The sequence below is a fragment of the Paraburkholderia sp. RL18-101-BIB-B genome (assembly GCF_046026985.1).
Classification (GTDB): domain Bacteria; phylum Pseudomonadota; class Gammaproteobacteria; order Burkholderiales; family Burkholderiaceae; genus Paraburkholderia.
The window spans coordinates 1-57671 of sequence record NZ_JARESV010000018.1 but is presented as its reverse complement, the minus strand read 5'-3'; the positions used below and the strand labels follow the sequence as shown (position 1 = coordinate 57671).

The window sequence follows — 57671 nt, the reverse complement described above, 5'->3', positions numbered from 1 at the left end:
CTTTGCCGAGCGCGCTCGGCGAGGCCTTGTCGTCGAACATTTGCAGCAGTTCGATCAGCGAGTATTTTTTCGGCCGCTCGCGTGACCAGCGGCCGCTGATCGCCGTTTCCAGACCGAGAATCGAACGCAGATCGTGGCCTTCGTCGACGGCCATGATCAGGTCCTGGATGTTCGCGAGCGTGTAGCCGCGGGCGAGCAAATGGTTGATCAGCTTGAGACGCGAAGCGTGCGTGTCGTCGTACACGCCGACGCGGCCGCGTTTTTCCGGCGGCGCGAGCAGGCCGCGGTCCTGATAGGCGCGCACGTTGCGCACGGTGGTGTCGGTGACGCGCGCGAGTTCGTCGACGGTGTATTCGTTGCGCGGCGTGGTACCGGCCGGGTCGTGCGAGTCGGCGGCCAAGGGCGGGACAGGAGGCGGCGTGTTGGGCATGGGAGGGATTCTAACGCGGCGGCGCGTGCGGCTACCAGTGCGCCGCCCGATGCAGGCCCGCGATGGAAATTTTCACGTGGCTTCGCTTATATTTCCGGTCTCGCGCTTGGGCTACTCACTGTCTGCATATGGCAACCGAATCGCACTACGTCAGCGCGGCGGTTGCCGTTTGCCTGTGCCCTCGGACGACTGGCCGGTCACCTACACCGCAGTGCTGCGCAACCCGCGCTGAGTCGAATATAAGACAAGGCGCTTCAGTCGCGTCCTGACGCCACGTCTTCCGGCACGCTCGAGTCACCCTTGCCGAGCGTGCGCTGCATCATCGTCGTGTCGAGCCACCGGCCGTGTTTGAAGCCCACCGCCTTCAAGGTGCCTGTCAATTCGAATCCCAATTGCGTATGCAGTGACAATGAACCGCCGCTCCCGCCATCCGCGATCACGGCGACCATCTGGCGCCACGGTCCGGTTTCGCAGCGTTCGATCAGCGCCTGGAGCAGCACGCGCCCCAGGCCTCGGCCGCGATAGGCGTCGTTCACATAGATCGAATCTTCGATGGTGTTGCGATACGCGGCGCGCGGCCGGTAAGGCGTGGCGTAGCAATAGCCGGCGACTTCGCCGTCGATCTCGGCCACCATGTACGGCAGCCCGTGGCTGCGTACCGACGCGAGCCGCGTGCGCAGGTCATCGACGGAGGGAGCTATCTCTTCGAACGAGGCGACGCCGGTCAGCACGTGGTGCGCGTAGATCGCCTGAATCGCGGGAAGATCGGCTTCGATGGCGTCGCGGATCAGCGGGGCGGTTGCATTCGCTGATCCGGAGGTGCTGGGCGCGGGATGGGTGGTGCTCATACATGTTCCTGTCGTGGCGAAAAATCGGCGGATACGTTTTACTATGCCCGCCGCGCGCGCGAATTTGAAGCGAGTCAAAAATCACCACGACGTATGGCGGGTATTTCGCTTTAGCCCATGCGCGCGTCAGCAAGCTTTAGCGAAGACGACGCACGCTCATGGTCACCCGCCTAGCACCGCTCAGCTATGCGAGTACGTATCCGGCTGCGTCACATGCCCACGATGATGCCGATGATACTTCGCCTTATGTTTCGGCTTGGCCTCGGATACAGGCGCATGTTGTTCGGCGGATTGCTGCGAAGCCGGGGCCTGTTGGGCCTGCGCGCGAGGCGCGGGAGCGGGCTGCGCATGACCGGACGGCAGCGAGCTTTGGCCTTCGCCGAAACGGAAGGTTTGCGAGGTCTGGGCGTACGCGCCGACAGACAGCGTCAGGGCGGCAACCGCCAGGCAAATTGAAAACTTCATGGATCCTCCTTCTGAACGAGCCGGTGAGGATACCCGTTTTCCTGGCAGTCGATCGATCACATCAGGCGGAGCGGCCCGCTTGCGCTGTTGTCGATCAACGGCAACGCGCGCGAACCCGGCAACTCGTAGTGCCACCATTCGCTCTTGATGTGCGTGAAGCCCGCGCCATGCATCACACCCAGCAACAGCATGCGATTGCGTTGCACCTCTAGCCGCAAGCCCGGGTGAAAGTGCTCCGATTCGATCGTCATCGCGTCGAAGCCGGTGCCCATGTCGAGTTCCTCGCCGTGTGCGTCGAGCAATGTCAGGTCGAGCGCCGTGCCGCGGCTATGGTTCGAGCCGCGCGTCAGGTCCGCCACGTAAGTCGGGTCGGGCAGAAAATCCCACAGCACTTGCTGCGCTTGCGGCGGCCGGTACGCATCGAAAATGCGCAACGTCGTGCCGATCTGACTCGCCAGTTCGACCGCGCGGCGCAACGCCGCCTCTGCCGGTTCGAGCAGCAGACAATGCGCCGTCTTGTAGATCGGTTTGCCGGTGAGATTGCGCGCGGTGGCGTAGACGAGGTCGATGTCGACGCCATGTGTGGCGGACGTGATTTCGATGAGTCGATGGTCGGTCATGAGGCGAAGGACGTGGCGTGCATCAGAGGTCGTCGAACTGATCGAATTCGCTTTGCAGTTCCCGGTTGCGCGCGACACGTTCGTCGATACGCGGCCCGAGTCTTTCGACGATCGCCGAGATCAGCAGATTGAAGAGACACGTGAGCGGCGCGAGCGAATCCCAGAATTGGCCGACGTCGGTTTTCACCTGCAGCAGATCGCCGTCGAATTCGCGCGCCCACGGACAATAGATGTCGGTGATGAGCGCGAAGGGCAGGCTGCGGCGCGTCGCGGCTTCGCAATAGCGGCGCGCGACCTTCGAGTAAGCGCGCGTGTCGGTGACGATCAGATAAGGCGATTCGAATCCGGAGTTCAGCGAATCGACGTACGAGCCCGACATGCCGTCAGAATAGAACACGCGTGGGCGGATGTATTCGAGGTAGCTGTAAAACGCGTTGCTGATGCCGCGCGTGGACTGAATGCCGAGAATGTAGACGGCGTCCGCGTTCGAGATGCGCTCAGCCACGCGCGCGAACACCGGCGACTGCGCGAGTTGATAGACATGCTGGATCGCGCTGGTTTCGAGTTCAAGCGAACGGGCGAGCGCGGGGTTGGGCTCGGCAGGCGAACTCGCGTCCGGCGTGGTTTCGTCGTGTTGGCCGGCAGCGCGGCGGAACGCGTCGAGCCGGTCCGTGATCAGCCACGGACGCTCCTGAGCGCCGCGCAGTTCGCGCTTCAGGTCGTCGAGATTCTGATAGCCGACGCTGCGCAGGAACCGGCCGACCGAAATGCCGCTCGTGCCGGCTTGCTGGGCAATCTGATCGGCGGTTTCGAGGCCGAGCCGGTCGAGGTTGGCCAGCATGTAGCTGGCGACGCGCTTGGAGGTGGGCGTGAGTTCGGCAAAGCGGGCTTCGACGGTTTGAGCAAAAGCGGTCGGCATCGTAGTCGCGGCGCTGGGTAGTGGTTAGTCGATCATGGGAATGATGACATATTCGACTGGCCACCCGCGCCGCGCGGGCTCGAATGTCGATGAGACGCATGCTAGTCGGATACCAGCCGAAAGCGAGACGAAAGCTTGATGCAAGCGAGACCTAGGTCAGCCGCAGTCGAGACGCGCGTCAGATGGCCGGTCGCGCCGACGCCGGTGCCCGCGAGAAGTGCCGCGCGCCCGCCACGCAGCCCACCACGACCACGGAGACCACAATCATCGCCAGCGGCACCTGTTCGTGCAGCAGCAGCCCCGCAAGCAGCAGGCCGAAGAACGGCTGCAGCAACTGCAATTGTCCGACGCCCGCGATGCCGCCGAGCGCGAGGCCGCGATACCAGAACACAAAGCCGATCAGCATGCTGAAGAGCGACACATAGGCGAGGCCCCAGAGCGACGCGTGACTGACACCCTCGAATGATGCCGGCCGCGTCCACACCGCGAGCGGCAGCATGAGCGGCAGCGACAGCACGAGTGCCCACGAAATCACCTGCCAGCCGCCGAGGTGGCGCGACAGTCGTGCGCCTTCGGCATAACCGAGCCCGCATGCGACGATGGCGGCCAGCATCAGTGCGTCGCCGATCGGTGAGGCATCGAGCCCGTGACGCAAGGCAAACGCCACCACCGCGCCACTACCCAGCGCCGAGAACAGCCAGAACGCCGGTTGCGGACGCTCGCCGCCACGCAGCACGCCGAAGATCGCCGTGGCGAGCGGCAGCAGGCCGACGAACACGATAGCATGCGCCGCGCTCACGTGGCGCAGCGCCAGCGCCGTCAGCAGCGGAAAGCCGACCACCACGCCGAGTGCGACGATCAGCAGCGGAATCAGCTCGCGGCGGGACGGCCGCGCCTGGCGAAATACGAGCAGGAGCAGCAGACCGAGCGTACCGGCGATCGTCGCGCGGGCGACCGTGACGAATAGCGGGTCCAGGCCTTGCACGGCGACGCGCGTGGCCGGCAGCGAGCCGCTGAAGATCAACACCCCGATGAAGCCGCTCAGCCAGCCGTTTGTCGTTTTGTCCATTGGGAAGGTCCGCGCGCGTGGGGAAAGAGACTCATAGCATCCGCTATCTGGCCACCAACAGTAAGGTACGGATCGGTGCAAATCGTCCAAACTGTACCGAGGAATGGGGCGGTACAGCGGTCACATGGCTGGCGATGTGTTCGTCACGGCAACCGGCTCGTGGCAGGGCGAAACAGGCCCACGCCTAAAGTCCCGCCAGGAATCCAACCTGGTAAGAGCCTGTTTCGAATGCTATAACTCAGCGAGTTTGTCCACATGAAGCATCAGGGAAAGGGACAAGACACATGCTGAAAACGCTTGGAACCAGGCTTGGTTTTGCCGTGCTGCTGTACCGAGCGTTTGCTCCGTCTGCAGTGGCGTCATGCACCGGTACTGCTCCGCCCAGCGGGACAGCTGTGGCATGTACGGGAGCCGGCATCCCTGCTGTGGCTGCCCAGACGGGCAGCACGGGCGTAACGATCAATGTCGACTCGACCGCCGTCGGCAATTTTGCGCGGGCTGTGCAGCCGGTGGCTCTGAGCGTCGACGCCGGCAGCGCGATCACGAGCAGCGGCAATCTTTCGCTCACCGGTGGCGGCGGTAGTGGGGGCGCGCGCGGGGCGGTGCTGCTCGGCGTGGGCAGCGCAAACCTGCTCACCAATGCGTCAGCGGGCGTGATCAGCACAACCGGCGCGTTCAACGACGGCATGGCCGCGAACGGCAGCAACAACACGCTGACCAACAACGGTTCGATTACCACCAGCGGCCCCAACGCCTATGGCATGTCCGCGGCGTGGGGGCAGACCAATCTCGGACAGGCCGGCAACATGATCGTGAATACCGGCACGGTGTCCACCTCTGGCAGCAATGCCCGGGCTGCATCGATACTCGGCGGAAGCGGCACCGTCAACAACAGCGGCCAGTTGTCCACGACCGGCGCGGCGGGGCAGACCGTCTACATGCAAGGGAACGCCGATCACCTGATCAACACCGGGACGATTACCGCGAGCGGCGCGACTGCCGGCGGTACTTCGGCTGACGCAGTGTTCTCCAACACCGCAGGCTCGAATTTCACGGCGCTGATCGAGAACCGCGCGGGCGGCCAGATCATCAGTCAGAACGGCTCCGGTATCCGCACGCTGAACGGCAATTCGACGATCATCAACGCGGGGCTCGTGCAAAGCGGCATTGGTACGGCCATTACGATGGGCAATGGCAACGACTCGCTGATCCTGCAAAGCGGCTCGGTCATCAACGGCAGTGCGAACGGCGGCGCCGGCTCCAACACGGTGACCTTGCAAGGGAGCGGGACGGCATCGAACGCATTCACAAACTTCCAGACCTTGCTCATGCAAGGCACGCTGTGGAACTGGACCGGCACCGGCACCTTCACGCTCGCTCACGTGCAGACCGGCACACTGAACCTCACCGGGACACTCGGCACATCGGCGGCGGCGCTCGTCGATGCCGGCTCGACGCTGCAAGCTAATGCGCAGACCCTGCCGCAGAACGTCACGGACAATGGACTGGTCCGCTTTGCGCAAGACAGCGCGGGCACTTATGGCGGCCTGATCTCGGGCACCGGCTCGGTCGAAAAGGCCGGGGCAGGAACATTGACGCTTGCGCCGGCCGCAGCGGGTGGCAACAGCTATTCGGGCGGTACCGTGCTAACTGAAGGGACGCTGTCGGCGTCGGCGGACAACGCGCTTGGCGCGGCGAACGGCGGCGTGACATTCAACGGCGGCACGCTGCAGTTCGGTAGCAGCTTCGACCTCGCCGCGACGCGGGCCATCACGATTGCGGCCGGCGGCGGCACCATCGACACGCAAGACTTCCAGTCGACGATCACGCAGAACATCTCAGGAGCGGGCGCGTTGAACAAGGTCGGCACCGGCATGCTGATTCTCGACGGAGCGAACTCGTACGCCGGTGGCACGACCGTCAGCGCGGGCACGTTGGTAGTAGGCGATGCCGCGAGCCCGGGCGCCGCGCTCGGCGGCGGCGCGACGACGGTCGCGTCCGGTGCGACGCTCGGCGGCTACGGTAGTGTAACCGGCGACGTCACGAACAATGGCACGATCAGCGTCGCCAACGCGCTCGCACAGTTCGACGATCAGCCTAACGGCGCGTTCACCATCAATGGCCAGTTGGTCAACGCCGGTCTCGCGCAAATCGGCAACGCCCGAAGCGTCGGCAACACGCTGACGGTCAGCAACTACGTCGGCCAGAACGGCACGATTTCGCTGGGTGCCGTGCTTGCCGGTGACAACTCGGCATCCGACAAACTTGTTGTCAACGGCGGCAAGGCCACGGGTTCGTCGACGTTGCAGGTCACTAATGTCGGAGGCGCAGGCGCGCCGACGCTCGCTGACGGCATTCAGATCGTGCAGGCAGCGAACGGCGCGACGACGGACCTATCCGCGTTCAGACTGTCCGGCGGCGTGGTCGCGGCCGGTGCGTATGACTATTACCTCGCTAAAGGCGGCGTCACGAACGGCACGTCGGAGAGCTGGTATTTGCGCAATACGGTGCCGCCCGCGCCGAGTACGACGACGGGAACGCCAACGGGAACGCCCCCGACCGGAATACCAGGTGGGACGCCGACGGGCACGCCGCCAACCGGTACGCCGCCTGGGACACCAACAAGCACACAACCGAACCTTCCAATCGCCGCGGCCGGCACGCCGCCGCTTCCAAGCCTGTCGCCGAGCGCCGCACCCATGCCTCTATACCGCCCCGAGGTCGCGATCTATGCCGAGGTCCCAAGTGTCGCGCGTCAGCTCGGCATTCTGCAGGTCGACAACTTTCACGACCGTCAGGGCGAGCAGTCGTTGCTCTCCGAAAACGGCGCCTTGCCCGCTGCATGGGGCCGCGTGTGGGGCGGCCATAGCACGCTGAGTCAAAGCGGCGACGTGAATCCTGAATTCGACGGCTCCGTGGTCGGCGTGCAGGCCGGCCACGACATTTACGCCGACACCACGGCGAGCGGCCAACGCAACCATTTCGGCTTCTTTATCGGCTTCGCGCGCGCAACCGGCGACGTCAGCGGTCTGGCGGACGCCACGCCGAACGCCGACGTCGGGCATCTCGCGATCAACGCATACAGCCTCGGCGGATACTGGACGCACGTCGGCGCCGGCGGCTGGTACACCGACGCGGTCGTGATGGGCAGCTCGCTGGTGGTCGATCCCTCGTCACGCAACGGCATCGCGACGACGACGCACGGCAATGCGGTGACCGGCTCGCTCGAAGGCGGCCTGCCAATCGCCATCGGCTACGGCCTGACGCTCGAACCGCAGGCGCAACTGATCTGGCAGCATCTGTCGATCAACGATCTGAACGACGGCATCTCGACGGTGACGTTCAACAACGGCAATACCTTCGTCGGCCGTTTCGGCGTGCGGCTCGCGGGTCACTACGATGTCGAGCACACGACTTTGCAACCCTACTTGCGCCTGAGCGTATTGCGTTCGTTCGGCAGCGACGACAAGGCGACCTTCGCCGGCGTGACGCCGATCGTGACGACGGTGGGCCAAACCGCCGGGCAGATCGGCGCGGGAGTCGTGGCGAAGCTTACGAAGCAGGGCAGCGCGTTCGCCACCGTCAGTTACGTCACGAATCTTGGTGGCGAACATCAACGGACGATCATCGGCAACGCGGGCGTTCGTTGGGCGTGGTGAGGTCCCGCTTTGCGTGGGATCAAAGTAAGCGCTAAAGCGCTAACTCTGATCGACCGCTTTGCGTGGGATCAAAGTAAGCGCTAAAGCGCTAACTCTGATCGACCGCTTTGCGTGGGATCAAAGTAAGCACTAAAGCGCTAACTCTGATCGACACCGGAGACGAACATGAGCAAACTGACCGCGAAGATCAAGCACCAATTTATGGAGATGCTTCCGCCGACGATCTATTTCTTCGTCATCCTGCATATTGTCGCGATCATGCGCGCGCTGATCAACCGAGGCTACGACGTCACGCTGCCAACGTCGGTCTCCGTGACCATCGCCGCGTTGATTCTCGGCAAGTCGGTGTTGATCGCCAACATGCTGCCGTTCATCAACCGTTTTCCCCGGAAACCGTTGATCTGGAATATCGGCTGGAAGACGGCGATTTATACGCTGGTGGCCTTGATCGTGCACTACCTGGAGCATCTCTATGAATACTGGAAGGAGGCGCCGAGTCTCGCCGCCGCCAACCAGAAGCTGCTCGCCGATCTGAACTGGCCGCATTTCTGGGCCATCCAGATCTTGCTGGTGACCTGGTCGCCAGCTATTGCGTGGTCGCCGAACTGGTCCGCGTGATCGGCCGTGACAAGTTCATGGCGATGTTCTTCGGCCCAATGCCGCCGAAGCCGGCTGGTCAGGCTGCCGGCTAGTTCAGTCGTTGCCGATGGCGCGCCTGAACATTCGCTTGCCAATGTGCCGAACTTACTTGCACAGCAGAAGCAAGCGTTCCTGATCCGTACACGTCGGACGCGGTTTCGGCGCGGCCTGTTGGACCGCCGTGGCGTTCATCGCGGCGCTCTTGTTCACGAGACACGCGCGCAGATGCTTCTCGACCGGTGAGTAGTATTTCCACCCGCGCACGAGAGGCGGCAACTCCAGCTTCACCTGCTTCCATTTCGGATGCCCGTGCTCCTGAAGATTGTCGAAGTTGGCGCATAGCGAATCAGCAAAGCGATTCAGATTGCCGACGGTATCGCGCAGGCCATAGTCGTACGTGACGAGAAACGCCTTGACGGTCAGCGCGGGCACGTCTTCCTTCAGCCAGGTCGGATAGCTGGCCGCGCGAATCGTCGTCGGGAAATAGGTTTGTTTGGCGCGGGTGGTTTCGGGCGCGGCCGGATCGGCCCTTAGAAGGCGGATCTGCTGCAACAGGTCGGGGTTCATGTCGTTGAACAGTTTCGCCGGCTGTCCGACCACGATGATCGCAACGTCCACTTTCTTGACGATCAACGCGGCCAGCGCGTCTTCGTTGCTGAGATGCTGGATGTTCTGCTCAGGAATTGCCTGACCGAACATCAGGTGATAGAGCGTCGTGGCCGACTGCGCGGTGCCGCTGCCGATCAGGCCGACACTGATGCTTTTGTCCTTGATATCAGCGAGGGTTTTCAGCGGCGAGTCCGCGCGCACCACGACGTTGATTTCCTCGTCGTAGAGCGGCATGATGAGCCGCAGCGGCCGGATTGCCGTGCCGGCATCGGCATTGCCGGCGTTGGCCATGTCGATGTAAGCCTGGTACACGTCGGATTGCACGAGCGCCAGTTTCACGCCCGGCTCGAAGCGCATGCGTTGCACGTTTTCAGCGGAGCCCTTAGAGGCCATTACTTCCAGGTCGATGCCCGCTGGTTGCGCAACCCATTTCGACAGATCCTGGCCGATCTGAATATACGTACCCCGTTCCGGACCGGTGACGATCTTGTAGTGCGCCGGCTCCGCACAGGCCAGTGAAGATGCGACCATCAGCGCCAGCCCCAGCCATCCCGCCAGAAGTCTCTTCAGCATGGTCTATCTACCTATCGGTCAGGTTCGTACGACTTCGCGCGTCGACGCGCGTGAAGCACCAGTGAGCCGGATTGCCATGTCATGTTCTATGTGCCGCGCCCGCCACGTCCGTCTGTTACCTCTCAAACGATACGCGCTGACGTGCGCGATTTTCGGGCGGATTGTTTATACGATTCGGTATCCAGATTATCTGTCACTGGCTCGGTGAACCACCCGCGGAGGGCTTCGCGGCATTCGTCGCCGGACGTTTCCAGCCGGAGTCCTTGATGGCGCGTTCGCGTGCCTCGACGCTGTTGCCCTCCGGCGTCGCGGCGGCGGAACGCGGGGCGCCCACCACGACTTCGCTGTTCGGGGGCGTGCCTTTGGGCAACGGCGTCTGTAGCTGAACCGCCTGCTGCGACGAGGCTGCGGCTTGCGCTTGCGCCGACGCTTTGGCTTGTGGCGGCGTGCCTGCCGCGGCGCGCGGGTTGAGCGGCGCCCAGCCGGTCTCGCGAATCACGCGTTCAAGAATGGACTTCGCCGTGTCGTTGCCGGTATCGATCGCGAGCGCTTCGTTGGCGTGTTGACGTGCGCAAGGCCACGACTGCTGCGCGGCGCAAGTTTGCGCTGCTTGCAACGCGGCGTCGCGGCGGGCGGCCAGCGACTTCAATTCTGCCGCGAGGTCTTGTGCGTCGGAACTGCCCGGTTGCATCGTTTGCGCGGCGCCGAGCGCGGCTTGTGCCGCGGAGAGATCGTTGGCGCGGAAAGCGAGGCGCGCCGCCTGCAAAGCTTGCGCGGCATCGCGGAACTGTGGCGCGGGTTTGGCGGGCGCAGCGGCCACCGGTGGCGCGATGGGCGTCGCCGGCATCGCCTGTACCGGCCTGGCGGGATTGACGGGCACGGCGGGTTTGCCCGCGGTGGCAGCCTGGTTGGTGGACTGAGCCGGCGAATACAGTGCGATCGTGCCCGTCGTCGTTCTGGCGTCCTGAGTAGTTTCGGTTTCAGCCGACTGGTCGCTACTGCCGCTCAATGAATCGCGATCGCTGAATAGCGCATATCCGACATACGCCAGGCCGATTACGACAACTGCGCCGATGGCATAGAGCACCTTGCGAAGCGGGATTGCGCCGTGAGCCGCCGCATTGGGCAGCGCATGAAGATGCGGAATCGGCGCATCCGGTGAAACGAGTGCGGACGCAGGCATCACTGCCTCGCCACGAGCGGGTTCGCTCGCGAACGCGGCACGCGTCGTGGGGTCGGTCTCGTCGGCTGTCGCCGCGTCGAGGCTGTTCTCGAGGCTGTTCTTTTGCGCGGCTTTATTCATGGCGCTGGCGCGGCTGCCGGGAATCACTGTGCGCTTGTGCGGACCCGCGTCGAGTGGATGGACCGCGCCGCAATATGGGCAATAGTCGACTTGCCGGTACAGTGCGCCGCCACACCGCTTGCAAGGCGTTGGAAAACTATGTCCGAGTAGTGTCTGGGTGGACATGCTGTGGACCCACCTTTGGAAAACGATGCCATTACGGCATGTTCCGGATCATGTTGAAGCGGGAGCAATGTCCGCGGAAATCACAATCCACATGCGCCGGAGAGTCATTGCGGCAAGGCCACGCTTGCGATGCCGCTGGTTGCAATATGTGGCGTTTCAGTGAGAACGTCAATCGCCGTTGCTACCTAGGTTATGTGCGCTAGCGCACATTTGCAGGTACGACGAAATACCCCCTATATCGGCAGGACGAACGGGCGTGAAGGTTTTTTCACACCATTCGAAGGGCGCTGAAAATAGAACGAGGTCGGCGCGCGTGGCGTCCGACCTCGTCATTTAAGCGCTTGCATCAAGCGCCTGAGAAAAGCGGGAAAATAATCAGTGCTTGCGTAGCGGATGATCCTTCAGCAGCCATGCGAGCGCGAACGCCAGCACCACCACGCACGCAGCCGAAAGGTACACCGTGTGCAACGCGCCCGCGAATGCTTGCAGATAATCGTCGCGCAACGCTTGCGGCAACTCGTGGATCGCGGCAGGTCCGAGCGCGTGCGGCAATTCGGTGTCGGGCGGGATCAGCTTTTCGAGGCGCGCGGCGAGACCGTTGGAGAACACAGCGCCGAAGCTCGCCACGCCGATCGAACCACCGATCGAGCGGAACAGCGTCGCGCCCGAAGTCGCCACGCCCATATGCTTGAACTCCACGGTGTTCTGCACCGCGAGAATCAGCACCTGCATCACCATGCCAAGCCCGCAGCCGAGAATGCCCATGTCGAGATACATCACATGAATCGGCGTGCTGATCTGCAGGCGTGCGAGCAACAGCATTGCGACCGCCACGAGAAACGTGCCCGCGATCGGGAACATGCGGTACTTGCCGATCTTGCTGATCACCCGGCCGGTCACCATCGACATCAGGAACAGGCCGCCCATCATCGGCAGCATTTGCATGCCGGCTTCCGATGGCGTCGAACCTTTGACCACCTGCAAATACAGCGGCAGGAACGTCACCGAGCCGAACAGCGATACGCCGATGATGAAGCCGATCAGGCTGCTCAGCAAAAACGTACGCTGTTTGAAGAGTTCGAGCGGCATGATCGGTTCGACCGCGCTGCGTTCTTCGTGAATGAAACCCCAGATCGCCACGAGGCCCATGCCCAGCGTGAACCAGAGTTGCGGCGACGACCACGGCAGGATCGTGCCGCCCTGGCTCGTGAACAGGATGATGCAGGTGAGGGCGCCGGCGAGAAACGCGGCGCCCATGTAATCGATGGTGTGCTTCACGTGGCGAACGTGCGGCCTGAAGACCGCGCCGATCACGACGAGCGAAATGATGCCGAGCGGCAGATTGATGTAGAAGATCCAGCGCCACGTCAGGTGCTCGACGAGAAAGCCGCCGAGCAGCGGGCCGATCACGGTCGCAAGACCGAACACACCGCCGAACACGCCCTGGTAGCGACCGCGTTCAGCCGGCGGAATCACGTCGGCGATGGCGGCCATCGTCACCACGAGCAAACCGCCGCCGCCGAGACCTTGCAGCGCGCGCAGCACGATGAGCTGCGTCATGTCCTGCGCGATACCGCACAGCGCGGAGCCGACCAGGAACACGATGATCGCCGTCTGCAGCACGATCTTGCGGCCGAACAGGTCGCCGAACTTGCCGTACAGCGGCACGACGACGGTCGAGCTGAGCAGGTAGGCGGTCACCACCCATGACAGATTATTGAGCCCGCCCAGTTCGCCGACGATGGTCGGCAGCGCCGTCGAGACGATCGTCTGATCGAGCGCGGCGAGCAGCATGACCAGCAGCAGTGCCGGAAACAGCAGGCGGATCGGCGGGTGATCGGCTGCCTGCGCGCTCGCCTGCGCGTGGGCCTGCGTCAGCTCGGCGGGTTGTGTCGTGGTCGATTGGTCCATGGCATCACGGGTTGAAATTAATTAATTCAGAGATTAATATATGCGACATCGCGTCACCAGTCAATTTGAAGGCAATGGCAAGGATTCCGTCCGATGGTCGAAGGGTGAAAAACACGGTGCCTGACACGGCTGCCGTGAAGGTTCGCAAGGCGCGCTCCGCGCCGAGCCACGCCGTTGAAACCCTCTCAGGCGCGCTGTCGGTAAAACCGGAGGCGGCCGCCGCACCCGCGCGGCGGCCAGGCAGGCCTTCAGGCGCCGCGCGCGGACCGGAGCAGCGCAACCGCTTGCTCGATGCCGCGCTCGTGCTGTTCGCGCGGCAGGGCATCGTCGACACCACGCTTGGGGAGATCGCCCGCGAGGCCGGTTTCACGCCGGCGATGATGCATTACTACTTCAAGACGCGCGATCAACTGCTCGACGTGCTGATCGACGAACGTTTCGCGCCGCTGCGCGCGGGGCTCGGCGTGCCGTTCCAGGAAAATCCCGACGATCCGGTCGCGGCGATCACGCAACTCGCACAGCGACTGGTGCAGGTGGCGGCCGACCATCCGTGGTTTCCGTCGCTGTGGGTGCGCGAAGTGATCAGCGACGGCGGTCTGTTGCGTCAGCGCATGCACGAGCGCTTCGGCAACGCGCATCAGAAGGCGTCGCTGTCAGCCATTGCCCGCTGGCAGAAAGAAGGGCGCTTGAACGCCGGACTGGAACCCGCGCTCGTATTCGTCACGCTGCTAGGGCTGACGATTTTGCCGCTGGCCACGTCGAAGCTGTGGTGCAACGATCCCGTGCGTCGTAATATCGGCGGCGAGGAGATTGCGCGGCATGCCGTGGCCTTGCTGCTGCAGGGCATTGGTCCGAAGAAAGCCGATTGATGGCCGATTGATGGCCGCTGCTCGCTGAACCGCGCTGGCGTCACACGGAACGCGATCATCCATCGCCGCGTCGCGATCACCCCGCCTTACGCTTTGCGTTTTTCCTTCCACGCCTCATAAGCGGCTTTGGTCGTTTCGTTCGGCGGGTAAGTGCCGGGCAAGGCGGCACCGTCACGAATCCGCTCGGTGAGAAACGCTTCGAGTTGCTCCTGTTCGGCAGCGGCTTGCGCGACCTCTACCGCCATTTTCAAAGGAATCACCACCACACCGTCCGCATCGCCGACGATCACGTCGCCTGGAAACACCGCGACGCCGCCGCAGCCGATCGGCACATTGATATCCACCGCGTGATGGCGAATCAGATTGGGCGGCGCGCTCGCGCCCGCGCAAAACACGGGGATGCCGAGCGCCGCGATCGTCGTGCTGTCTCGCACCGGGCCGTCGGACACCATGCCCGCCACGCCGCGAACCTTCAAGCGTTGCGTCAGGATCGAACCGAACGACGCGCTGCCACGCTCACCGCGGCAATCCTGCACGAGCACATGGCCGGCCGGAATCGTTTCGACACATTTGCGCTGGGCGTACTCGGGATCGGCGAAGAGTTCGAGCACGTCGATGTCTTCCCGCGACGGAATGTTGCGCAGCGTGAACGCCGGCCCGACCAGGTTCGCGCCGCTGTGCGCGGCGAGCGGCGCGACGCCCTGCATGAACGTATTGCGCAGGCCGCGCTTGAACAATTGAGTCGTCAGCGTGGCGGTGCTGACCTGGCGAAGGGCTTCGAGCGTGGCGGAGTCGAGATCGAACATGGTGTCGGGCGGCCTCAAGGTGGGAAGCGGAAAACGGGGCATGGCAAGCCCATGACGCGCGGCGCCGCAACGGCGCAATGCCCGATGCGGTGCGCCCACGATGATAGCGCCCCGCGCAGCCAGTTCAGCAAGGCCCCGCGCCGCGCCGCATTCGTCCGACGCCGAAGCCGGCGAGGCACGCAACGTGCTACTGATGGGTTGGATGTAAATGCGGGCGGCATCAACACAGGTCGCCGGCTTTGCAAAAGAACAGGAATGTGAATAGAGGCGCCAGGCGGGAAGGGCCGTGCCAATGGGGTTTGCACGAGCCGCCGCGGCGAATCGGGAGTCGGCATCGGTCAGCCATGACTGTGGCGCCGAGGGCCGGTTTTTCATTGGCGTGCAATTTTGGCGCGTTACTGTGCGCGCGTTGGTGCTCGGGCCATGTTTTACAATCTTGGGCCTGTGTGCAACTCGGCGTACGAAATCGAGTCGGAACCATGAACAGCAATATCGCAGCCGCGCAAATCGGCGGCAAGCAGCAGGGCGAAACGTTGGCCAAGTCGGACGGCCTAACCGGTTTTTTTGAGCAACAACGGAAAATGAACGGAGCATTGAGACTCGATCAGGCCACGATCGTGCTCGTAGAAGACGACCCGGACAGCCGGGAATCGTTGACCCTATTACTCGAAGCGGAAGGCGCGCATGTCGTCGCTGTGGCGGATGCGGAAGAGGGCGTGGAGGCGGCGCTGCGGTTATTGCCCGACGCCGTGGTGTGCGATCTGGAACTGCCCGCCATGGACGGTTTCTACCTGATCCAGCGCCTGCGCGACCACGAGATTCGCGGCGACCACCCGCCGTCGGTGGCGGTGGCGCTCACCGGCCACACTGACGACGCTTACCGCTTACGCAGCATCGGCGAAGGCTTCCAGCATTTCATGACCAAGCCGGCTTTGCCCGATGACCTCGTGACGCTGCTGCACGACGCGATCCACGCTCGCGCGGCGGGCTGAATCAGGGCTTCGAGCTAACCCACGGATTCGCGGCACGACTTGACAGTCGCGCCGTGAGACGGCTGGATCGTCAGATGCCTGGCTTGATGGCAAAGCAGGGTCGAGTGCGGTTTGCGCATGTTGCCGTTCGTTGCCGCTACTTGACGGCGGCGACAGGCGTTCCCGAATCCTTGCTCGACGCCGCCGCTTCCAACGCCTGGCAGGCAGAACACAATCCCTTCAATTCGATTTCATCGCTCGCGAGACGGTAGCCCGAGTCTTCGATTTGTGCGACGAGTGCCTGGCGCAGTTTTGGCTGATGCAATTCGGTGACGTTGCCGCATTGCTGGCACACCACCAGGATGCCGTGCTGGCATTGCGTCAGATCGTGGCAGACGGTGAAGGCATTGATCGATTCGATCCGATGCACGAGCCCCGCCGAGAGCAGAAAGTCCAGCGCCCGGTACACCGTGGGCGGCGCCGAGCCGGGATGGATCTGGCGCATCTCGTCGAGCAGTGAATACGCTTTGGTGGCGCGCCCGGAATTCAGCAGCAATTCGAGCACTTTGCGACGGATCGGCGTGAGTTTTTCGCCGCGTTCGCGGCAATATTCTTCCGCGAGTGTCAGTGCGGCTTCCTGCGAAACACCGTGCGTGTGCCCCGGCTCATCGGAATGAGCGGAGGCGGCAGAGGTGGCTTTGTCGGCGGTCGCGGCGGGCTTGGCGGTCTTCATGCGTCGATTATAAAGGCCATCGCGTCTTGCCGTGCCGGCGCGCGAAGCGCGTGGCCGCCGCCTTGGCTATGCGCGGCATGATCGAGCGGTAGCGCGCGTGGCCAGAGCACGGGCCGCGCGCGGCCCGATGGCTCAAGTCAGCGGGAAGTCGACGTACTTCTTGAACCCCGTGCGCGTCGCAATACGCGAATACCAGCGCTCCAGATTCGGCAGCGGCGGCCGCGCCACGCCGTCCAGCCCGAACCAGCGTTTGGCGTAAGCGCCGATCACGATGTCGGCCAGCGTGAACTTCTCGCCTTCAAGGAAGAAACGTCCTTGCAGATGCGTGTCCAGCATGCGCCACAGCGCGGTGACGGCGTCGAAGTCGGTGGCGAGTTTGGCGGCGTCGCGCTCGGCGGCCGGCGTGCGCACGAGCGCCCAGAATACTGGTCGTTCGGCGGGTTGCAGCGTGGACAGCGACCAGTCCAGCCAGCGGTCGATGCTGGCGCGCGATGCCGGCTCCGACGGATACAACAGACTGCCTTCGCCGTACTGCGTCACGAGATAACGCAGGATCGAGTTCGATTCCCACAGCACGAAGTCGTCGTCGACCAGCGTCGGGATCTTGCCGGTCGGGTTCATCGCGAGATAGTCGGCTTCGTTGTTACGGCCGAATTGCAGGCCGGCGTCGATACGGTCATACGGCAGCACCAGCTCATCGCAGCACCACAACACTTTCTGGACGTTGACCGAATTGGCGCGTCCCCAGATCGTAATCATCCGGTAAATCCTTTTCTTTACGTTGGTAAGCCGCGCCGGTCGCGCGGCGTTCAGCCAGTAACGATACACGATGCGCGTGATTTTGCGCGCCGCCGGGCGGCAGCCGGCCGGGCCGAACATAACGGGAAGCGCGTCTGAAAGCGACGCCCCGGCAGGCATTCGGCAATGCGCGCGCGTTGCGTACAATGAGCCCACCCGAATCCGACGAGGCACGCATGGCCCGCATTGTTCCCGACGACTGGAAGAGCCTCGCCGCCACCGGCGCGGCGGCCCGCGAACGCGAAACGCTGGCGTTGCTCGAAGAGGCCCTGCCGGATGGCTACACCGTCTATCACGGCGTGCACTGGACGCGCCTGAACCAGAACTTCTCGGTGTTCGGCGAAGCCGATTTCGTGATCGTCAGCCCGGCTGGGCGCGTGATGATCGTCGAACAGAAAACCGGCTTTCTGCGCGAAACGCCGAAAGGGCTCGTCAAGGTCTATCTGCAGACCGAGCGCAATGTGGCGATCGCGCTCGCGCACACCATCGAAAGTCTGCATCGGCGCTTTACCGCGGCGTTTGGCGCGGGCACGTATTTCGTCGAGGAACTGCTGTACTGTCCGGATCACATCGTCAAGGACGCGGCAATCGCCGGCGTGAATCCCGCGCGTATCGTCGATGCAACGCGTAAAGACCGGCTCGCGGCGATCATCCGCGAAGCCTTGCCGGCCGACGAACCGCGCCTTGCCTGCGCGCCGAAAATCCACCACTTTCTCGCCGACGAGTTGGCGCTCACGCCCGACGCGAGCGCGCTGGTCGGGCAAGCAGGCACGCTGGTCACGCGGCTCGCGGGCGGTCTCGCGACATGGGCGCGCCGGCTCGAGTTCGCGCCGTTCCGGCTGCGCGTGATCGGCACGGCCGGCTCCGGCAAGACACAACTCGCGGTGCAGGTCATGAAGGACGCGGTGGCGCGCGGCCAGCGTCCGTTATACGTGTGCTTCAACCGGCCGCTGGCGGATCACATCGCACGGGTCGCGCCGCCCGAGGCGAAGGTAGCGAACTATCACCAGCTGTGCGACTGGATCGCGCGCGACGCGGGCCGCGAACCCGATTTCCAGGCGGGCGATGTGTTCGACCAGCTCGAAACCACTTTCGCCGAAACGCCGATCGATCCGCGCTGGCAATTCGACGTGCTGATCGTCGACGAAGGCCAGGACTTCCAGCAGCCGTGGGTCGCCGCGCTCGAACGTCTGTTGCGCCCCGGCGCCGCGTGGTGGTGGCTCGAAGACCCGCTGCAGAATCTGTACATGCGTGAACCCGTCGCGCTACCTGGCTGGACCACGCTGAAGGAAACCACCAACTATCGCAGCCCGCGCGACATTCTCGATTACGTGCGCGACGTGGTCGGCGCTTCGGTGCCGGTCGCCGCGGCGCTCGCGTCGGGCAGTCCGTTCGACGGCTCCGATATTTCGCTCTCGGTCTACGACGAAGCGAATGCCGCCGAAGGCAGCATCGAGGCCACCAAGCGTGCGATCACGCAGGCGCTCTCGCTCGGCTTTCGCAAGCAGGACATCGTGGTGCTGTCGTTTCGCGGCCGCGAGGGCTCGGCGATGAGCACGCTGGATCACCTCGGGCCGCATCGGCTGCGCAGTTTCACGGGCAAGTACGATTTGTTCGGCAACCCCGAATACCGCGAAGGCGACGTGCTGTTCGAGTCGATCTACCGCTTCAAGGGACAGGCGGCGCCGTGCGTGATATTCACCGAGGTCGACTTCGAGACTTTCGACGAACGCATCGCGCGCAAGCTGTTCGTCGGCGCCACGCGCGCAACGATGAAGCTGATCGTCGTCGCGTCGCAGCGGGCCGCGCGGCATCTGCACTTGCGCGACGGCAAGGAGATCAAGGAAGCGAAAGAAGTCTAGCGCTCAGGCGCTCAGGTCCACGCGCGCGCGCCGACCAGCATGCCGGTTTGCGTGGCCGCGTCCCACCAGATCACGCGCAAGAGCGGCGCTTGCTGCGCGATCAGCAGCGCCTGCACCGGATCGCTCTCGATGAAATGCGTGACGCCGCCGCGCAGTGCGGCCGCGGCCTTGTGCGCGGCGCTGCCGGCGGGACTTTCATCGTGCGTGTCGGGCGTGCGCATCACCAGTTGCAGATGGCCGAAGCCGTGCCGCGTCAACCACGTTTCGGTGCGCGCGCGATCCACTTCCGGCCGGCCGGTGATGATCGTGCGAACCCGCTGCAAGTCGATCTCCGGCAGCACCTCGAACGGCAGCAGCGCATCGCGTTCGGCGAGCGCGCCGGCCAGATCCTCGTCGTAACGCGCGAGCGGCACGTCGGGCAGCAGAATGCCGTCGAGGTCGATCGCGTAGGTGGCGTATTCGTGATCGTCGGCCATCGCGGGCGCGGCGCCTGATTCGACGCGTGCCCAGTCGTCGCGATAACGCTCGGTGTACGCCTGGCGCTCCCACGGAAACAGCGCGAAGTAGCCGCGCGCGTCGATTGCATAGTCGGGTTGCGTGCGGCTCAGGTCGTCGACGGCGCCGGTCAGCGTCCTGACCACGAGACCGTGCTGCTGAAGAAACACGATGCAATCGGTCAGCGTAAAACCGCGCCCGGCGATGTCCTCGCACAGCAGCACGGTCGAGCCCGCGGGCGGCATCGGCAGCGTCGAATCCCAGGCCACCGTGCGCGCCTGGCGGTCGTAGCGCAGAAAGGCGACCGGCGTTCCGACGGCATGCGAGACCATCAGCGCGAGCGGCGCGCCGCCGCGCAGAATGCCGATCGCCATCGTGAAGCGCTCCGCCAGCAAGGCAGGCTGCAGCGATTCGATCCAGTGATCGAGTTGTTCGTACGTCAGGGGCAAAACCGGCTTGTTCATGACTCGTGGGGCGTCGCGTGGCGCGGGTGGGGCGAGCGTCTCTGGCGCGGCCGCGGGACCTCGTTTTTGAGACAAAGAATTTTGGCGATATTATGCATGCGGTTCAAAGATCGCGCGTCGGGGTGACGCGCGGCACCCCCGACGCGCGAAGCGAGACCGCGGCCGGGGCGAGGGGCGGCGGGCCGGTACCAGACCGAGCCGGCGACTGTCAGGCCGCCCGCAAGAAAATAGATAACGGAATAAAAAAGCAGATGACCAACTCGACCACCAGGGTGAATGACCGAAAACGCGCCGTCACGGGCGCACGCTGGGCTGCGGGCCTCGTCCTCGCGCTGGCCGCGTGGAGTGCGCAGGCTCAGTCGGAACAGCCACTTTTAGCGCTCGACGTGCAAGGCAAGATCGGCAAGACCACCGATGCCGCGCACAAGACATACCGCCTCACCGAAGCTCAACTGCTCGCGCTGCCGGTCCATTCGATCACGACCTCGACCACGTGGACGCCGCGCTCCACCTTCACAGGACCGCTGCTGGCGGATATTCTGAAGACCGTCGGCGCATATGGCAGCCAGGTCGAGATCCATACGCTCGACGACTATACCTACACCATTCCGGTGTCGGACTGCGATCGCTATGGCGTGGTCGTTGCGTACAGCATGAACGGCCGGCGTCTGAAGATCAGCGACTTCGGGCCGCTGTTCCTTATCTATCCGCGCGATGCGTTTCCGGATGAACTCACGGGCGCCTCGGGCGATTCGAAATTCGTATGGCAGATCAAGGCCCTCATCGTCAAATAATGCGCCATCCGTGGCGCCGTGCCCTCTACGTGCTGATCTGGCTGACCGCGCTCGCGGCGCCGGTCGGCGCGATCGGCTATCTGTTGTACGCGAATCTGCTCAACCCGCGCGCCACCGAGCAGTTGACCGGCTCGTACGACGGCTTCTACTGGGACGCCGCGCAACTGCAAATCGCTTACGCGCGCTTCGAGAATCAGTTGCTGCTGTATCAGTCGGGTGTCGACGACGACTATCAGCGGCTCATGCTGCGTTACCAGTTGCTGCAATCCAAGCTGCACGTGATGGCCGGCTCGACGCGCCGGCTGACTACCCAGCTCTCGCTGCTGCAAAGGCAATTGGACGAAATCCATGCGCTCGATCAGTTGCTGGGCGGCATCGAACCCGAAGTCGACGCGCTGCCGAAAGACCGCAGCCAGGCCAACCGGATCGTCGCGCAACTGCGCCAGCACTGGAACGAGGTCAACGATCTCGCGCTGAGCCGCCGTTTCGCCGACGTCGCCGATCGCGAAGCGATGAACCGCGACTTCATCGACAAGCGCCGCATCCTGTTCGCCGGCGGCATGCTGCTGCTGTTGCTGTCGGCGGCGGCGACGCTGCTGCTCGTGCTGAACGGACGGCGCCGGACGCGCCTGATGCATCAGCAGCACGCGGCGCTCGAAGCCGAGCACCAGGCGAGCCGCGCCGCGCGCGAGGCGAGCCATGCGAAGGACGCGTTTCTCGGCATGATCAGCCACGAACTGCGCACGCCGTTGCATGCGATCGTGTCGTCGATCGAATTGCTGGGCTTCAACTATCACTCCGAGGCAGACCGCAAGGTGATCCAGCGGCTCGAAACCGCGGCGCGGCATCTCGAGGCACAGATGAAAGATCTGACCGACTACGCGCGCCTCGGCGCCGGCAAGCTCGAGTTGCGTCACGAGCATTTCGAGCCGCGCGAACTGCTGGCGTCGATCGTCGATGAACATGCGATGTCGGCCGCCGCGCGCGGTCTACAACTGGAGAGCGAGGCGAGCGGCATGAGCGGTCTCGTCGATTCCGATCCGCACCGCATCCGCCAGATCGTCAACAACCTCGTCACCAACGCGATCCGCTATACCGAGACCGGCACGGTGCGCGTGCAGTTGCGGCAGCGGCCGGCGATGCTGGTTTTCGTCGTCAGCGATACCGGGCCTGGCGTGCCGCATGCGCAGATTCCGCTCATCTTCCAGGAGTTCACTCAACTGGACGCGTCGCGCACGCGCCGCTTCGAAGGCGCGGGCATGGGGCTGACGATCGTGCAGGGGCTGGTCAAACTGTTCGGCGGCACCGTCGAGGTGGCGAGCAAGGTCGGCGAGGGCACCACCTTCACCGTGACGATTCCGGTTACGCCGGTCGCGGCTGCGCAGCCGCAGAGTGTGGCGGCGCGCGCCGAGCCAGGTGGTGGCGCGCGTCCGTGCGTGCTGATCGTCGACGACAACCGCCTGATCCGCGAGTCGCTCAGCGAAATGATCGCGCACATGAATTTCGACGCGCACGCCGTCGCCAATGCCGACGATGCGCTCGCCTGGCTCGACACGCGCCGTTGCGACGTGGTGTTGCTCGATCTGCATATGCCCGAGCGCGACGGCTATACGTTTCTCGCGGACTTCGCCACGCGGGGCGGGCCGTCCGCGGGTGTGCCGGTGATCGTGGTCAGCGCGTATGCGCCGGAGGAGGAAGTAGCCGGAGGGGCGGGACAAGGAGAAGCCGGCTCGCAGCCGTTCTTCGAAGCGTTATTAAAGCCGGTACATTACGAGGAGCTCCGCAACGCGTTGCAGCGGGCTTTGGCTTCGCGGCATACGGTGTGATGCGAAGCGTGGGCGGCCGGGCGAAGGTGGGCATCAACCTGAGCACACGCCTTCAGCCGTTTGCCGGCGCGGGTGGATCCGCTTAAGGCCGGTTCAGCCGCTTCGACAGATCGGCGACCAGGATCGCCATGCGCGCGGGCTTTTCATAGCACGCGACGTCGTAATTGCGGATCACCTGGCTGATCTCCGATTCGCTGGCCTTGCCGGTCAGCAATTCGCCAGTCAGCACGAAGATCGGCGCGTCCGGATTTTCCGAGGCGCGCACCGCGCGAATCGCGTTCGCCGAAGTCTGAGCGCCGAACAGCCAGTCGATCACGATGCCGTCGAACACCTGGCTTTGCAACTGGTCGGCAAAGGCCGCGAGTCCGTAGATCGCCACCGCCGCGAAGCCGCTGCGCTCCAGATAGTCGCGCAGGTTGTCGGCACTGGCCTGATCGTCGTCGACCACCGCGATGGTCGGCTTGTCGGTTTCGGCGCGGCGCGGATAGATCTCGATCTTGTGAACTTCGTACGCGCTCTGGTAAAGCGTACCGTCGTGGCGTGCCACGCGCCATTGACCGAGCCGGGAGTACGCGACGAATTCGGGGCGGCTGCCCGCCTCGAGCGCGGCGCCGACCCAGGCCGTGCAGGCCAGTTCGATCGCGCCGATGCTGAACACGGCTTCCTGGGCGATCGCGCCGACCATGCCCGGATCGAGCGATTGCGCGCCGAACAGCTGGGCGGCCGGTTCGCCGAACACCTCGGCGACCTTCTTGATCTGCGAGAGCGTCCACGGGCTGTTGCCGCGCAACTTGCGGTGCCCCTGTGAAAAACTCAGATCGAGGATGCGGCACAGCTCCGTGGTCTGCTGGCGTTTGCCGATTCCGTGCCGGCTCATCAACTCGCGCACGCGCTCGGCGACTGCGATGGAGTCAGGTGAGTTTGTTTCGTTGGCCATACTGCGTGAGAATCCGCCGTCTTAAAGGGTACTGGGGAGTGCGATACGACAGGCGCAGCGCGGCCATGCACATTCAATGCGCAAAGACGCGGCGTCGCAGGGGACAGCAAATGTACCGTAAAAAGTATCGCAATCTGTAGTTTTGTACGACCGCCGTCGAGCCCGTCCGCGCGAGAGTCGGCAAGGACCGGTTTGGCGATCTTTTTATGCATTGAGCATCAATGTATTTTACCGATGAAACCTCGCTGCATCTGAAGAGAAATATGTCGCCCGATGCCAGCCGCCCGAAAACCTCTAACCAGCAGACATCGTGCCGAGCTTCGCCGCCGAGTTTTTCAGGCCTTTGAAAATCCGCTCGGCGACCTTGGCCGGAAAGCGTTCGGGCAATTCCGCCGAGACCCGCTCGATCACGCCGGGCGTCTGTTCGATCAACCGCTGGATCAGCGGTTCCGCGTCCGCGCCGTACGAGCACTTCAGCGCCATGGTGTTGAAGTGGCGCCGCTGCACGTCGCGAAACGCGTCGTGCTTGCTGCGCGACCACATGCCCATGGCTAGCCTCGCCTTGAACCATGACCACTGGTTCGGGCCGCTGCCTTCCACCGGCCAGATCGACATCACGTCGTAAAGCGGCGTGAGGCGGTAGTGGCCGCCCGCCAGCAGGCGGATGCTGAAGTTCTTGGCGTGGCCGTCCGGCGCCGCCAGCATCCAGAACAGAATCTGGCTTGCCAGCAACGTTTCGATGTCCTGCCGCGCCTCGACCGATTGCTGCAGAATTCGCGCGAGGTCGAGCACGCCCGGGCCGCCTTCGTTTTCGTATTTGCGATGCGACGGCACGCCGTACACCTGGCAGAAATCTTCCTGTGGCAGACGCAGCAGCCATTGCCCGCTCGAATGCATTTGCCGGTCGAAGCGCTCGACGCTCAACACCCGCTGCTTGCCGAACGTCATGATCTCCGAGTTGGCGACCGGCAGCCCATAGGCGCGCAGAATCCGCAGGCAGAGCCACTCGTTTTCAACCGAGGTGCTGAGGTCGGCGAGCTTGTTGCCGACCAGGCCGAGCGGTAACTTGAAAATGTGCGTGGTGGGCGTGGCGCCATGCGGCCGCTGCCACTTGCCGTCGTGCCACAGCAGCGCCGTTTTCTCCTGCGCGCCGGCGAGCGAGATGCGGAAGTCGTCCGTCTCGTCCGGAGCGCCGAGCGCGGGGTTGCTGACCGTGCGCGCCAGCATGGCCTCGATCTCGCCGTCCGTGAGCGGCGTGCCCTCGATCCGTTCGACGCCTTGCGGCGCGTCGTCTTCGGCGAGCAACTGCACGGCGCCCACGCAATCGCGGCCGATGGCTTGCAGCAGATCGAACGCATCGAGCGTCTCGGTCTGGTAGCGTTGGCCGATGCGTTTTCTGATCGCCTCGCTGTCCGGCAACAGGTTGTCGAAATAGTTGAGGACGCGCGGGCCTTTTTGCGCCAGGTTGCCCGGCGTGAACGGCAGCGACAGCGACAGCGGCCGTCCCGCGGGCGAGGCGACCCACGCGGGATCGTAGGCGAACTCCATGGGCCCGCGAGCGGGCAGGCGCCAGACGCCGACGCGCTCGCCGTTGGCCCATACCGATAGCGCACGTGAGTGAGTTTGGCGGCCCATGCTCACCACTCGATCAACGGCGCCGGGCCCGGCAGCGCCTGGCTCTTGTCGCGCAACTGCAATTGCAGGCCGTAGACGCCGCACAAGGCCAGCAATTGTGCGAGGGTGAGGGGGGCGGCGTCGGTTTCGAAGGCCGAAATGCGGCTCTGGCTGACGCCGATCCGCGCGGCGGCCTCGGCCTGCGTGAGGCCGGCTTGCCGCCGGCTGGCGGCAAGCAGCTGGGCCATCTGGTCCGGCGTGGCGATGAGGTGGAGCATGGCAGATTATCCGCGACACGAATAAATGCACTTTATGCGTCACACGAATATTTGTCAAATACTCATGTGACGCATATTTTACGTATATCTGTTTGGCGAATAAAATGCAGATATCTGTGTGGCGAATAAACGGCGTGAATGGCATGAGAGCCCTGCGGACGCGCTTCAACGCGCTCACACGGTCGGTCTTCGGGCACAGCGGCATTGCGGACAACCGGGCCGCCTGCGAAGATTACGCCCACACTTAAAACCTGCCTGCCCGATGACCACGACTTACCCGTTGCACGCGAGCCTCACTTCCGCCGACCAGGTGTTCCCGAAACATGCCGATGTGGTGATCGCCGGCGCCGGCATCATGGGCTGCGCCGCCGCTTACTATTTGGCGCGCCGTGGCCTTTCGGTGGTCGTGCTCGACAAATCGCGGATCGCCGGTCAGCAGTCGTCGCGGGCGTGGGGATTCGTGCGCCAGCAGGGCCGCGAATCCGCCGAAGTGCCGCTGATGATGGCCGGCATCCCGATGTGGAAAAAACTCGAGAGCGAGCTGAATTTCGATCTCGAATGGCGTCAGGGCGGCTGTCTGTACGTGGCGACCGGCGAGGAGGACTGGACCTCGTTCCAGCAATGGATGGACGTCGCCCGTCAGCATGGGCTCGATACGCGCACGCTCGACCGCAAGCAGATCGACACGGTCGTGACCGGCATGCACGCTCCGGCGCTCGGCGGCCTCTACACGCCGAGCGATGGCCAGGCGGAACCGCGTCGCGCCGCGGCCGCTTTCGCGGCGCGGGCGGCGGAGGCCGGCGCGCTCTTTTTCGAAGGCTGCGGCGTGATCGGCGTGGAGCGCGCGGGCGGTGCGATTGCCGGCGTGGTCACCGAGCGCGGCACGCTGCGCACCTCGCGCTTCATCTGCGCGGCCGGCGCCAGCAGCTGGCGTCTGCTCAAAACGCTCGGGCTCGAACTGCCGCAGCAGGCGGTGCGCGGCACCTGCATGCGCACCAATCCGCTGCCGCGCATCAGCGCGTCGACGTTCTGGGGTCACGGCCTCGGCGTGCGGCAGCGCGCGAACGGCGCGATCAATCTCGCCGACGACATGCAGGTCGACGTCGACATGACGCTCGGCCATTTCCGCGCGCTCAAGTGGTTCCTGCCCGAGTTGTGGGCGCAGCGCGAGAAGTTCAGCTTCCACCTGAACGGCGCATGTCTGCGTGATCTGCGCGAGCGTTTGCCGGGCGGCGTGTCGAAACACGAACGTGTGCTGCATCCGCGTGATCCGCATCCGCAGCCGAACGTGGGCCATGCGCCCCGGGCGTTGAAAAAACTGCGCGCCTTGTTCCCCGCGTTGAAAGACGCGCAGGTGGTCGAATCGTGGGCCGGTCTGATCGACGTGCTGCCCGACGGCATTCCGGTGATCGACGCGCCGCCGCAGGTCAGCGGGTTGACGATCGCCACCGGCTTTTGCGGTCACGGTTTCGCGATGGGGCCGATCGTCGGCAAGCTGCTCGCGGAATTGAACGATGGCGGCCAGGCGTCGCTCGATCTGTCGGCGTTCCGCCTGCAGCGTTTCTTCGACGGCACGATGCAACGGCCTCGCAGCATGCTGTAAAACGCTTCTGTCTCAATCTTCCTCCCGCACCACCAATGAACGAACCGACCTTGCGCCACGCCGGCGTGCCGTACTACACGCAATGGGGCAGCCCCGACTGGGTTGGTCGGATCGTCGAGCAGCACGGCGATCCGTGCGCCGATCCCGGCTGGCAGCGCAGCGGCTTCTCCGATCCCGAGCGTTACCGCTTCTGGGCCAAGCGCCTGTGCGGCCTGACGTGCCTCGAGTCGGCGCTCGACTATTGGCGCATCGAACACGCACCGCGCGCCGCGCTGCTCGACGAAGCGTTGCGGCATGGCGTGTACCGCATGCGCGAGGATGGCGGCGTCGACGGTTTGATCTACCGGCCGTTTGCCGATTGGGTGGCCGACGCGTTCGGCGTTCAGGTCGACGTGCTGCCGCAGGCGTCCATCGAAGACATGGCCGCGCGCCTGAACGCCGAGACGCTGGCGATCGTCTCCGTGAGCCCCGAAATCCGCTATCCCGAGCGGCCCAATCAGCGCCAAGGCGGCCATCTGATCCTGCTGCACGGACGCGGCCGCGATGGCGTGTGGTTTCACAATCCCTCGGGCATCGCGCCGCATCAGGCCGATGTGTATCTGCCGTTCGAAACCATGGTGCGTTTCTACGCCGGGCGCGGCATGACGCTCAGCCGGATCGCGCGCTAGGCGCGACGTGCGGCGGGTGGGGCGTCCGGTGGGCGCGATGTTCGGGCCCGTTTTCTGCTGGATAGCCGGTACCGACTTCTGCGCTACCGGAACCGCCATGAAACGAACCTACGCCCTCCTTGCCGCCAGCTTGATGGCTCTTGGCTCCGCCGCCTCGGCGGACGCTGCCAGCCGCGACGATCAGGCCAAGGCCTGCCGTGGCGACGCCATGCATTTCTGCGCCGCCGACATTCCCAACGAAGACAAGATCACCGCCTGCATGAAGCAGCACGTCGATGAACTCAGCCCAGCGTGCCGCGCGATGTTCAAGGGTGGCAAGAAGGGCGGCGACAAAGACACGTCGCAGTGATGGCGGCGCGGCTGGTTTTGGGTTCAGCCTGGCTTCAATGTATGGCCACGCGCGCGGCTGAGCAGGCTGTGTCGAAACGATCTTCAACCGCGCGCTAACGCGCCCGTCGTCGCGCGACTTACCGCCGCGCTTTCCCGATCCGGCCCCAGGGCGCGCGCGGCGTCGTAGAATCGCTTGTCCTCGACTCCCGGAGCCGCCGCGTGCCTGATTCGCCCAAGCCGGAGCCACGTCCGCCGCGCTTCCGTTTGTCGCGCCGCGCCCGCACGCCCTGGCAGGCGCCGCGCGCCCGCACGCTGTTCACGCGGCCCGCGGCGTCGCCGCAGCGCATGCTGCTGCATCGCATCTATCTGGTGGTCGGCCTGTGCGTGCTCGCCTTCGCCGTGCTCTACATCGATCGGGACGGCTTGCGCGACGCTAACCGCAAAGTCCTCGGCATCATCGATTTGATGTACTTCACGATGGTGACCGTGGCCACCGTCGGCTACGGCGACATCGTGCCGGTGACCGCCCGCGCGCGGCTCATCGACGCCTTTTTCATCGTGCCGATCCGCATCGTCATCTGGTTCGTGTTTCTCGGCACCGCCTATCAGTTCGTCATTCAACGCGTCATCGAGGAATTCCGCATGAAACGCCTGCAAAAGCAGTTGCGCGATCACGTCGTGATTTGCGGCTACGGATTGAGCGGTTCGGTCGCGGTGCGCGAGTTGCTGGAAAGCGGTTTCGCCGCGGAATCGATCGTCGTGATCGATCCGCAGCAGGCGGCGCTCGAAGCGGCCACGGGGCTCGGCGTCGCCGGCCTGCTCGGCGATCCGTCGCGCGAAGATCTGTTGCAGCAGGCGCAGGTGCATATTGCCCGCGCGATCATCATTGCCGTCACCGACGACGCCACCGCGATCCTGCTCACGCTGACCGTGCGCAGCGTCGCGCCGCAGGCCAAGATCGTCGTGCGGATTCAGGAGCAGACCTATCAGCGCCAGTTGCGCCAGGCCGGCGCGAACGTGATCGTCTCGTCGACCAAGATCGGCGGTTTGCTGCTCGCCGACGCGGTCGACAGCGAATACATCGTGCCCTTCGTGAACGATCTTTTGTCGGCACGCGGCCGCGTCAATTTGGTCGAACGTCAGGCGACGGCGCAGGAAGTCGGCCGCTGGAGCAATGCGTTGCCGGGCGCGGTGGTGGTCGGCCTGGTGCGCGCGGGACGCGTGCTGTCGTTTTACGAAGACGAGCCGTGTCCAATCGAGGCGGGCGATCTGCTGATGGTGATCCAATCGTCGCGCCGGCCGAACGAAACGCCCGCCGCCTGCTAGCCCATACGAACTCAACCTTCTGCCAAGGACTGGAACGACCTGCCCATGACCCACCCGACCACGCAGACTTTCGACGCCGCCGCGACCACGCGGCTGATTCCCTATGCCGCGCTAGTCGGCGCACTCAAGCGCGCGACGATCGACTACGCGCAACAGCGCATCGCGAGTCCCGAGCGGCTCGTCGTGCCGCTCAACGAAGACGGCATCATGCTGTCGATGCCCGCCACCGCGCCCGACCTCGCGATCCACAAGCTGGTCAACGTGTGCCCGGGCAACGGCGCGCGCGGCCTGCCGACCATCCACGGCAAAGTGATGGCATTCGACGCCGACACCGGCGAGACGCTCTTCATCCTCGACGGCCCGACCGTGACGGGACGCCGCACGGCGGCGATCTCGATGCTCGGCGTCGACACCTTCGCCGCCGGCACGCCGCGCGAATTCCTGTTGATCGGCACCGGCACGCAGGCGCTCAACCATCTGGAGGCGATCGGCGAACTGTTTCCCGACGCGCGCGTGTGGGTGAAGGGCAGTGCGCCCGCGCGCGCCGAGGCGTTTTGCGCCGCGCATCGGGACAAGGCGCGCGATCTTCAACCGCTGATGCAACCCGGCGCCACGATCCCCGATTCAGTCGACGTGGTGATCGCGCTGACCACGAGCAGACAGCCCGTCTACGACGAAGCGGCGCGCGCGGAGCGGCTCGTGATCGGCGTCGGCGCATTCACGCCGGCGATGGTCGAGATCGGCGCGCGCACCCTCGGCGGCAGCGCGCTTTTCGTCGATGATGAAGCGGGCGCCCGCCACGAAGCCGGCGACTTCATTCAGGCGGGCGTAGACTGGGCTCAGGTCGGCGGCATCGCCTCGGTGCTCGACAATCCAGCGTTGTTGCCGCAAAAAAAACCGGTCGTATTTAAAAGCGTCGGCTGTGCGGCGTGGGATCTGGCAGCGTGCCGCGTGGCGCGCGAGACGTTGTCAGGTGGTTGAAGGCTTGCCGAAAAATCGTGCGTGAGAGGGCCGCGTGAGCGGCCTGCGAGCGTGCTTTGCAACAGCATAGGGCGCGTGGCTCGCGCACATTGAAAAAGGCCTTGAAAACAGGCCTTTACGGCGTCCGGTTGGCATATTGCGCTAACCTGAGGCACATGTCGCCGTGCAAACAATCTCAAAACGTTGCACCATAGGCGTTTGCCAGAAAAAGTGCCGGTCCGCCGGCACGGCGCTGCTGCTTTTTTCTGCCCGTTGACCGACGCCTTATCCATCACGACGCTGCGACCGCGCTATGACGACCCACCACGCTTCTGCCACTCCCGACCTGCCGCTCGACATGATCATCTTCGGCGGCACCGGCGACCTGTCGTTTCGCAAGCTGCTGCCCGCGCTCTACATGGCGCATCTGCACTGCAATCTGCCGCCGGACACCCGCATTCTCACGATCGGCCGCAAGCCCTGGTCGCGCGAGGAGTACATCAACGAATTCATGGAACTGAAGGCGAAGCCCTTCATCGAAAAGAAAGCATTCGATGCCGGCGCCTGGGACAAATTTCTCGCGCTGTTCGAATACGTGCGCATGGACGTCGATTCGGTCGAAGACTATCAGCGCCTGAAAGAAGTGTCGCGTGAAGGCGTGCGCCGCGTGTTCTATCTCGCGACGTCGCCGGATCTGTTCACGAATATCTGCGACAACCTCTCGGCGGCGGGACTGGTGGACGCCAACTCACGCATCGTGCTCGAGAAGCCGCTGGGTCACGATCTGGCCTCCGCGCAGGAAATCAACACGGCGGTCGGCAAGCATTTCAGCGAAGCGCAGATCTACCGGATCGACCACTACCTCGGCAAGGAAACCGTGCAGAACCTGATGGTGCTGCGCTTCGGCAATCCGATTTTCGGCCCGCTGTGGCAAGCGCCGTATATCAAGAGCGTGCAGATTACGGTGGCGGAGACGGTCGGCGTGGGCAGCCGTGCGGGCTTCTACGATAAAACCGGCGCGCTGCGCGACATGGTGCAGAACCACTTGCTGCAATTGCTGTGCATCGTCGCGATGGAGCCGCCGGTGTCGCTCGACCCGGACGCGGTCCGCGACGAAAAGCTCAAGGTGCTGCGCTCGCTGCGGCCCATGACGCCCGAGGACATCGTGCGCGATACCGTGCGCGGCCAGTACACTGCGGGCGCGGTGGATGGCGAGGCCGTGAAGGGTTATCAGGAAGAAGACAATGTGCCGGCGGGCAGCCGCGCCGAAACCTTCGTCGCATTGCGCGCGCATATCAACAACTGGCGCTGGGCACACGTGCCGTTTTTCCTGCGCACCGGCAAGCGGATGCAGAAGAAGGTGTCGGAGATCGTCATTGAATTCGCCGAACTGCCGTTCTCGATCTTTCCGAAGGGCGGTCGCAATTACGGCAATCGTCTGGTGATCCAGTTGCAGCCGGAAGAATCGATCCAGTTGCAGGTGCTCGCGAAAGAGCCGGGCAGCGGCATGCATATGCTGCCGGTGAATCTGAATCTGGATTTGCAGCAGGCCTTCACCGAGCGTCGCGCGGAAGCGTATGAGCGCTTGCTGATCGACGTGATTCGCGGACGCCTCACGCATTTCATGCGGCGCGACGAACTCGAAGCGGCATGGGCGTGGGCCGAACCGATTCTGGAAGGCTGGGGTAAATCGGGCGAAAAGCCGCGCGGTTATACGGCTGGCACGTTTGGACCGGCGGCATCCACGGCGCTGATGGCGCGCGAAAATGCCGTGTGGGCGGAAGAGTCGCAATAAGCTTTGCTTCAGCGCTAGATGGAGATGGCCCGCATTTGCTGGCGGGCCACAAAGTTGGCACCCCGAAGCCTATCGCCTGCTGGACAGGTGCTTCCATGCGACTACGCTTGTGAATACAACAACAACGGCCGCGATCAGATAGCCCGAAACGATGAGGATAAAGTTAGTCCACGCCTCGATATCGTAGGCATCGGGCATCCAGTCGGGATACAGCGAACGCAGCAGGCGTCTCACGAAGTCCGCGAGCCATAGCGGTATTTCAAACGAAAGCTGTTGCGATCCCCAAGCGAGTGCTGTGCCCAATGCCAACCATACTGCGAGCGTGCTAGCGCACCATCGAAGCAATCGTGCATGTCTCATCGGCCATGTGCTCGGCAATAAAATCTCTTAGCCCGCCGAAGCGCCCACCCGATTGCCGATCCACGATGTAGTAGGTGCCGGGAGGAATCGGGCCGACATCCACATCGGCCACTTCGTCCGGGTTGTCCCGGCCTATCTTCTGCCCTGAGTAAGCCTCGACCTGGCCGAAGCCGGAGCAGACCAACTGCGAAGTCTCTTTTCGATTGAGTGTGAAGCTACAGAACACAGGCATCGTTTTTTTTCGTAGTGGAGAAAGACTCCTTCTAGCATTGCTCTTGCGGGCTTGTATATAGGACGATTTATTCTTGACGAAGTTTTACACTGGACGATTCCATGCGCATATCCAGGCCGTCGAGGACGAAGAAAAGCCCGCGCGATGGCGGGCCACAAAGTACCTATGGATCGACGCGATTCTAAGGCAACGAAATCGTCAACGTAGCCGACTGCGGCCCGAGTTTGACCACCTGCGAATACGGCGCGAGCGAGCGCAAGGTCTGATCGCGCAGATAGGTATTGAGGCCGAGATAAGCCAGCAATCCAACCAGCGCAAACACCGCGCCGATCGACCACAACGGCACTTCGCGTTTCAGACGATGCGCGACCTGATCCGGCAGCGGCCAATGCGGCGCGAACTGCGCGCGCTTGCCCTTCAGATGCGCGATTTCGTCGCCGATGCGCGCGGTCAGATACGCGAGCTTCTCCGGTCCTTCGAGCAGATACTTGCCCTGATAACCGAGCAGCAGGCACATGTGAAATACTTCGAGCGACTGCAAACGCGCCGCGCCTTGGGCGCGGCACTCCTCGAGATACTGGAAGAATTTCTCGCCCGCCAGTTGCTCGCCGAACAGCACGAGTTGCAGCGGCCGGCGCTCCCACTCCGTGCGGATCCTGAAGGTGGACGACAAGACCGATTCGTCGATAGCCGCGCAGAACGCAAACTTCGATGCGTAGACATCTTCGGCCGACGCATTGAGCTTCTTCGCGCCGCGTTCGAAGTCGCCGAGGAACTGCTGGATGCGCTGGCTGAATTCCTGCGCGTCGCCGGGTTCGCGACCGTTCTTCAACAGGAACAGCATGAAGAAGCCGTCGTACAAGAGATCGAGCAGCGAGCGGACCTGATAGCTCGGCTCCGTGATCGGTGCGGGCGTGGCGGTAGGCGTGCTGCCGCCAAAGAGGGATGGCGCGTAGCTCATGATGTGACGGCGATCAGTTCGAGTTGAAGATCGTTGATGCCCGATGGCGCGTAGATCATTGCCGATTGGGCCTGTAACATACGGTCGTACAGCGCGCCGCGCGCTTCGAACGAGAAGTAGCACGCACCCGGACGAACCGGAATGGCGGGCGGCACCTGCGGCGTGTAGACGAGCCGCACGCCCGGCATGGCCGAGAGCACCAGCTTGTCGACGTCGTCCGGCGCGCCGACCTTGAAGCGCGCGGGCACGGCTTCCACGAGTTCGGCGGTCGGCATGTCCGCCGACACCGCGATATAGAACATGGTCTTGTCGTCGATCTTGCCCGAGTCGAGGCGGCCCGCATGGAACGACGGGCGCACTTGCTCGAGCGCGATCGCGAAGTAGCGCGTGGAGATCACGGTTTCGAGCAGATCGCGCAGGATCGTGTCGAGGCGCGCGAAGCCGGGGCCCGGATCGTCGTGCCGGTAAGCCGGCAAGTCGGACAGCGCATAGCCCTTTGAAAACGTCATCAACTGGCCGGCAAGGCGCAGCAGTTCCTGGAACAGACGTTCGGGGTGCAGCGCCGAATGCTGGTACAGATGCGCGAGCGAAGCGAACGCCGCGCTCGCGGTATGCAGCAGCCAGAACGAAGCGATGTCGCCGGAGCGGAACTCGATGATGTTCTTGGTCGGCTCGCGGTGAAAACCGTACAGCGCATTGACCTTGGCCTGTAGTGCGTCGATCAGTTGGCGCAGGCGCTGATGCAGGATCGGCGATGCGTCGATGGCGAGGCAGGGCGGCACGAAGTTGTCGTCGATCTCGAAGCCCGAGGTGGCCGTGCGGCGCACGCGCACGAGCGGCACCGAAAGCAACTGGTCGCGCGGCTCGCTGTGCGCGATGAGTTTGACGCTGGTCTTCAGGAAGGTGATGTCGGCTTCGGCGGCGTCGGTGAAATGATCGGCCACCGGCGTCTGCTCGCTGACGTAACGCGACACGAAACCGGCGTTGCTGTCCTGCGCATAGTTCGCGCCGGTTTCGCGCAGCGGATGCAGCGCGAGATAAAACGTGAATTCGTTGATGCCGTCGGGCAATGTATCCAACGCGATGGGCGGCGGCAGGTCGTCGGCTTGCGGCGCGGAATAGAGCGCGCCGTCGGGGAACACCAGCGAGAGTTCGCTCACACGCAGCACATTGCTGCCGAGCGCGTCGCGGTCGAAGCGCGCCGAACGCACGCCCCAGTTGTACGGCTGGATCGCCTGGATCGATTCGAACAGACGCGCCTCATGATAGGCGTCCTGACGCTGAAAATGCTGCGGCCTTAGAAACAGGCCTTCCCCCCAGAGCACTTTTGCGGAATAACTCATCTCAAACCTGTTATATGCGTTCAGCGTGTGGCGCACCCGGAGATAACCGATTCGAGCGCCGCATTGTTAATTCTCTAAAAACTGTTAAATCGTATTTGACCGGCATCTTTATCCGCAGCTTACCGAAGAAAGCATATTCAGCGGTTGCGCGGGCAATCCCTGTTCCGGCGGGATCACAGTGCCGTTGGTCACCGTCATTGCACAGTTATGCAGGCCGATCATTATGCCGGATTTCTCCGACTTCGCCGGGTCGAAGGCGAATTTCCAGCGCTGCATCGCCGGATCGCGGAATAGCGCGACGATACCGAATGCCTGCGCTTCACGCGAGACTTTTTCGGTAACAACGTAGCGCTGGCCCGGGATCAGTGTTACTTCACGCACGCCCAGCAAATCGCCGCCCAGTGTGGTTTTTTCCTTGGCCGGATCGGTAAATGCGTCGAATGGCGCCTGCTGGAATGAAGTCGGGTCTTTCAGGGTGTAAAGCCGTACCACCAGCGCCAATGGCCGTTTGTCATTCGCGGCATTCAGATTCGGCGCGGCATATAAGGTAAGGCCGACATTGCGCGGCGGTTTCTGGGCATCCGGCAGGTCCGGCTTGCCGAGGCCGCTCGCCTGCAAAGCCGCGTTGGCAGCGGCTCCCAGCACCGTCACGCCGGCCGCGCAGCCACCCAGCAGCGCGCAGGCAGAGGCATGGGCAATCAATAGCGATGCATAGCGAATAACACGCGAATTCATATACATCGACCGGCTCGGCGCCGTCCCCCGTCAAAACACCAATAACGAATTCAATCCGGCAAATTTGCAGCCACGCTATGCCGCGTAATGCCGCTTTATGCAAAGCGCATGCAACTACCGGTGCTCCTGTGTTTGCGAGCGGCGAGTGGAAATTTTTTCCGGCACCCGCATCACCGCTATTGCATCAGGAAACAATTTCTGCTTGTTTCGTTTAAATGATCCACATGCATTTTTTTCGTGCAATCCTTCTTCACACGAAAGTTGAATTATCGAAAATTGGCCTGTACTATACCCGCGCACTTGAAGCAAAGCAAAACTCCGGTTTCTCCTTGAATTAGAAAATTCGCACGTCGGTGAAAAACGATGAATGAGCGTCTGTTAGTAAAACTATCTGGGGTTGTGTTGGCATGCGGCGTGATGGCCGGTTGCGCGACACAGGGCAACGTGGCGAGCACACCGGAGGCTTTTAATAAGCAACTTGCGGATGCCGATACCGTCGCAAAGGGCGGTGATCAGGATCGCGCTATCGCGCTTTATCAGCAACTTTCCAAATCCGATCCGACGCGTGAAGAACCGTGGTCGCGTATTGCGCAGATCCAGTTCACACAAGGTCATTACGGCCAGGCTATCGTTGCCGCGCAAGAAGCGCTGCAACGCGACCAGACCGATCGTCAGGCAAAGAGCGTGCTGGCGGTGGCCGGCCTGCGCGTCGCCACGCAATCGCTCGGCGAATTGCGTCAGGACGCGTCGCTCGCGGGTGATGCGAAGTCGGACGCGCAAGCGCTCGCCAAGCAGCTGCGCGACACGCTCGGCGAAGCCACGCTGTTCCCGCCCGACCCGAGCGACAAGCAGGCGGTGAAGAAGAAGCGCGTGATTCGTCACGTCGCCAAGGGCAAGGCCGTGGATGCACCGGAAGCCACCACGACCACCACCAGCGCCGCGGCGCCCGCCGCCACGCCGGCTGCTCCCGCCGCGCCGGCAGCGCCTGCCGCGCCCGCCAAAGCCGCGCAAAGCGGCGGCGCGTCCGATCCGTTCAGCGCGCTGCGCTGATCCACACGCCTGATCCATCAGCACCGGGAGCCGACGATGGCGAAGAAAGAAAGCATTCAAAAACGCTTGCAAAAAGTGCGGCCGCCCCGCGTTCAATTGACCTATGAGGTCGAGCGCGGCGATGCGATCGAGGTGAAGGAGTTGCCGTTCGTCGTCGGCGTGGTCGCCGATCTGGCGGGGCAGTCTGAAGTCGAGCAGCCGAAGCTGCGCGATCGCAAGTTCGTCAATATCGACCGCGATAATTTCGACGACGTGATGAAGGCGATCGAGCCGCGCGCCGCGTTTCAGGTGGAAAACCGTCTGAGCGAAGCCGGCGGCAAATTCGCCGTCGACCTGCGCTTCAAGTCGATGGCCGATTTCAATCCGGACGAAGTGGTCGCGCAAATCGAACCGCTGCGGCGCCTGCTCGAAGCGCGCTCGAAGCTCGCCGATCTGCGCAACAAGCTGGCCGGCAACGACAAACTCGAAGACCTGCTGAGCGAAGTGCTCAACAACACGCAGCAGTTGCAAACGCTGGCGAAAGACCAGAGCAACGCGGCGGACCAGCACGGCGGCGCGCCGGACCACGACAAGCAGGGCGAATAAGCACGGGGTGTGAGATGAATCAGCAAACGGCAGCAGCCCAACTCGCTACCGCGCAAAGCGGTACGGAATCCACGCTGCTCGACGAAATCGTCGAGAAAAGCCGCGTGGCGAAGTCCGATTCCGAGCACGCGCGCGCGAAAGACCTGATCGGCGAACTCGTGCATCAGGTGCTCGACGGCACCGTGGTGGTGTCCGACAACCTGTCGGCTACCATCGACGCACGCGTTGCCGAACTCGACCGCCTGATCTCCGCGCAGTTGAGCGCGGTGATGCACGCGCCGCAATTCCAGCGCATGGAAAGCACGTGGCGCGGTCTGGACTATCTGTGCAAGGAAAGCAATACCGGCGCAACGGTCAAGATCAAGGCGCTGCATGCGCCCAAGCGCGACCTGGTGCGCGACTTCAAGACGGCGATCGAATTCGATCAGAGCGCGCTCTTCAAGAAGATCTACGAAGAAGAATTCGGCACGTTCGGCGGCTCGCCGTTCGGCACGATCATCGGCGACTTCGAAGTGACGCGCCAGCCCGAAGACATGTACTTCATCGAGCAGATGTCACACGTCGCGGCGGCCGCGCATGCGCCGTTCATCGCGTCGGCGTCGCCCGAATTGATGGGCCTTGAAACCTTTGCCGATCTCGGCAAGCCGCGCGATCTCGGCAAGGTGTTCGACACGGTCGAATACGCGAAGTGGAAGTCGTTCCGCGACGCCGAAGATTCGCGCTACGTCGGTCTCACGCTGCCGCGTTTTCTGGGCCGCCTGCCGTTCAATCCGAAAGACGGCGCCACGGCCGAGGGTTTCAACTTCGTCGAAGACGTGGACGGCACGGACCACAGCAAATACCTGTGGTGTAACGCGGCATGGGCATTCGCTGCACGCCTGACAGCGGCATTCGACGACTTCGGCTGGTGCGCGGCGATTCGCGGCGTGGAAGGCGGTGGTCTGGTGGAAGATCTGCCCACCCACACGTTCAAGACCGACGACGGCGAAGTCGCGCTGAAATGCCCGACTGAAATCGCGATTACCGACCGCCGCGAAAAGGAACTGAGCGACCTCGGTTTCATTCCGCTCGTGCACTGCAAGAACTCGGACTACGCCGCGTTTTTCGCCGCGCAATCGGTGCAGAAACCCAAGAAATACAGCACCGACAGCGCGAATGCCAACGCAGTGTTGTCCGCGCAATTGCAGTACATCTTCTCGGTATCGCGCGTCGCGCATTACCTGAAGGCGATGATGCGCGACAAGATCGGCAGCTTCGCATCGGCACAGAACGTCGAAGTATTCCTGAACCGTTGGATCTCGCAGTACGTGCTGCTGGACGACAACGCGACGCAGGAGCAGAAGGCGCAGTTCCCGCTGCGCGAGGCATCGATACAGGTCTCGGAGATTCCGGGCAAGCCTGGTGCGTATCGTTCGGTCGCATTCCTGCGCCCGCACTTTCAACTGGACGAGCTGTCGATCTCTTTGCGACTTGTCGCTGACCTGCCGAAACCGGCTAATTCATAAAGCAAGTCAGCTAACCCGCGCTGGCCGCCCGGGTTGGCTGTTAAAACCACCTCTTTGGGGAGTCGATGAGTTATGAAGGATATCTATTTAAAATTCGGCAATCCGGCGATCAAGGGCGAGTCCGCCGATAAGGATCACGCCGGCTGGATCGAAATCGATTCGTGGAGCCACTCGATCACGCAACCGCGTTCGGCAACCGCCTCGACGGCAGGTGGTCACACCTCCGAGCGCTGCGAACATGCCGACATGCAGTTCACGAAAGACATCGACGTGGTCAGCCCGCTGATCTACCAACACGCGTCCGGCGGCACGACGTTCGACGAAGTCACGATCGACTTCATGCGTTCGGATGGCGAAGGCAATCGCATCAAGTACCTGGAAGTCAAACTCAAGTACGTGATTATTTCGAGCGTGACGCCGAGCGTGGTGGGCGAAGGTCTGCCGACCGAACAGTTCTCGCTGAAGTACGCCGCCGTGCAGTGGAAGTACACGCAGCAGAAGATCGGCGGCAACCAGGGCGGCAACGCGCAAGGCGCGTGGAGCCTGACGAAGAACGACAAGACGTACGCGGTCTGATGCACGGGTGCACACGGCGCGCGGGGCTCGAAAGGGTTGTCGCTCACGGTGTGTGCCTTGCATCGATCCGTTTCTTCGGACGCTGATGAAACGCTTCGAACCCAGCTTTCTCGACAAGCTGTTCGACGACGAACCGCATCTGCCGGCTTCCCCGGCGATGCGGCAATTGTCGTTGGATGAATTGAAGAGCACGGTCGCGCGCGACGTCGAGGCGATCCTGAATACGCGCATTGCGCTGACTGAACACGAATTGGCGGCGCTGCCGGAATGCCAGCGCTCGGTGCTCACGTACGGTCTGAATGATTTCGCGGGCCTGAGCCTCGCAAGCCATTACGACCGCACCTTCATCTGCAAATCGATTCAACAGGCCATCGCGCGGCACGAGCCGCGCTTGCAGCAGGTGGCGGTCACGCTCGAATTGAACGAACAATCCACCAATGCGTTGAACTTTTCGATTCAGGCGCTGCTGGTGGTCCATCCGGCGGAAGAACCGGTGAGTTTCGATGCGATGCTGCAGCCTTCCACGTTGCAATACTCGGTGACGCGCGCACGCGCGAAGCTGTAGTAGCAGAATTTTCAACCGCTGCATTCGCGTAGCGGCGTTGTCTAGCAGTTGCTTTGTGTACCGCTTTGCCGCAGCCGTTACGCGCAACGGTGGCGATCGTTTGGGCGGAGAGGCTTCAGGTCCGGGGATAGATCGATGGAAGAATTGCTGCCGTATTACGAGCGCGAGTTGTCATTTCTGCGGCGCTATTCGCGCGACTTCGCCGAGCGCTACCCGAAGATCGCGGCGCGTCTGGCCATGTCCGGCGAGCACTGCGAAGACCCGCACGTCGAGCGGATGATCGAATCGTTCGCGTTGCTCGGCGCGCGCATCAACAAGAAACTCGACGACGATTACCCCGAATTCACCGAGGCGCTGCTGGAAGTGCTGTATCCGCACTACCTGCGGCCGTTTCCGTCGTGCTCGATTGCGCAGTTGGGCACGTCCGCCGCACTGAGTCATCTGACCGAACCGGTTCGGGTCGAACGCGGCACCGAACTCAAGTCGCGGCCCATTCGCGGCGTGCAATGCCGTTTCCGTACCGCCTACGACGTGACGCTGGCGCCGATCCGCATCTCGGAGGCGAAATACACGTCGGTGGCGATGGCGCCGAGTGCCACCGTACTGCCGGGCAATGCCACGGCGATCGTGTCGATCACCTTTGAATCGACGGCGGCGCAACTCGATCTCTCCGCGCTGAAAGTCGGGACACTGCGCACGCATCTGCACGGCGAGCAGTCTTTTATCGCGGCCTTGGCGGACTGCCTGTTCATCAACGGAATGGCCACTTACGTGGAAGCCGACCGTCGCGGCGTGTGGAAGCAACTACGCGAATTGCCGGTCGTGCAAGCCGGTTTCGACGAAGAAGACGCGCTGATCGACTATCCGGCCAAATCGCACCCGGCGTACCGGTTGCTGACCGAATACTTCGCGTTCCCCGAGAAATTCAACTTCGCCGACTTCGATCTGGCGGCGATGACACGCGCAAGCGGCCGCTGCCAGCGTTTGACGCTGCATGTCGTGTTGAAGGAAGTGCGCAGCGACTCACACATTGCGCGGCTGCTGGATTCACTGGCCGCGCATCATTTCCGCCTGTTTTGCACGCCGGTGGTGAATCTGTTCGAACAGCACGGCGAGCCGATCCGTATCAGCCATCAGGCGATTTCGTATCCTGTGATTGCCGAAGCGCGCCGCGCGTTTGCCTACGAAGTCTATTCGATCGATTCGGTGAAACTCGTCAGGCAACAGGCGCATGAAGAATCGGTGATTGAATTCCGGCCGTTCTATTCATTGCATCACGGCGAAGCGGCGCGTGCGGGTCACTATTGGTTCGCACGGCGCAATGATTGGGTCGCGCAGAAAAGCCCCGGCTACGAGACTGAAATCTCGATCGTCGATATTGACTTCGAACCGGCCGCGCCGCAAACCGATACCTTGAGTCTCGATCTGACGTGTACCAATCGCGATTTGCCCGCGGGCCTCGCGGTGGGACTCGAAGGCGGCGATCTGTTTCTCGAAGGCGGCTCGCTGACCGGCAGCATCGCGATGCTGCGCCGGCCCACGCCGAGCGTGCGCTTCGAGCGCGGACGCGCCGCGCATTGGCGGCTGATCTCGCATCTGGCGTTGAATCACGTATCGCTCGCGAATAGCGGCTTGTCGGCGCTCAAGGAAATGCTCGTGCTCTACGACTTGCGGCGCACGGCGGTGTCCGCGCGGCATATCGACGGCCTGGTCGGCATCGAGCAGCGCGCCGCCGTGCAATGGCTGCCGGGCAAACCGTTCGCCACGTTCGTGCGCGGCATCGAGATTCGTTTGACGATCGACGAAGAGCATTTCGTCGGCACGAGTCTCGCGTCGTTCGTGCGCGTGATCGACACGTTTTTTGGGCTGTACGTGCATCTGAACAGCTTTGTGCAACTGGTCGTCGTGTCGAAGCGCACTGGCGAGGAGATTCTGCGATGCAAACCGCGCAGCGGCGAATCGATCCTGGCGTAGTCGAGCAGCTTCTCGACGAGCCGCATCGCTTCGAGTTTTTTCAGGCGGTGCGGATTCTCGAGAAGTGGTTCGCGCAGCAATCGCCAACCCACACCGGACGTCCCGGCGAAATCGTCGCGCAGCGGATTGCCTTTCGCAATTCACTGTCGATGTCGTTTCCGCCGAGCGAGATTCACAGCGCGCAGTCTTACGACGACGCAGGCGCGGCGCTGAAGGAAAAAGCACAACGCACGGTGGCGCTCGAAAACGGCTCGCTCGACAAGGTCGATATCACACCCGCGTTTTTCGGTTTGCTCGGCGGGCAGGGCGCATTGCCGCTGCATTACACCGAGCAGATCATCGCGCGTGAGCAGATCAAGCGGGATCGCGCCGCGCGTGAGTTTTTCGACGTGTTTTCGAATCGTGCGACGGCGCTGTTCTACGCGGCGTGGAAGAAATACCGTCTGCCGTTTCACTACGAGCTGGATCGCGATGAACGCTATTTGCCTTTGCTGCTCGCGCTCGCCGGCGTCTCCGACGACGATACGCGCAACAGCCTGCAAAGCGGCGACGGCGCGCTTTTCGACGAGGCGATTGCCGGTTACGCGCTGGCTGCGCGGCATCGGCCGGTTTCGGCGGCTTATTTGCAACGCACGCTGTCGGAGTACTTCAAGGTGCCGGTGCGCGTCGAGCAGTTCATCGGCAAATGGTACGACGTGCCACGCGATCAGTTGACCTTGCTCGGCAGCGTTAACGCGACGCTCGGCGCGACCGCGCTGGCGGGCGAGCGCGTCTGGCAGCGCGACATGCGCGCGCGTCTCGTGATCGGACCGCTCGACAAGGCCGACTATGAAGCGTTTTTACCCCGCGCCGATCGCGCGGTGGCGCTCGAACGCATGCTCACGCTGCTCGCGGGCGTCACGCTCGAATACGAGGTGTCGCTGGTGCTGCGCCGCGAGGCCGTCGGACCGAGCCTGTTGAGCAAGGGCGCGCGCCTCGGCTGGGACGCGTTCCTGTGCACGAAGGAAGCCGACCGTAACCGCGCGGATGCCCGCTACGAATTGCACGTGATTCACTGACCATAACGACAGAACCCGGACCCGGATCGCACGAGATGAGCACGTCCCTCAATACCCTGATCGCCAAACTGAATCCGACCTGCCGGCAGGCGGCTTTGCTGGCGGCGAACAATTGTCTTGCGCGCGGTCACTACGAGGTCGACCTCGAACACCTGCTGCTGGCGCTGCTGGACGAACCAGCGAGCGACGTCGCGCTGGTGCTGCGCGCGAGCAGGATCGACGCGCACGCATTGCGCGCGGATCTCGAGCGCGAGTTGCAGCGTTTGAAAACCGGCAATACGCGCACGCCGGTATTTTCGAAGCATCTGATCGAGTTGCTCGAACAGGCGTGGCTGATTGCGTCGCTCGATTCGCAGATCGGGCGGATCCGTTCGGGACATCTTCTGCTGGCGCTGCTGACCGCGCCGGATCTCGCGCAATTCGCCGAGCGCATGTCGCCGTTGCTGCGCGAAGTGCGCGTGACCGACCTGAAGCACAAGTTCGATGAGTTGACCGCGGGTTCGCGCGAAGTCGAGCGCAGCAATGAGACGCAAAGCGCGGAAAGCGGCGCGGACGATGGGACGCCGACCGATACCGCGCCCGGCGCGCCGTCGAAAACGCCCGCGCTCGACACGTACACGAGCAACCTCACGCAGCGCGCGCGTGAAGGCAAGATCGATCCGGTGATCGGCCGCGAGGGTGAGATTCGCCAGACCATCGACATTCTGATGCGCCGCCGCCAGAACAACCCGATCATGACAGGCGAAGCGGGCGTCGGTAAAACGGCGGTGGTCGAAGGTCTCGCGCTGCGCATTGCCGTCGACGACGTGCCCGCGCCGCTCAAAGGCGTAGCGCTGCACGTGCTCGACATGGGTTTGCTGCAAGCCGGCGCGAGCGTGAAAGGCGAGTTCGAAAACCGCCTGAAGAACGTGATCGACGAGGTGAAGAAGAGTCCGCATCCGATCATTCTCTTTATCGACGAAGCGCACACCATCATCGGCGCTGGTGGCCAAGCGGGGCAGAACGATGCGGCCAATCTGCTGAAGCCGGCGTTGGCGCGTGGCGAATTGCGCACCATCGCGGCCACGACATGGAGCGAGTACAAGAAGTACTTCGAGAAAGACGCTGCGCTCGCGCGGCGTTTCCAGGTCGTGAAGATCGAGGAGCCGAGCGAGACGCTCGCCGCGGCCATGCTGCGCGGCATGGCCGCGTTGATGGAAAAGCACTTCAACGTGCGCGTGCTCGACGATGCAATCACGGAAGCGGTGCGTCTGTCGCATCGCTACATCAGCGGCCGGCAACTGCCGGACAAAGCGATCAGCGTGCTCGACACCGCTTGTGCGAAAGTCGCGCTCGCGCACAGTTCGACACCCGCAGCAATCGACGACACGAAGAAGCGCCTGGAACGTATCGACGCTGAAATCGCCGCGCTGGAACGCGAAGTGGCGAGCGGCGCGCTGCACGACGAACGGCTCGCCGAATTGCGCGGTCTGCGTGAAGAAGACCTTAAGGATCTCGCCGAAGACGAAGCGCGCTACGACAAGGAACGTGCGTTGGTGACGGAAATCGTCGGCTTGCGCGCGGACATCGACGCGGCGCGCGTGAGCAGCGCTGACCCTGAACAAGCCGACAAGGCACAGCAGGCACGCGAAACGCTCGGCACGCGCGTAGCCGAATTGCACGCCTTGCAAGGCGGCCAACCGATGGTGCCGTTGCAGGTCGACGGTCACGTGGTTGCCGAAATCGTCGCTTCGTGGACCGGCATTCCGCTTGGCCGCATGGTCAAGGACGAAATCCAGACCGTGCTGAACCTGCAACCGTTGCTGGCCGCGCGCGTGATCGGCCAGGACCACGCGCTCGACGCGATCGCGCAGCGCGTGCGCACCGCGAGTGCGAATCTCGAAGACCCGAACAAACCGCGCGGCGTGTTCATGTTCGTCGGACCGTCGGGCGTCGGCAAGACCGAAACCGCGCTCGCGCTGGCCGACGTGCTGTACGGCGGCGAACGCAAGATGGTCACGATCAACATGAGCGAGTATCAGGAAGCGCACAGTGTGTCCGGTCTGAAAGGCTCGCCGCCGGGCTATGTCGGTTATGGCGAAGGCGGCGTGCTGACCGAAGCGGTGCGCCGCAATCCGTATTCCGTGGTGCTGCTCGACGAAGTCGAAAAGGCGCACCCCGATGTGCTCGAAATGTTCTTCCAGGTGTTCGACAAGGGCACGATGGACGACGCCGAAGGCCGCGAGATCGATTTCCGCAACACGCTGATCATTCTCACTTCGAACGTCGGCTCGCAGGCGGTGATGCAGGCCTGCCTGAACAAGAGCGCGGAAGAGTTGCCCGACGCCGACGAACTCGCGGAGACCTTACGTGCGCAACTGTACAAAGCGTTCAAACCGGCATTTCTCGGCCGCATGAAAGTGGTGCCGTACTATCCGATTTCCGACGACGTGCTCGCCGAAATCATCGAATTGAAGCTCGATCGGATTCGCCGCCGCATCGAGTCGAATCACAAGGCGGTGTTCGAGTGGGACGAGTCGCTGGTCGATGCGGTGCTCGCGCGTTGCACCGAGGTGGACTCCGGCGCGCGCAACGTCGATCACATTCTGAACGGCACGCTATTGCCCGAAATCGCGCAGCAGGTGCTGGAGCGTGTGGCGAACGGCGCGGCGATCGAACGCATTGCCGTGCGCGCGAGCGAGGCCGGCGAATTCGATTACACGGTGGTGTGAACGGACGCGCCAATCTGTTTTAATGCCGTACCGGATACTTATTGCTTTCTTTCATGCCGATCAATCTGAACACGTTGCTGGCTCCGCTCAGCGAAACCTCGCCTTGTGGCGAAGATCTGCTGTTTTCAGCGGATTTCGATGCGATTCAGCACGCGCGCCGTTTCGAAGACCCGTCGCTGGATCAGGGCGAATGGGTCACGGAGATCAAGGAGGCCGATTGGCCTTTTGTGGTCGAGCGTTCGGGCAGTCTGCTGCAAACGCAGACTAAGGATTTGCGCCTCGCCGTGTGGCTCACTGAAGCACTCGCGATCGACGAGGGCATCAATGGTCTTTCGCAGGGCTACGCGCTGTTGACAGGGCTTTGCGAGCGCTACTGGGATCACGTGCATCCGCTGCCGGAAGGCGACGACACCGAGTATCGTCTCGGCAACGTCGCGTGGCTGGTCGGCCGCACCGGCGATCTGCTGCGCGCCATGCCGCTCACGTCGTCGCAAGGCAATGCGTACAGCACGATCGATTGGGACGTGGCCACGCACGTCGCGCAAGCGGTCAAGCGCGATCCGGATCACGCCGACGATATCGCGCGCGGCAAGCCGTCGATCGAACAGATCGAGGCGTCGAAGCGCGCTACGCCGCCTGCGTTTTACTCGGCGCTGCTCGTCGATCTGAAAGCGTTCGAAGCGGCCATGCTCGCACTCGAACAGGAGCTGGACCGGCGCGCCGCCGACTCCGCGCCGAGTTTCCGTCAGGCGAAGGACGCGTACGAAAGCGTCTACCGCCTGGCCGAGCGCTTTGCACGCGAACTGGGCGTGAACGCCGAAGCGCCGCCGCCCGCGAAAACGCCCGCGCCCAACGAAGTCGAACGTGCCGAGCCTACTTTCAAGACCGCACCGCAACGCGAGGAACCTGTGTTGACGACCATGCCGACGAGCCCGATTGCAGGAATCCAGAGCCGTGCGCAGGCCGTCGCGCAGTTGCGTGCGGTGGCCAAGTTCTTTCGCGCGACGGAACCGCATAACCCTGCCGCGTATTTCGCCGACAAGGCGGCGGAGGCAGCGGATATGCCACTGCATCAATGGCTATCGACCGTGGTGAAAGACGACGGATCGCTCGTGCATATTCGTGAGTTGCTGGGCGTGAAGCCGGAAGAGAACAGCTAAACAAAGCCTTCAACGCAGCAAATAAAAAAGCCTGGCTTCGGTTATCTATCGAAGCCAGGCTTTTTTCATGCACACCGCCACGCAGGCGCTAACTCAAGATCCCGCACGAAACTCGATGCGCCTATTACGTGCCCGTCCATCGGTCGTGTCGTTCGACGCGATCGGCTGATCCGGACCGACGCCGGTCGTCGTCATCTGTTGCGGCGGGATGCCTTTCGCGACCAGATAACCCTTCACCGCATCCGCGCGCGCCTGGCTCAGCGCGATATTCGACGTGCGGTTGCCCGAGTTGTCAGTGTGCCCGATGATCGCGACGGTTTTGGTCGTCATTTTCCCCATCGCGGCGGCCATCTGATCGAGAATCGCGCGGCCTTGCGGTGTGAGCGTCGCGCTGCCGGTTTCGAATTCGATCGTGCGATTCGCGAGCGTCTGATCGAGCAGGCCTTGTTCGGAAGCGCTCACGCGCAGACCGTTCTTGATCGTGTAAGTCGGGTTCAGCGCATTCGCCATGTCGCTCGCGAGCTGCTGGCGCTGTGATTCGTTGTGCACTTCGCCCTTCACGTCGATCTGCGTGCCGTCGATTTTCAACTGGCCTTTGCTGATCTGCTTCAACTGCGGGCCAATCAACTTTTGCACGTTGGCGGACCAGTTCGGCGGTGTGGCCACATCGGCGACTTCGATCTGATCGACCACGTTGGCCGCGCCGTACGTGTCGCGCAAGCGCGCAAGCACGGCCGCCTTGGTCGCTTCGTCCGGCACCTTGCCGCCGACCACGACCTGGCCCGGCGTCGCGTTGGCGGGCGGCGGCGCCGCGGTAATCGCGCCGGTGCCGGAGCCGGTCGTGCCGCTCGCGAGTCCCGCCGTATTCACCGCAGGGCCAGCATTGCCCACCGGCGCCGACGAAGCCGGCGGCAGCATCGTGGTGTGAATCGAAATGCCGCTGTTGTCGACCGGCGTGACGCGAGCCGGACCGTCGTTGTCGGCATGCGCGAGGGCGCTCAGCAGAAGACCGGCGAGCAGCACGGACGTGCGAATGGAGAGATTCAGCATCGTGTCACGCTCCCGTGAATGCTTCGCGGAACGTGTCGATGCTGACGCGCAGCGACAGTTGCGGTTGATCGAGGTAACTGACGAGCTTGCTGATGCCATGATCGTTTTGTGCGTGTTCGTCGATCCACTCGGGATCGTCGATATCGATGTTGTGCGCCGCGTACGACTGCGGATCGACCACGCTGTGCAGCGTCTTGGCCGAGGCGCCGTTAAAGCCGATGATGAGCCGTTCGCGCTCGGCAATCGTGCCGATGAAAATCGCCAGCTCGAAATCCGCCTGCGCGACGAACGGCGCAATCAGTTCGAGCCAGAACGCGGCAACGAGGCTGCGGTAGAACGGATCGTTCGGCAGCGGCAAGGTCAGTCCGCGTTCAAGGTGCGACGAGCCGCTTTGCATCACCGGACGCAGCAGCGAGCCGAGCGCCAGCATCGCGCCACGCAGACGCACCGGATGGCCGCTCGCGAGCAGCATCTGTTCGAGCCCGGAGAGTGTCTGGTGTTCGACGAAGTCGTTGAAGGTGCCGTCGTGCGGATTGCCCGGACCGGCGCCGATCTCGATGGGAACCTGCGTCTCGCCGAGCGCCTGCAGCGCGCCGGGCGGTTCGCTGGCGCCGAGTAGCGGCTTCATTTGCGCCGCGACGCGCGACCAGAGGCGCGCGAAGGCGAGCGGACTGTGCGCGAGGAACGTCAGCGGCTTTTCGACTTCGAGCGCGGTCGCGGCAAGAAACGGAAAGCGCCGCGACGACTGATCGTGGCTCGCCATCATATGCCCGGCGATCGCCAGCTTGCTGCGCGAACCGAGGAACGCGAAGTGCATCGGCTTGGCATTTTCGTAGACGATCTTCCAGCGCGGATCGTCGGTGAGCAGTTCCATTGCTTCGGCGATCCAGCGGTCTAGCGTGGCCAGCAATTGCGGGTTATGCGCGCTCTTCACGAAGTCGCCGCGCGACGGGATCTTGCCGAAGTAGGCGATTTGCGCCTGCACGGTTTGCGTCATTGCGCACCCCCTGTATTCGAAACCGCGGTGGCGGCCGTAGCCGGCCGTGCCGCGGGCGTTGCCGGCGCGGCGGCGGGCAGGGAGCCCGGCGCACCCGCGGCGGTCGCATTGACCGAATTGGCCGCCGCGCTCACATCCGCCACCGAGGACGGCAGCCGCAAGCCGCGCAGGCTCTGCTGTTGCGGCGCATCGCTGCTGGCGCTCGACGCCTGCGACGTGCTGATGATGCGCATGCTGACCGCCACCGTCACGCTGCCTTGCGTCCACGACAGATCGAACGTGCCGTCCGGACGACGCTTGCGTTGCGCCGAGTTGATCAGTTTCTCCAGACCGTAGCGGCCCGGTTCGTTGACCAGTTGCAGCGTGCGGCCGTCGAAGGTCGTGGCGCTCAGTGTCGCGCCCGGCGAACCCGACGGATTCGGCCACACGAAGTTGGTCCACTGCGGCGGTGTATTGCGGTAGCGCATCTGCTGACCGTCGATCGCCAGCGTGTATTCCGTCGTGCCGCTGCTCGGCTGCGGCAGGATCTGGAACACGGTCTGCGGTTCAGCCGAGCCTTGACCGGCCGCTGCGCCGGCCGCGCCGCCTGCAAGCGGCGCTACCCAGCGCGCGAAGCCGTTGGTGAAGTCAGGCGTGAGCGCGAGACCCATATCGCCCCACGTGCGAGCCGTCAGCGTGTCGCCACGGCGCACCGCGAGCGGCCCGAGCGTGGTGCCGACGAACTTGGCGATCGCGCCGTCCGGGCCGAACACCTGGGCGATTTCGCCGGCGCCGGCTTCGACCTTCGCGTCGCTGGCAAACGGATACTTGTTCGCGAGCGAGCCCTGGAAGCTCTGATACACCTGCGCATTCCACACCTTGTTGACTTCGACGCTGGCCGGCTGGATCACCACCGCATACGCCGCCATCAACGGACGCACGAGCAGCGGACGCAGGGCTTTGCGCTGCGAGTCGGTGAGGCCCGTAAGCATCTGTTCGTCGACGTACTTCAGCGAATCGGCGAGTTCGGAGCCGCTGCCGTCGAGCGTCTGCTGCATCAGCTGGCGCGCGCCCGGTCCCGGATCGCCCTGATTCTTGATCACGTTAAAGCGCGTGCGGACTTTCGACAGCGTGTCCATATAGCCCTTGAGCATCGAGCCGTTGTCGCCGCTCACGACGATACGGCCCAGCGCCGAGAACTCCTGGCCGATCGGACCCATCGGCACTTCGACCGGATTGCCGTTGATGTCGATGTTCGCGTTGAGCTGGCCGGTCGGCGCACGCGAGAACCAGTTCTTGAACCAGCTCGTCACGCCCGTTTGCGCGCGCTTCAGGTTCGCGTTGAAGAGCGACGGGTTGTCCCATGAAGTCTGGTCGTACGCGGTTTCGAGCACCTTGCGGATCGGCGAGTCCTGCGGATCGCCCAGACGGTTCATCGCGTCCACGGCCTGGCCGAAGCTGCCGAAACTCTGCACCGCAATGCCTTGCATGAACTTCTGCCAGTGCATCGCGTACTCGGTCTTGTACATCGCGACGAGCGCTTTCTGGATCTGCTCGGGGCTGCCTTCGAGCGTCAGGTCGTCGTGCGCGGACGTGTTGAGCACCCAGTCCTTCGCCTGCAACTCTTTCGTGGCGGCGTCGCGAATGGCGGGTTGCACGTACTGGAACCACGCCTCACGCGTGAAGGTGCCGGGGATCGCATAGCTGCCCGCCACCAGCGCCGTATTGTTTTCGCCGACAATGCGCGCGATCGTCATCGGCGCGAAACGGGTCGACGCACGCGCCTTGATTTCCTCGTAGACGCGCTGACGGGCCGGCATGCCGCGCACCACGCGGCGCAGGTTCTCACGCGTCTGATCGACAAGGCCGAGGTTCTGGTCGATCATCGGCCAGTCGTCGTCGGAAACGCGCGACAGGTAGAACGTGATCATGCGTTCGGCGCTGCGGATCATCTCGTCACGAGGCATGTTGCCGCGATTCGTTTCGAGCCAGCCGCGCCAGAAGCGGGCGACCTGATCGGTGAGGTGAGCCGTTTCCACATGACGCTTGTCGCTCAGCATCAGGTAGGTCTTGAGCGCGTTGTACGCGTCTTCGACGTTGGTCGGCGAGGCGTCGCTATACAGGCCGCCCTGGCTGTTCGCTGTCATGGCCGAATGCGTGGAGACCGGAATCGCAGCGGCGTCCGGCGCGCGGTTCAACGGCGCGAGCTGATCGGGATGCGCGTTGACGTCCTTCAGGAACGACGCGAGATTCTGCGAGACCGGATCGAGCAGGATCTGACGCACGCCGTTGTAGTACTCGGTGAGCAGGCGCTGTTCGAGGCGATCGCCTTGATAGAGCCCGAGCGACACCGCGAGCGGCCGGTCGCGGCGGAACTGTTCGAGCTGGTCGATGCGGTCCTCGAGCACGTCCATGGCCTGCAGGCGCGATTGCAGGTCGTTGCGGTTCTGCTGCAAACGCACGACATTGTCGAGATCGGCCTGCACGTTCGCCGTGAGCTGCTGGTTGTTGACCGTCGACCAGGTCCAGCCGCCGAGCGCCAACGCGAGCACCGCGACGAAGCCGAAGAAGGTCGCATAGCGCATGCGCGTCTTGGCGGGGCTCGCGAATTGCTTGACCGTTTGCCGGTCGGCGAAGATCACCTTCGAAAACAGATCGCGCAGGAAGAAGCCGTTTTTGGAGAACGCGCTATGCGGCTTGGGCAGGCTATCGGAACTCAGGCCGAAACGGTTGGCGATGCGCGTGGCCGCGGCGCTGTTGGTTTCGCCTTCCTGCAGGGCGCTGGTGAAATAGAAGCCGCGGAAAATCGGCTTGTACTGGAACGGGTTGGTTTCGAACAGCGTGGCGAGAAACGCGCGCAACGCGGGCTTGATGGTCGAAAATTCGAGCGGAAAGCTCAGTTGACCCGGCGAGAGCTTGTTGCCGCGATTGATCGACATCTGCGCGACGCTGATCTCTTTCAGGCCGTCGTACAGCTCTTCGAAGTGTTCGTCGAACAGGCCGACCACGTCGCGCTTCTCATCAGGCTCGTAGGGCAGGGTGGCGCCCCATACGCGGTCGTATTCGTGGCGCTCGCTGCCGCTGAAGAATTCGGTGAAGCCGGTAATCAGGTCGGCCTTGGTGAACATCACATACACCGGCGCGAACACTTCGAGCTTTTCGGTCAACTCCTGCACGCGCTGGCGCAGGTTCTTCGCGAGATTGATTGCGAATTCGGGCTTGCTGTTGGTCAGTTCCGCAATGCTCGCGGTGACGATGATGCCGTTGATCGGCGCCTTCGGCCGGAAACGTTTGAGCAGGCCGAGAAAGCCGAGCCATTCGGTGCGGTCTTCTTCATGCACGGAATAGCGGCCGGCGGTGTCGAGCAGAATGCCTTCGGTCGTGAAGAACCAGTCGCAGTTACGCGTGCCGCCAATGCCGTGGATCACCGCGTTGTTCTTGTCGGCGAAGGGGAACTGCAAGCCTGAATTCAGCACCGCGCTGCTCTTGCCCGCAGCGGGGTTGCCGATCACGATGTACCAGGGCAACTCGTACAGCGCCGAACCGCCCGAGACCTGGCCGATCTTCGAGGTCTTGATGGTCTTCACCGCATCGACGAGGCGCGTGCGCAGCACGTCGAGTTCGGCCTGGCGCGCGGGCGTAGGCGCGGGACCGGCTTCGGCCTGCTTCTCCGCCTGCTGCTCGAGCATCTCACCGAGCTTGCGGTTCGCGCGGCGCGCGCGCAGGCGGCGCACGATCCACACCAGCAGCCACAGCGCGATCACGGCGCCGAGCACGATCGCCGGCCACATCAGGTCGATCTGCAAGGTATCGGCGCCGATGAATAAGACAGCAGCGAGCGCGAGCAGGCCGATGATCGAGAGCGTGCGTGTGTGGGTCAACACGTTGAGAATGCGTCGCATAAGCCGTTCAGGTCTTGATGATGAGTGTTGTGGCGCGTGGTGTGGCAGGCAGCATGGGGCGCGTACGCCGTTTGAAATAAAACGAAAGCATATTCAGGCGAAAGCGAATGCGGCCGAATTGTTAAATCGGCAATAGCCGGCCGTGGCGACAGTGAGCGGAGCAATGCCGTTATGCGTGCGGCATTGCCGCTTTTTGCCAGAAAAATTGATTGAACGCCCCATGTCAACCTCTTTATTACCCGGTTTTACCCATTCGGCCTTAATGACCGCGCCCGAGGACGAAGCCGGGTTTGTGATATTCGACGTGCCCGAGATCCATCATTTTCCAACGGCCACCCCACGTCAGACCGACCTGTTCGGCTGTCTGCCCGTATAACTGATAACCTCGCATGGCCCAAGGATCTTTTTCTGAAATGACGAGCTTGCCGTCGCGCAAAAAGGCATTGTCCGCGGCGAGACCGTATTGGTGATAGCTTTGAAACGCTGCGGCATTGGTGACGTTGCCCCCCATTTGCGCCAGCCGGTTTTGCCGCTCCGGGCTGCGATAACCTTCCAGCAAAGCCATTTCATACCCGTATTGCTCGTGCATGATTTTGTACACGAGCAATAAACGCGTTCTGAAATCGGCGTCGAGCAAATTCCAATCGCGGCTCGCGTCTTTAAGCGCGGGCCGGATCTGCTCGACTTCCTGCGTTGCGAATACCTCCGGCGGCAACGGCGGCGGGGGCACGAGCTGTTCGCCATTCAATAACGCGGCAATTTTCTCGTCCGGAACCCGTGCAGTGTCATCGAATTGGAATAATTGCCGGCCGCGTAAAGCCAATGCCACCAATGGAGGCGTCGCAAGAATACCTGTCGTGGTAAAAATCAGCAAGCGCCGCTTTACCAGTAACTTTTGCATATCGACTGCCGTCGATTGCGAAATTTTTGCCGAGCGTGCTAATTGACCGCGAGCGCGCGAAGCGCCGCGCGATGCTCCACGCATAACACGGCCGTGAATAGTGAGCGCCGCACCTAATAAAGAGGCGCGTACCGCCGGCAATAGCAGCATTGCAGCGATCACAACGGCGATGGCGAAATAGGCGAGAAGTACTACGGCAATCAAAGGCGACCCCGGAAATTGGAAACAATTGTATTTTGTAATGCTTGCTCTTAGAATCAGGCCTGCTCGGAGACGAGCCGGAACGTATTATCACGGCGAAATAATCCAGGATTCAATGAGACAGTGAATGAGTGCGCCGGAAAGTTCGAATTCCAAAGCCCCGCCTAGCCTGTTATCCGATAAGGCTAAAGGCACTGATGGCAATGGTTCGCGAATTCTTGCGAACCTCGAAGGCCGCGTTGCGCCGCCTACGGAAAAACCACGCCGGTCGAAAGCGCCGCTGCTATTGGTCGCCTTGCTCGTAATCGCAGCCGGTGGCTGGGGTGCCTGGCATATGCAGCAGCGTACGCAGAGCGAGTCGCTGGCAGCGGCCGCGCCGGCCAGCGGAGAGAAGACTGCCGCGGCGGCGGTTGCCGCGAGCGCCGCGCCACAGGTCGTCGCCAAAGCTGAGGCGCCGGCTCCCGCTTCCTCGCAAGCGGCGACGATCGTTGCCGACGATAGCGACAGCAAAGCCGCTGCGGCGTCCGCTACGGCGCCCGCCAGCGACGGCAGCCGGCTGTCGCGCGCGCTCGCCGACGGCGCGGAGTCGAGCAGCGCACCCGCGCCGGTTGCATCTGCAACGGCTGCTTCCGCGGCCACGGTGCCGGCGGCGAGGCACGGCAAAAGCGCAACGGCTGTGGCCAGCAAGGACAAGCACGAGAGCGCGGTCCACGGCAAGAAGGAAAGCGCCACGGCCAGCAATCGCCATGCGAGCGCGCCGACTGAGATCGCTCAGTCGAAGAAGACGCGCGCGAGCGGTAATGCTTCGAAAGATGATTCGGATGCCGATCTATTGGCCGCGCTCGTTGCGCGGACCAAACCCGCGGATGCGAAACCCGCGGCAGGCGGTAACGCGGCGACCAAGGTCAGTGCATCGGCTGCGCCTGGCAATGCCAAGCTGGCCGAGCGCGTGAAAGAGTGCGGGCAGCGCGGCTTCTTCGAAGACCAGTTGTGCCGCTGGCGCGTATGTGACGGTCATTGGGGCAAGGATCCGGCGTGTCCGGGTTCAGCACAGCAGGCTCATCAGCCGTAGGCGCGCTTCGTCATTCAATCGCCATGCGCGTCATTCGACGCGCATGCGTTCCACCATCCGCCGCAAACTGATTCCGTGAATTATCCATTCGACATGACGATTTGATTTCATCTGGATTACGTCTATGATGAGCCTCCTTCGCGCGGCACAGCGCTATAAAAAAGGAGACATCAGTGAAGCGACTTCTCGTGGCATTGACGTGTGTGGCAAGCGTGGCGACCGTCACGGCACTCTCGGCGTGTGGTGGTAGCGAGATCAATGCGCAGAACCCGCCGAAGGTGATCATCGACAGCGACTACAACACACTGAGCGACGATGGCCAACTCGGCGTCATGGCCGCGCAATTGCAGGCGCAAGGCTCATTGAAGGTGCTTGGTATTACGGTAGTCTCCGGCAATCAATGGCTGAAGCAGGGCGTAGCGGATGCGTTGAAATCGGTTGAACGTCTGGGCGTTGAAAATCAGATCGGCGTGTATGCCGGCGCCAATTACGCTCTGTCTCACGATTTCGCCACCATTCAGGCCGAGCAGAAGCAATTCCCCGGCGGCGACGGTTATCTCGGCGCATGGAATACACCCGAGCCGAAATCCGATAGCGATCTCGTTGCGCCGCCCGACGGTTTTGCGACCCACACCAAGGTGCAGAGCAAGAGCGCGGTGGATTTCATCGTCGACTCGGTGAAGCAGTATCCCGGCGAGGTGACGATTCTCGCGATCGGCCCGCTGACCAACATTGCGCTCGCTACGCGTCAACATCCCGAGATCGTGCCGCTAATCAAGCAGATCATTTACATGGGCGGTGCGATCGACGTGCCGGGCAACACCACGCCGACAGCCGAGTTCAATTGGTGGTTCGATCCGGAAGCGGCGAAGGCCGTGTTGCGTCTGCCGATCAAACAGGTGGTGGTTCCGCTCGACGTGACGGACACCGTGAAGATGGACAAGGCGTTGTACGATCGTGTCGCGCACGACCCGACGAAGCAGACCATCATCACGCAATTGTTCAAGACTTTGAACGGTTATGGTTTCGACGGCAAGAATGGCTTCGAGACCAACCCGAACTACACGACGAACATCTGGGACACGCTGACGCTCGCGTATCTGATGCATCCTTCGTTCGCCACGCAGACCGTGGACGAGTGGGTGGACGTGGATATGAGCTTCGGTGCGAATGACGGCAAGGCTACCGGTTATACGAGTTCGCCGCCGGCGGGATTGCAGAAGATGACGGTGGTGAAACGCTTCGACAATCCGAACTTTTTTAACTTCTATGTTGATCTGTTGACGCGGCCGATGCCGGTCAAGTTACCTAACTGACGCGGTTTTCTACCGCGCTGCCTGCGTGCCCGCAACCCGCCTCAGGCGGGATGCAGGCCGCGCAGCAATTGACGGACACGCGAGAGATCCTGATCGACGTGCTCCGCTTTCTCGAACAACTCCGCCAGCCAGTCCACGAACGCGCGCACGCGCGGCGACACGCGGCGATTCTTCACATAGGCCACCGAAACCGGCATCGGCACGGGCTTCCATTGCGGCATGACTTCGCGCAATAGTCCCGGGTCGAGATACGGTTGCGCGGCGATCCGTGCGGGCTGGATCAAGCCGAGGCCTTGCAGGCCGCAGGTGAGATAGGCCTGTTCGTCGCTGACCTTGACGAAGCCTTTTACCTTGACGTTTTGCGCTTCGCCGTCCACCTCGAAATCGAAGTCCACTTCGCGGCCGTTATGCGGCGACATGCAATTGACGGCCACATGTCCACGCAAATCGTCGAGGTCCGCGGGCGTGCCGTAGCGGGCCAGGTAGGCCGGACTTGCGCAGGTCACGTGCTCGAGGGTGCCGAGTTGGCGCGCGACCAGATTCGAATCCGGCAATTCGCCGAGCTGGATGCTGCAGTCGATGGCTTCGGTGATCAGATCGACGGTGCGGTTGCTGATGCCGATGGCGAGATCGAGGTTAGGGTAGCGCGTGTGGAAGTCGTCCAGGGCCGGCAGGATGATGGCGCTGGCCACGGCCCCTGGCATCTCGATGCGCAGACGGCCGGTCAGGTTATCCGTGGCGTGACGGATGCTGGCTTCCATTTCGTCGATGTCGGCGAGGATTTGCGCGCAGCGTTCGTAGTAGGCCGCGCCTTCGGGCGTGACGCTTAGGCGCCGCGTTGTGCGGGCGAGGAGGACGGTGCCTAATAGCGCTTCCAGATTCTGAACGATGGTGGTCGCCGTGGCGCGGGGAATGTTCAAGGATTCCGCTGCGCGGGTGAAGCTGTTGGTGTCCACGATTCGGATGAATGTGCGCATTGCAGTTATTCTGTCAATCACGGTTCATGCTCCAGTCGAGGGTTTAGGGTTTTGTCTTGCTATTGCTGTTGCCTGCGCGGCGGATTGTGGGTTTTTTTGTGTTGGCCTTTCCTTGGAATCAC

The 57671-nt window shown here is 63.0% G+C and carries 49 protein-coding genes and 1 pseudogene (1 of these 50 running past the window's edge); 25 read left to right on the top strand and 25 right to left on the bottom strand.

What is annotated here, in order from left to right:
* The 6 genes from P0D73_RS24345 to P0D73_RS24320 all read right to left on the bottom strand — a co-directional run.
* Nucleotides 1–430 carry the 5' portion of a MerR family transcriptional regulator gene (locus P0D73_RS24345; RefSeq protein ID WP_408433090.1) on the bottom strand. 428 nt of this gene lie to the left of the window's left edge, so the window shows 430 of its 858 coding nt (coding positions 1–430); the start codon lies at nucleotides 428–430; the stop codon falls past the left edge of the window.
* A 254-nt stretch (nucleotides 431–684) separates the two neighbouring features.
* Nucleotides 685–1278 (bottom strand): GNAT family N-acetyltransferase, encoded by a 594-nt coding sequence (locus P0D73_RS24340; RefSeq protein WP_408433088.1) that lies wholly within the window; start codon nucleotides 1276–1278, stop codon nucleotides 685–687.
* Between the two features lie 180 nt (nucleotides 1279–1458).
* Nucleotides 1459–1743, bottom strand: a complete 285-nt coding sequence (locus tag P0D73_RS24335) for a hypothetical protein (RefSeq protein WP_408178412.1) — start codon at nucleotides 1741–1743, stop codon at nucleotides 1459–1461.
* Between the two features lie 56 nt (nucleotides 1744–1799).
* The gene (gene ddpX / locus P0D73_RS24330) at nucleotides 1800–2363 is read right to left on the bottom strand and encodes a D-alanyl-D-alanine dipeptidase (protein WP_408178411.1); all 564 of its coding nucleotides are present in this window, start codon (nucleotides 2361–2363) and stop codon (nucleotides 1800–1802) included.
* Between the two features lie 22 nt (nucleotides 2364–2385).
* Nucleotides 2386–3282, bottom strand: a complete 897-nt coding sequence (sapR, locus tag P0D73_RS24325; RefSeq protein WP_132382874.1) for a sap1 transcriptional regulator SapR — start codon at nucleotides 3280–3282, stop codon at nucleotides 2386–2388.
* 178 nt (nucleotides 3283–3460) lie between these two features.
* A complete protein-coding gene (locus P0D73_RS24320; protein WP_408178410.1) occupies nucleotides 3461–4351 on the bottom strand; it encodes a DMT family transporter in 891 nt (296 codons plus the stop codon).
* A gap of 284 nt (nucleotides 4352–4635) precedes the next feature.
* On the opposite strand from P0D73_RS24320, the gene P0D73_RS24315 reads away from it, so the two are divergent.
* A complete protein-coding gene (locus tag P0D73_RS24315; RefSeq protein ID WP_408433086.1) occupies nucleotides 4636–8010 on the top strand; it encodes an autotransporter outer membrane beta-barrel domain-containing protein in 3375 nt (1124 codons plus the stop codon).
* Between the two features lie 165 nt (nucleotides 8011–8175).
* Nucleotides 8176–8702, top strand: a pseudogene (locus P0D73_RS24310) (hypothetical protein).
* Between the two features lie 52 nt (nucleotides 8703–8754).
* Here the strand turns inward: P0D73_RS24310 and P0D73_RS24305 are convergent.
* The 3 genes from P0D73_RS24305 to P0D73_RS24295 form a co-directional block, all read right to left on the bottom strand.
* Nucleotides 8755–9831 (bottom strand): TAXI family TRAP transporter solute-binding subunit, encoded by a 1077-nt coding sequence (locus P0D73_RS24305; RefSeq protein ID WP_132382882.1) that lies wholly within the window; start codon nucleotides 9829–9831, stop codon nucleotides 8755–8757.
* Between the two features lie 193 nt (nucleotides 9832–10024).
* Entirely contained in the window at nucleotides 10025–11299 is a 1275-nt protein-coding gene (locus P0D73_RS24300) for a zinc ribbon domain-containing protein (protein WP_408286025.1), read from the bottom strand.
* Between the two features lie 375 nt (nucleotides 11300–11674).
* On the bottom strand, nucleotides 11675–13210 hold the full coding sequence (locus P0D73_RS24295) for an MDR family MFS transporter (RefSeq protein WP_408433084.1): 1536 nt from the start codon (nucleotides 13208–13210) through the stop codon (nucleotides 11675–11677).
* Nucleotides 13211–13284: 74 nt separating this feature from the next.
* Here P0D73_RS24295 and P0D73_RS24290 point away from each other — a divergent pair, with 74 nt between their 5' ends.
* Nucleotides 13285–14079 (top strand): TetR/AcrR family transcriptional regulator, encoded by a 795-nt coding sequence (locus P0D73_RS24290; RefSeq protein ID WP_408433082.1) that lies wholly within the window; start codon nucleotides 13285–13287, stop codon nucleotides 14077–14079.
* 86 nt (nucleotides 14080–14165) lie between these two features.
* On the opposite strand, the gene P0D73_RS24285 is transcribed toward P0D73_RS24290, so the two are convergent.
* Complete coding sequence (locus tag P0D73_RS24285; RefSeq protein WP_408286132.1) at nucleotides 14166–14885, bottom strand: ribonuclease activity regulator RraA; 720 nt, start codon at nucleotides 14883–14885, stop codon at nucleotides 14166–14168.
* A 479-nt stretch (nucleotides 14886–15364) separates the two neighbouring features.
* On the opposite strand from P0D73_RS24285, the gene P0D73_RS24280 reads away from it, so the two are divergent.
* Nucleotides 15365–15877 (top strand): response regulator, encoded by a 513-nt coding sequence (locus tag P0D73_RS24280; RefSeq protein ID WP_408178404.1) that lies wholly within the window; start codon nucleotides 15365–15367, stop codon nucleotides 15875–15877.
* Between the two features lie 136 nt (nucleotides 15878–16013).
* On the opposite strand, the gene P0D73_RS24275 is transcribed toward P0D73_RS24280, so the two are convergent.
* Together P0D73_RS24275 and P0D73_RS24270 are read right to left on the bottom strand one after the other, a co-directional pair.
* Nucleotides 16014–16589 (bottom strand): Fur family transcriptional regulator, encoded by a 576-nt coding sequence (locus P0D73_RS24275; protein WP_132382892.1) that lies wholly within the window; start codon nucleotides 16587–16589, stop codon nucleotides 16014–16016.
* A 132-nt stretch (nucleotides 16590–16721) separates the two neighbouring features.
* Nucleotides 16722–17348: a glutathione S-transferase family protein gene (locus P0D73_RS24270; RefSeq protein ID WP_408178402.1), complete on the bottom strand. Its 627-nt coding sequence runs from the start codon at nucleotides 17346–17348 to the stop codon at nucleotides 16722–16724.
* A gap of 215 nt (nucleotides 17349–17563) precedes the next feature.
* Between P0D73_RS24270 and P0D73_RS24265 the strand changes: the two genes are divergently transcribed.
* Nucleotides 17564–19249 carry an ATP-binding domain-containing protein gene (locus P0D73_RS24265; protein WP_408433079.1) on the top strand — a complete coding sequence of 562 codons (1686 nt, stop codon included), beginning with the start codon at nucleotides 17564–17566 and terminating at the stop codon, nucleotides 19247–19249.
* Between the two features lie 11 nt (nucleotides 19250–19260).
* Here P0D73_RS24265 and P0D73_RS24260 read toward each other — a convergent pair whose 3' ends face one another.
* On the bottom strand, nucleotides 19261–20208 hold the full coding sequence (locus tag P0D73_RS24260; protein WP_408433077.1) for a phosphoribosyltransferase: 948 nt from the start codon (nucleotides 20206–20208) through the stop codon (nucleotides 19261–19263).
* A gap of 251 nt (nucleotides 20209–20459) precedes the next feature.
* Here P0D73_RS24260 and P0D73_RS24255 point away from each other — a divergent pair, with 251 nt between their 5' ends.
* Both P0D73_RS24255 and P0D73_RS24250 read left to right on the top strand, forming a co-directional pair.
* A complete protein-coding gene (locus P0D73_RS24255; RefSeq protein WP_132382900.1) occupies nucleotides 20460–21002 on the top strand; it encodes a putative pterin-binding protein in 543 nt (180 codons plus the stop codon).
* On the top strand, nucleotides 20972–22828 hold the full coding sequence (locus P0D73_RS24250; RefSeq protein ID WP_408433075.1) for an ATP-binding protein: 1857 nt from the start codon (nucleotides 20972–20974) through the stop codon (nucleotides 22826–22828). Before P0D73_RS24255 ends, P0D73_RS24250 begins: the two co-directional genes overlap by 31 nt.
* Before the next feature lie 82 nt (nucleotides 22829–22910).
* On the opposite strand, the gene P0D73_RS24245 is transcribed toward P0D73_RS24250, so the two are convergent.
* The 3 genes from P0D73_RS24245 to P0D73_RS24235 form a co-directional block, all read right to left on the bottom strand.
* Complete coding sequence (locus P0D73_RS24245) at nucleotides 22911–23765, bottom strand: helix-turn-helix domain-containing protein (protein WP_132382904.1); 855 nt, start codon at nucleotides 23763–23765, stop codon at nucleotides 22911–22913.
* Between the two features lie 294 nt (nucleotides 23766–24059).
* The gene (locus P0D73_RS24240; protein WP_408433073.1) at nucleotides 24060–25400 is read right to left on the bottom strand and encodes a type II toxin-antitoxin system HipA family toxin; all 1341 of its coding nucleotides are present in this window, start codon (nucleotides 25398–25400) and stop codon (nucleotides 24060–24062) included.
* 2 nt (nucleotides 25401–25402) lie between these two features.
* The gene (locus P0D73_RS24235) at nucleotides 25403–25657 is read right to left on the bottom strand and encodes a helix-turn-helix domain-containing protein (protein ID WP_408433071.1); all 255 of its coding nucleotides are present in this window, start codon (nucleotides 25655–25657) and stop codon (nucleotides 25403–25405) included.
* A 262-nt stretch (nucleotides 25658–25919) separates the two neighbouring features.
* Here P0D73_RS24235 and P0D73_RS24230 point away from each other — a divergent pair, with 262 nt between their 5' ends.
* From P0D73_RS24230 to zwf, 6 genes are all read left to right on the top strand, one after another.
* A complete protein-coding gene (locus P0D73_RS24230) occupies nucleotides 25920–27260 on the top strand; it encodes an NAD(P)/FAD-dependent oxidoreductase (protein ID WP_408433069.1) in 1341 nt (446 codons plus the stop codon).
* A gap of 35 nt (nucleotides 27261–27295) precedes the next feature.
* Nucleotides 27296–27928, top strand: coding sequence for a cysteine peptidase family C39 domain-containing protein (locus P0D73_RS24225; RefSeq protein WP_408286010.1), 633 nt, complete (start codon nucleotides 27296–27298; stop codon nucleotides 27926–27928).
* A gap of 97 nt (nucleotides 27929–28025) precedes the next feature.
* A complete protein-coding gene (locus P0D73_RS24220; protein ID WP_132382914.1) occupies nucleotides 28026–28277 on the top strand; it encodes a hypothetical protein in 252 nt (83 codons plus the stop codon).
* Nucleotides 28278–28477: 200 nt separating this feature from the next.
* On the top strand, nucleotides 28478–29584 hold the full coding sequence (locus tag P0D73_RS24215; RefSeq protein ID WP_408433067.1) for a potassium channel family protein: 1107 nt from the start codon (nucleotides 28478–28480) through the stop codon (nucleotides 29582–29584).
* A gap of 45 nt (nucleotides 29585–29629) precedes the next feature.
* The gene (gene lhpI, locus P0D73_RS24210; RefSeq protein WP_408433065.1) at nucleotides 29630–30565 is read left to right on the top strand and encodes a bifunctional Delta(1)-pyrroline-2-carboxylate/Delta(1)-piperideine-2-carboxylate reductase; all 936 of its coding nucleotides are present in this window, start codon (nucleotides 29630–29632) and stop codon (nucleotides 30563–30565) included.
* Nucleotides 30566–30857: 292 nt separating this feature from the next.
* Nucleotides 30858–32339 (top strand): glucose-6-phosphate dehydrogenase, encoded by a 1482-nt coding sequence (gene zwf, locus P0D73_RS24205; protein WP_408178393.1) that lies wholly within the window; start codon nucleotides 30858–30860, stop codon nucleotides 32337–32339.
* Between the two features lie 325 nt (nucleotides 32340–32664).
* Here zwf and P0D73_RS24200 read toward each other — a convergent pair whose 3' ends face one another.
* The 4 genes from P0D73_RS24200 to tssJ form a co-directional block, all read right to left on the bottom strand.
* Nucleotides 32665–32931 (bottom strand): tlde1 domain-containing protein, encoded by a 267-nt coding sequence (locus P0D73_RS24200; RefSeq protein ID WP_408433063.1) that lies wholly within the window; start codon nucleotides 32929–32931, stop codon nucleotides 32665–32667.
* Between the two features lie 181 nt (nucleotides 32932–33112).
* Nucleotides 33113–33892, bottom strand: a complete 780-nt coding sequence (icmH, locus tag P0D73_RS24195) for a type IVB secretion system protein IcmH/DotU (protein ID WP_408178391.1) — start codon at nucleotides 33890–33892, stop codon at nucleotides 33113–33115.
* Complete coding sequence (tssK, locus tag P0D73_RS24190) at nucleotides 33889–35235, bottom strand: type VI secretion system baseplate subunit TssK (protein WP_408433061.1); 1347 nt, start codon at nucleotides 35233–35235, stop codon at nucleotides 33889–33891. Before tssK ends, icmH begins: the two co-directional genes overlap by 4 nt.
* 108 nt (nucleotides 35236–35343) lie before the next feature.
* A complete protein-coding gene (tssJ, locus tag P0D73_RS24185; protein WP_408286130.1) occupies nucleotides 35344–35970 on the bottom strand; it encodes a type VI secretion system lipoprotein TssJ in 627 nt (208 codons plus the stop codon).
* A 363-nt stretch (nucleotides 35971–36333) separates the two neighbouring features.
* On the opposite strand from tssJ, the gene P0D73_RS24180 reads away from it, so the two are divergent.
* The 9 genes from P0D73_RS24180 to tssA all read left to right on the top strand — a co-directional run bounded on the left by P0D73_RS24180 (nucleotide 36334) and on the right by tssA (nucleotide 47154).
* On the top strand, nucleotides 36334–37020 hold the full coding sequence (locus P0D73_RS24180; protein WP_408178388.1) for a tetratricopeptide repeat protein: 687 nt from the start codon (nucleotides 36334–36336) through the stop codon (nucleotides 37018–37020).
* A gap of 36 nt (nucleotides 37021–37056) precedes the next feature.
* On the top strand, nucleotides 37057–37605 hold the full coding sequence (gene tssB, locus P0D73_RS24175; protein ID WP_106280696.1) for a type VI secretion system contractile sheath small subunit: 549 nt from the start codon (nucleotides 37057–37059) through the stop codon (nucleotides 37603–37605).
* Nucleotides 37606–37619: 14 nt separating this feature from the next.
* The gene (gene tssC, locus P0D73_RS24170; RefSeq protein ID WP_132382930.1) at nucleotides 37620–39110 is read left to right on the top strand and encodes a type VI secretion system contractile sheath large subunit; all 1491 of its coding nucleotides are present in this window, start codon (nucleotides 37620–37622) and stop codon (nucleotides 39108–39110) included.
* 72 nt (nucleotides 39111–39182) lie between these two features.
* Nucleotides 39183–39686, top strand: a complete 504-nt coding sequence (locus tag P0D73_RS24165) for an Hcp family type VI secretion system effector (protein WP_020070381.1) — start codon at nucleotides 39183–39185, stop codon at nucleotides 39684–39686.
* Nucleotides 39687–39771: 85 nt separating this feature from the next.
* Nucleotides 39772–40251: a type VI secretion system baseplate subunit TssE gene (gene tssE, locus P0D73_RS24160; protein WP_408286003.1), complete on the top strand. Its 480-nt coding sequence runs from the start codon at nucleotides 39772–39774 to the stop codon at nucleotides 40249–40251.
* Between the two features lie 135 nt (nucleotides 40252–40386).
* Nucleotides 40387–42225, top strand: coding sequence for a type VI secretion system baseplate subunit TssF (gene tssF, locus P0D73_RS24155; RefSeq protein WP_408178387.1), 1839 nt, complete (start codon nucleotides 40387–40389; stop codon nucleotides 42223–42225).
* Nucleotides 42189–43283 carry a type VI secretion system baseplate subunit TssG gene (gene tssG / locus P0D73_RS24150; RefSeq protein WP_408433058.1) on the top strand — a complete coding sequence of 365 codons (1095 nt, stop codon included), beginning with the start codon at nucleotides 42189–42191 and terminating at the stop codon, nucleotides 43281–43283. The genes tssF and tssG overlap by 37 nt, the downstream gene beginning before the upstream one ends.
* 35 nt (nucleotides 43284–43318) lie before the next feature.
* The gene (gene tssH, locus P0D73_RS24145) at nucleotides 43319–45994 is read left to right on the top strand and encodes a type VI secretion system ATPase TssH (RefSeq protein WP_408433056.1); all 2676 of its coding nucleotides are present in this window, start codon (nucleotides 43319–43321) and stop codon (nucleotides 45992–45994) included.
* A 53-nt stretch (nucleotides 45995–46047) separates the two neighbouring features.
* A complete protein-coding gene (gene tssA / locus P0D73_RS24140) occupies nucleotides 46048–47154 on the top strand; it encodes a type VI secretion system protein TssA (RefSeq protein ID WP_408433150.1) in 1107 nt (368 codons plus the stop codon).
* 93 nt (nucleotides 47155–47247) lie between these two features.
* Here tssA and P0D73_RS24135 read toward each other — a convergent pair whose 3' ends face one another.
* The 4 genes from P0D73_RS24135 to P0D73_RS24120 form a co-directional block, all read right to left on the bottom strand.
* The gene (locus P0D73_RS24135; protein ID WP_408178384.1) at nucleotides 47248–48204 is read right to left on the bottom strand and encodes an OmpA family protein; all 957 of its coding nucleotides are present in this window, start codon (nucleotides 48202–48204) and stop codon (nucleotides 47248–47250) included.
* A gap of 4 nt (nucleotides 48205–48208) precedes the next feature.
* Nucleotides 48209–49201 (bottom strand): type VI secretion system-associated protein TagF, encoded by a 993-nt coding sequence (gene tagF, locus P0D73_RS24130; protein WP_132382940.1) that lies wholly within the window; start codon nucleotides 49199–49201, stop codon nucleotides 48209–48211.
* Nucleotides 49198–53082, bottom strand: a complete 3885-nt coding sequence (gene tssM / locus P0D73_RS24125; RefSeq protein WP_408433053.1) for a type VI secretion system membrane subunit TssM — start codon at nucleotides 53080–53082, stop codon at nucleotides 49198–49200. The genes tagF and tssM overlap by 4 nt, the downstream gene beginning before the upstream one ends.
* Nucleotides 53083–53341: 259 nt before the next feature.
* Nucleotides 53342–54187 carry a M15 family metallopeptidase gene (locus P0D73_RS24120; protein ID WP_408433051.1) on the bottom strand — a complete coding sequence of 282 codons (846 nt, stop codon included), beginning with the start codon at nucleotides 54185–54187 and terminating at the stop codon, nucleotides 53342–53344.
* A gap of 124 nt (nucleotides 54188–54311) precedes the next feature.
* On the opposite strand from P0D73_RS24120, the gene P0D73_RS24115 reads away from it, so the two are divergent.
* Both P0D73_RS24115 and P0D73_RS24110 read left to right on the top strand, forming a co-directional pair.
* Complete coding sequence (locus tag P0D73_RS24115; protein WP_408433049.1) at nucleotides 54312–55256, top strand: hypothetical protein; 945 nt, start codon at nucleotides 54312–54314, stop codon at nucleotides 55254–55256.
* A gap of 173 nt (nucleotides 55257–55429) precedes the next feature.
* Nucleotides 55430–56572 (top strand): nucleoside hydrolase, encoded by a 1143-nt coding sequence (locus P0D73_RS24110; protein WP_408178380.1) that lies wholly within the window; start codon nucleotides 55430–55432, stop codon nucleotides 56570–56572.
* Between the two features lie 41 nt (nucleotides 56573–56613).
* Here P0D73_RS24110 and P0D73_RS24105 read toward each other — a convergent pair whose 3' ends face one another.
* The gene (locus P0D73_RS24105; protein ID WP_408433047.1) at nucleotides 56614–57570 is read right to left on the bottom strand and encodes a LysR family transcriptional regulator; all 957 of its coding nucleotides are present in this window, start codon (nucleotides 57568–57570) and stop codon (nucleotides 56614–56616) included.
* On the opposite strand from P0D73_RS24105, the gene P0D73_RS24100 reads away from it, so the two are divergent.
* The coding region (locus P0D73_RS24100) for a hypothetical protein (protein ID WP_408433157.1) at nucleotides 57485–57671 on the top strand (187 nt) is incomplete at its 3' end. The two genes, P0D73_RS24105 and P0D73_RS24100, sit on opposite strands and share 86 nt — an antisense overlap.

Bases quoted from the DNA above. Each gene is read 5' to 3' on its own strand.
- P0D73_RS24340 (WP_408433088.1), bottom strand. From the start codon at position 1,278: ATGAGCACCACCCATCCCGCGCCCAGCACCTCCGGATCAGCGAATGCA.
- P0D73_RS24335 (WP_408178412.1), bottom strand. From the start codon at position 1,743: ATGAAGTTTTCAATTTGCCTGGCGGTTGCCGCCCTGACGCTGTCTGTC.
- ddpX (WP_408178411.1), bottom strand. From the start codon at position 2,363: ATGACCGACCATCGACTCATCGAAATCACGTCCGCCACACATGGCGTC.
- sapR (WP_132382874.1), bottom strand. From the start codon at position 3,282: ATGCCGACCGCTTTTGCTCAAACCGTCGAAGCCCGCTTTGCCGAACTC.
- P0D73_RS24320 (WP_408178410.1), bottom strand. From the start codon at position 4,351: ATGGACAAAACGACAAACGGCTGGCTGAGCGGCTTCATCGGGGTGTTG.
- P0D73_RS24315 (WP_408433086.1), top strand. From the start codon at position 4,636: ATGCTGAAAACGCTTGGAACCAGGCTTGGTTTTGCCGTGCTGCTGTAC.
- P0D73_RS24305 (WP_132382882.1), bottom strand. From the start codon at position 9,831: ATGCTGAAGAGACTTCTGGCGGGATGGCTGGGGCTGGCGCTGATGGTC.
- P0D73_RS24300 (WP_408286025.1), bottom strand. From the start codon at position 11,299: ATGTCCACCCAGACACTACTCGGACATAGTTTTCCAACGCCTTGCAAG.
- P0D73_RS24295 (WP_408433084.1), bottom strand. From the start codon at position 13,210: ATGGACCAATCGACCACGACACAACCCGCCGAGCTGACGCAGGCCCAC.
- P0D73_RS24290 (WP_408433082.1), top strand. From the start codon at position 13,285: ATGGCAAGGATTCCGTCCGATGGTCGAAGGGTGAAAAACACGGTGCCT.
- P0D73_RS24285 (WP_408286132.1), bottom strand. From the start codon at position 14,885: ATGTTCGATCTCGACTCCGCCACGCTCGAAGCCCTTCGCCAGGTCAGC.
- P0D73_RS24280 (WP_408178404.1), top strand. From the start codon at position 15,365: ATGAACAGCAATATCGCAGCCGCGCAAATCGGCGGCAAGCAGCAGGGC.
- P0D73_RS24275 (WP_132382892.1), bottom strand. From the start codon at position 16,589: ATGAAGACCGCCAAGCCCGCCGCGACCGCCGACAAAGCCACCTCTGCC.
- P0D73_RS24270 (WP_408178402.1), bottom strand. From the start codon at position 17,348: ATGATTACGATCTGGGGACGCGCCAATTCGGTCAACGTCCAGAAAGTG.
- P0D73_RS24265 (WP_408433079.1), top strand. From the start codon at position 17,564: ATGGCCCGCATTGTTCCCGACGACTGGAAGAGCCTCGCCGCCACCGGC.
- P0D73_RS24260 (WP_408433077.1), bottom strand. From the start codon at position 20,208: ATGAACAAGCCGGTTTTGCCCCTGACGTACGAACAACTCGATCACTGG.
- P0D73_RS24255 (WP_132382900.1), top strand. From the start codon at position 20,460: ATGACCAACTCGACCACCAGGGTGAATGACCGAAAACGCGCCGTCACG.
- P0D73_RS24250 (WP_408433075.1), top strand. From the start codon at position 20,972: ATGGCAGATCAAGGCCCTCATCGTCAAATAATGCGCCATCCGTGGCGC.
- P0D73_RS24245 (WP_132382904.1), bottom strand. From the start codon at position 23,765: ATGGCCAACGAAACAAACTCACCTGACTCCATCGCAGTCGCCGAGCGC.
- P0D73_RS24240 (WP_408433073.1), bottom strand. From the start codon at position 25,400: ATGGGCCGCCAAACTCACTCACGTGCGCTATCGGTATGGGCCAACGGC.
- P0D73_RS24235 (WP_408433071.1), bottom strand. From the start codon at position 25,657: ATGCTCCACCTCATCGCCACGCCGGACCAGATGGCCCAGCTGCTTGCC.
- P0D73_RS24230 (WP_408433069.1), top strand. From the start codon at position 25,920: ATGACCACGACTTACCCGTTGCACGCGAGCCTCACTTCCGCCGACCAG.
- P0D73_RS24225 (WP_408286010.1), top strand. From the start codon at position 27,296: ATGAACGAACCGACCTTGCGCCACGCCGGCGTGCCGTACTACACGCAA.
- P0D73_RS24220 (WP_132382914.1), top strand. From the start codon at position 28,026: ATGAAACGAACCTACGCCCTCCTTGCCGCCAGCTTGATGGCTCTTGGC.
- lhpI (WP_408433065.1), top strand. From the start codon at position 29,630: ATGACCCACCCGACCACGCAGACTTTCGACGCCGCCGCGACCACGCGG.
- zwf (WP_408178393.1), top strand. From the start codon at position 30,858: ATGACGACCCACCACGCTTCTGCCACTCCCGACCTGCCGCTCGACATG.
- P0D73_RS24200 (WP_408433063.1), bottom strand. From the start codon at position 32,931: ATGCCTGTGTTCTGTAGCTTCACACTCAATCGAAAAGAGACTTCGCAG.
- icmH (WP_408178391.1), bottom strand. From the start codon at position 33,892: ATGAGCTACGCGCCATCCCTCTTTGGCGGCAGCACGCCTACCGCCACG.
- tssK (WP_408433061.1), bottom strand. From the start codon at position 35,235: ATGAGTTATTCCGCAAAAGTGCTCTGGGGGGAAGGCCTGTTTCTAAGG.
- tssJ (WP_408286130.1), bottom strand. From the start codon at position 35,970: ATGAATTCGCGTGTTATTCGCTATGCATCGCTATTGATTGCCCATGCC.
- P0D73_RS24180 (WP_408178388.1), top strand. From the start codon at position 36,334: ATGAATGAGCGTCTGTTAGTAAAACTATCTGGGGTTGTGTTGGCATGC.
- tssB (WP_106280696.1), top strand. From the start codon at position 37,057: ATGGCGAAGAAAGAAAGCATTCAAAAACGCTTGCAAAAAGTGCGGCCG.
- tssC (WP_132382930.1), top strand. From the start codon at position 37,620: ATGAATCAGCAAACGGCAGCAGCCCAACTCGCTACCGCGCAAAGCGGT.
- P0D73_RS24165 (WP_020070381.1), top strand. From the start codon at position 39,183: ATGAAGGATATCTATTTAAAATTCGGCAATCCGGCGATCAAGGGCGAG.
- tssE (WP_408286003.1), top strand. From the start codon at position 39,772: ATGAAACGCTTCGAACCCAGCTTTCTCGACAAGCTGTTCGACGACGAA.
- tssF (WP_408178387.1), top strand. From the start codon at position 40,387: ATGGAAGAATTGCTGCCGTATTACGAGCGCGAGTTGTCATTTCTGCGG.
- tssG (WP_408433058.1), top strand. From the start codon at position 42,189: ATGCAAACCGCGCAGCGGCGAATCGATCCTGGCGTAGTCGAGCAGCTT.
- tssH (WP_408433056.1), top strand. From the start codon at position 43,319: ATGAGCACGTCCCTCAATACCCTGATCGCCAAACTGAATCCGACCTGC.
- tssA (WP_408433150.1), top strand. From the start codon at position 46,048: ATGCCGATCAATCTGAACACGTTGCTGGCTCCGCTCAGCGAAACCTCG.
- P0D73_RS24135 (WP_408178384.1), bottom strand. From the start codon at position 48,204: ATGCTGAATCTCTCCATTCGCACGTCCGTGCTGCTCGCCGGTCTTCTG.
- tagF (WP_132382940.1), bottom strand. From the start codon at position 49,201: ATGACGCAAACCGTGCAGGCGCAAATCGCCTACTTCGGCAAGATCCCG.
- tssM (WP_408433053.1), bottom strand. From the start codon at position 53,082: ATGCGACGCATTCTCAACGTGTTGACCCACACACGCACGCTCTCGATC.
- P0D73_RS24115 (WP_408433049.1), top strand. From the start codon at position 54,312: ATGAGTGCGCCGGAAAGTTCGAATTCCAAAGCCCCGCCTAGCCTGTTA.